The organism is Granulosicoccus sp. 3-233, assembly GCF_052681095.1.
Map to the genome: position 1 here is coordinate 1 of NZ_JBQYLE010000011.1, position 57,671 is coordinate 57,671.

Here is a 57,671-nt window from a genome sequence, read left to right on the forward strand (position 1 = left end):
TCTACGAAAACACTGCCTACGTAGATACTTTCAGCAATTTGTTACTGAAAATGGCCCACACGAATCCGCGTAGACCCACTATTATTAATGCGAAATTCCCAGCCGGTGCTCCTGTCATGCTCAAGCCTGCTCTTCCGCCGCTCACCTGGCTTCGCGCATTCGAGGCTGCAGCCCGGCACCTGTCATTTACAGCGGCCGCCAACGAACTGCATCTGACGCAATCTGCCATTTCGCAACATGTGCGCAGCCTTGAGACATTCCTCGGCAAACCGATGTTCGAACGCCACAACCGCGCGCTGTCACTGACGGAGGATGGATCGAACTACCTCCCTGCGGTTCGCGAGGCCTTCAATATTCTGAGTGCCGGCGCGCAGCCCTTCACAGGCAGCCGCAATACCCAGCGCGCTCGCACGGTGACGCTGCAATGCAGTATGGGCTTTGCGACATTCAGACTCGCACCGCGACTGAGCGCGTTGGTGGCAGCGCACCCGGAGCTCAGCCTGAACGTGGTCACCCCGGTATGGGATCCCGAGAAGACGGCACAGATGGCCGATGTCGAAATACGCTTCACCCGACCGGCGGGTTTCGGGCTGGATGGCAAGAGGCTGGCTCATGAACGCGCTTTCCCGGTTTGCACACCGGCACTGGCCGAGCGGATTGCACAGGGAGAAGACTGGCACTCATTACCCCTGTTCGATTGTGTCGGTGTGCTCTCCAGCTGGCAGAGCTGGCTTGCCGAACACAGCGGATCCATGGAGTCGATACCGACACTCAAGGTACACATGGCATCGACCTTCGCCATCTCGATCAGTGCTGCTTTCTCAGGGGACGGGCTGGCCATGGCACATGACAGCCTGGTGGCCGATGCACTTGCGGATGGTCGACTGGTACGCCCCTTTGACACGACAGTGGCCATGTCCGAATACTATGCCCTGTACCAGCCTGCACCCCATATGCGCACCTGGGCCTCGCGAGCATTGACAGAGTGGCTGGTCGCTGAATTTTCCGACCCGCAGAAGGAAGAGTCAGTGAAACACGACACCGACGAAATCAGTGATGAACTCGACCAGAACCTGCCTCCCCGGCCCGCGTAGTCACCGGGCGCAGACCACTGCAAGGACAGGCGCACACGGCGGATCCTGGGGGCGGCACAGATTACCAACACCATAGCCAATCACCCGGACGCTTGACCCTGGTCAACACAGGCGATCCGGAAACACACTATTGTTTCTGCAGATCGACATGATTCGCTGACGCACCGAGAGGCATACAAGCATGGAACTCTGGTCTGAACTGTTTTCCGACTCCGTCGGCATTCTCTCTGCCGCGGTCATCGCCTTCATTCTGGCCATGGCGGTCTACTTCACCTGGTTCTTCATCAGCCACATGATGCGCGAGAGCGAACGAAAAGCGAAACAGCAGGACAAGTGAGTAACGCTGTTACCTCCCGACAACTCGTAACCGGGCGGCAGAACGGCACGCACCACGTCCAGTGGCACACCGGCCGATGCGCGTTTGCGATAGCGCGTCCGCTTGCTCTTGTGCACGGAAGGCTGGTGCAGAATATGCAGGTTTGCGGCCATGAAAAACACGACCACAGCACCATTCCTGACCCTCATCCTGCTGGGGCTGATCAACACACCCCTGACGGCTGACACGACGCCGATCTACAAGGCCGTCGATGCTGATGGCACGACAGTCTTTACCGACCAGCCCATTCCTGAAGCGGTCATCGTGACACCTCCTCCCTTGAATGTGGTGGATCAGACACCAACGACGACCCGCTCACACGCGCAGACATCGGGGACCACGACATCGGACGTGATGACCGTCAGCAGCGTCAGCATCGTCTCCCCTGCGCCTGATCAGACTTTCATCGATCCGCAAGCGCCTCTGTGGGTGGAGTTCGCCCTGTCACCGGCGGACACCCTGCCCGTCGGCCAGAGCGCCCAGGTGCTGATGGATGGCAGATTGCTCAGTACCGGCAGCGACAACAGACTGCCCATCGATATCCCAGAGCGCGGCACACACGATGTGCAGATCAGACTCATCGACGCGACGGGCAGTGTGCAGGCTGAGTCTGCCGTCGTCCAGTTTCATGTCCGGCATCACACGGCGGGAAAAGCACACTAGCCACAACGCACCATTACAGTGCATAATTTTGGGTCACAGCACCATAGAAGTGCATCCCAATCCAGCCGCGACAATCAGATGATTTCACAAGTAGCTGTTTTCATTGATATTTAAATAGTCAAATCGGGATTGCCGATTCGCTCTTGCAAGGTGCGTAAATTGCAGAATCGTAGACGTGACTACTTATCCCGTGCCCACAACGGCAACCGAAATTACTGTACTCGATTCGCTGGCCTGTTCGGTCATCGCGATAGACGATGCAATGCGCATTCGCTACGTGAACAGCTCCGCCGAACAACTGCTGGGTGTGAGCGCGCGCAGGATCATGGACCAGCGCCTGACTCGCGCGCTCACCATTCCCGACTCCCTGTTTGCCCGCATTCGCGAGACCCTGGACAACGGACAGCCATTCACCGAACGCCAGGTATCGGTCGAACCACATGGACGCGATCCGCAGATTGTCGATCTGTCGCTGTCCCCCTATCGGGCAAACGACAAGCGCATCGGCCTGATCATGGAAGTCAGCACCGTCGACAGACCGCTGCGCATCGCTCGCGACGAGGCCATGCTGGCACAACAGGAGCATGCCCGCTCCCTGCTGCGCGGCCTGGCTCACGAAATCAAGAACCCTCTTGGCGGTCTGCGCGGCGCTGCCCAGCTGCTGGACAGGCAATTGCCCGATGAGGAGCTGAGCGAATACACAGGCATCATCATTCGCGAAGCCGACCGTCTGCAGGGCCTCATCGATCGCATGCTTGGACCGACCAGTCGCCCCACCCACGACGTGGTGAATCTGCACGAGGTGCTGGAACACGTGCGAAAGATCATCATTGCCGGCGCACCTGAAGGCGTCCAGGTCACCTTCGACTACGACCCCAGCATCCCCGAGTGCATGACCGATCGCGATCGCCTGGTACAGGTATTACTGAATATTGCAGGCAACGCTCTGCAGGCATTGCAGGATGCCGGCAAGATCGTCTTCCGGTCTCGTATCGTCAGCAACTTCACCATCGGTGGACAGCGCTATCCACTGGCGGCCTGCATACAGATCATCGATGACGGTCCCGGCATACCGGACCACCTCATCGACCAGATTTTCTTTCCCCTGGTAACCGGTACCGACCATGGCACCGGGCTTGGCTTGTCGATCGCGCAGGCGACGATGAACCAGCTCGGCGGTGTGATCGAATGTACCAGCGAGCCGGGCAACACCATTTTTACTGTACTGATTCCTATGGAGATCGCATGAGCGACGAATACGTCTGGGTCATAGATGATGACCAATCGATCCGCTGGGTACTGGAGAAAACACTCAAGCAGGCAGGCATGCAGGTGAATGTTTTCGAGTCGGCCGATGAAGCACTGGATGCGATGCGGGCCAATGCACTGGCCCCCGATGCTGTAATCAGCGATATCCGCATGCCCGGTTCGGACGGGCTTTCATTGCTTGATCAGATGAAACGCAGCCACCCTGAGCTGCCGGTTCTGATCATGACAGCGTTCTCGGACCTGGACAGCACTGTCTCGGCCTTTGAACGTGGCGCCTTCGAATACATCCCGAAACCCTTCGATGTTGACAATGTCATCGACCAGGTTCGCCGCGCCTGCAATGTACAGAAGGAGCAGCGTTCACCCGGTAGTACGACGACCAAGGCCAAGGTCCCGCAGAAGCAGGATGAGCCACCCGAACTGATTGGTGATGCACCGGCTATGCAGGACGTGTTCAAGGCCATCGGTCGTCTGTCACGCTCCAAGATTACCGTCCTGATCAATGGTGAGAGTGGTACCGGCAAGGAGCTCATTGCTCATGCCCTGCACCGTCACAGCCCGCGCTCCGAGAAACCCTTTGTCGCTCTGAACATGGCTGCCATTCCGCACGACCTGATGGAATCGGAGCTGTTCGGCCATGAAAAGGGCTCTTTCACCGGAGCTCAGAGCACGCGTATCGGCCGCTTCGAACAGTCCGACGGTGGCACACTGTTTCTCGATGAAATCGGCGACATGCCAGCTACCCTGCAGACGAGACTGCTGCGTGTTCTGGCCGATGGTCAATTCTATCGTGTTGGTGGCCACACGCCGATCACCGTGGATGTGCGCATCATCGCAGCGACTCATCAGGATCTGGAAATGCTGGTCGAAGAGAAACGTTTCCGCGAAGATCTGTTTCACCGCCTGAACGTCATCCGCATCGAGGCACCACCGCTGCGCGAACGGCGAGAAGACATTCCGCGCCTGCTGAAGCATTTTCTGTCCAAGGCGGCTGAAGAGCTGGGCGAAGAGACCAAGGTGATGACACCGGAGTTCGAAGCCTATGTCAGCTCACTGACCTGGCCCGGCAATGTACGTCAGCTACAGAATACGGCCCATTGGCTGACGGTCATGGCCAGCAGCAATGAGCTGAAAAAGGAAGACATGCCGGCCCAGGTTCAGGATGCACCTGCGCAGCGTGATGTCGACTGGGAAAGTGGCCTGCGCCAATGGGCCAACCGGCAGCTGCACGATGGCCAGACAGACTTGCTGGGCATTGCCCAACCCGCGGTGGAACGCATACTGATCCAGTGTGCCCTGAACAAGACTCAGGATCGCCGTCAGGAAGCGGCGCGCCTGATCGGCTGGGGACGCAATACGCTTACCCGCAAGATCAAGGAACTGGAAATCGAATAGGCAACTGCCGGACGATTGCCCCCTACTGCCGACGATACCTGTGCGGATCGTCGGCAAGATCACCTGCCCCTGGCCGCTCTAACCGGCCCTGACCTGAACCCGCTCTCCGATATCATTGAGTATATGGCGCAGCTCGTCGTAGTCGGGATGTCTTACGCGTAACCAGGCATTGGCCATGTAGCCCGCCTCGACGCCCTGAGTGGGCGTACCCGGATCCGGAAAATACTGCTCGACGATATTCTCTCCGTACTGCTTGAAGACATCCTCGACGCCTTCATAGCTGAAGATGTTGCCATCGCGATCCGGACGCAACGCAATGATGCCGCAGCTGTAACGGCGCGAGGGTTTTCTGTCGATGTGGTGATGACAGACGGCAAAGGCCCATTCACGATACAGGTCGAACTCGTTGCCCGAACAATAGCTTTCCCACTGACCCACACCCGGCGGCCGGCAACCGATTTCGGAGAAACGCAGGCCCTTCGGACCGAAGAACCACTCCATGTGCGTGGCCGATGTGTGGATACCCAGAGCATCGATGACGCGCTTGCCCATGGTCTTGATCTCGTTGTAGCCGGGTTCATCCAGGCGATTGGTCGAGATGATCTGAGGCGATATCCAGCGGGCTCGCATCGCTTCCAGCACATTGGGATAGTAGTGACTGATGAAGTCATGAGCCACCTCTCCGTTCACCGTCAACGTATCGTAGAAACCCTCGTGGCCTTCAACGAACTCCTCGACGGCAACGGCGGCACCATCTGCAAGTCCGCAGCGCTGTGCCACCTCCAGCAACTCGGGTTCGTCATTGGCTCGATAGGTGCCGGCCGCGCCGGCGGCATCGCGAGGCTTGATGATGATCGGATAACCGACGGCATCGGCAAACTCGATGGCTTCGCGTGTACTGGACAGACCTGCCGAGGCCGCGGTGGGTACACCAGCCTCACGCAGCGCATCCTTCATCGCCACCTTGTCGCGGCACAGATAGGCGGTACGGGCGGTAGTGCCCGGAATCCCGCAGCGTTCGCGCACGTGTGCAGCGGGCATGACATGGGCTTCAACCACCGCCTCCAGACGGTCTACCCACTGTACATCCTGTGCCTGCCTGACCGCCCACTCCAGCGCAGCTTCGTCGGTGACCGAGGCAATCTGCTGATAGGAACCCAGCCAGGAACGTGTCTCCTCATCGAGCCATTCGTAGGGGCGCTCGCCGATACCGATGACATTGGCACCAATGCTGGCCAGAGCCCGAACGAACTGCCGTTGATTGGCGGGAAAACCCGGTTCGATGAATATCACGTTCATGGGTGAATCCTCTCCAGTTCAGTCAACGAGTTCGTCGAGATAATGAGGCAGCATCTCTCGCCAGGTTTCCCAGTCATGATGATGATCATGGCTCCAGGGATCGGCCCGGTTCGGTATGCCACAACTGCCCAGCACATGCGCCATCTGCCAGGACTCGTTCGGGCTTTCCCAGCGTCCCTGACCGAAAGGCAGCAGCACAAAGCGTGACTGCAGTTTTTCAAGCATGTCCCCGGAATCCAGATTGGGAAGAAATTTCAGGGGGCTGGACAGGTAGTAATCCACATTGCCCTGAAAGCCCATCAGTTTCTCCAGATCGTAGGTGCCACTCATGCCGATGGCCGCCTTGAAGACATGCGGGTAACGACACAGCATGGCCACCGCGTTGTAGGCACCTATCGATGCACCGGCAGTCACCAGCTCGATCGGCTCGCCACCGCAGTCCTCGATTATGGCGGGCAACACTTCATGCACCAGATATTCACCGGTCTGCTTCAATAGCCAGCAGCGATGCTCCACCGAACCGGCCTGCTCTGCCAGCGCCTTGCCGGCCACGCTGTCGAAGGAATAGACCTTGATCCTGCCGGCATCGATCAGAGGCTGTATGGCCCCGATCAGGTGCATGCGTTCCACCTCTTCCGCATCCCCGCCTGCGGTGGGAAACAGCACAACCGGTTGTCCCCAGTGCCCCCAACGCACCATAGTGATCTCCTGTTCCAGGCGCGAGGAATACCAGCGCGTGACTGTCTTCATGACATCTCTCCGCTAGAAGCCATCCGGATCCCCCTTGGCCCCCTCGGCCGCCCGCCAGTCCTGAATGCGTTGCCAGAACAGTTCGGTGAATTCCTCGATCTCGTGGGCTGGAAACAATGAAGAGACCTTCTGATGAATGGCATCCCTGACCGTATCCGACGCAAAGAACTCGTAGGCCAGCTCGTCCAGATGAGACAGATGTGTCTGACAGAATTCGCGAAACCGTTCGGTCTCGAAGCGTTCGTGTGCGATACCAGCATAGCGTGAAAGCTTTTCACGAGGCGAGATATCCTTGTCCGCGATCTCGAAGTACGGCGCCCAGTCGAGATTGCGATGCATGGGTCGCCGGGTGGCGGCGCAGAAGATCGACCAGCGCAGATTCGCCTTCAATAGCCAGGGAAAGTGGTAATGCAATGATGTCACCTGACTGTCCGGACAGGCATTGGCAAAATCGATCGGGTGCCAGATGCCATCGCGGCGCAATGCCTCACAGGAATTGAAGTCCCAGCCGAAGAAGCTGTTGATCGTCGCGGTCATGTCTTCCAGCACACTGTTGTCTTCGGCGTCCAGAAAATCGATATCCATGCGGTAGCGATCGTGCAATGCAGCGGACGGATCATAATTGACCTTGCGCATCTGCGGACCGAGACCGACACAGCGGACAAACCAGTCATGCGGTAACACGGCCGACTGCAGATTCATCACTTCGGTACCGCTTTCATCATAGGCCCGCTGGAAGTCTGCAAGGTCGTCGATCTTCGACACGCCTTTCCAGCCGCCCCCATGATAAGGCTTCATGAAGAACGGGTATCCCAGCTGCGATCCGATGTCCTCGAGAGAAAACATGCGAGCGTACTTGCGCAAGGTCTCCTGCAGATCATCCGAATCCTCATAGGCCTTGGGTGGCAACATCCAGGTTTCAGGGACGGGAAGACCGAGCCGCATCATCGCCGCATAGGAGGTGTGCTTCTCGTTCGACTGCAATGACCAGGGGTTGTTGTAGACGTACAGATCATCGAGCAGAATGCCTTTCTTGATCCATTCCCGGCTGGTCGAATACCAGTGTGTCAGCCGGTCGATAACGACATCATAAGAGACGTCTTGTTGCAGATTGAACGGCTCGATGGTCACCCGTTCCGAGGAAAACGTCAAACGCTCTCCACCATGGTTGATATCGAGCCTGAGATCATTCAACAGGTTCTCATAGCATATGGGCCAACAGATGTCGGCTCCCAGAGACAATCCGATCTTTACCTTTCGTTCTGCCATGTCTACTTCCTGTGTTGTTTGTCAATCCCGACCTGCCCAACACCAGCCCGGCGAACATCGCCTTCTGTTTGCCGCCTGAATATCGGTGTGTCAGGAACTGTCCGAGTCAAGCGCCCATACCAGACCATCACGCAACTGGTCACGCCAGTTGTGCCAGTGATGTCCGTCCCACGCACTCTTGAATAGAACACTAACGCCGTTCTCTTGCAAGAGCCTTGCAAGTGCTTCGTTTTCCGATGCCAGTCCTTCCAGTTCGCCACTGGAGACAAAGGCACGAAATGCAGGCATGTTCGGCGCTCGCCTGACAGCCTTGATCAGTCGCGCCACCTTGCGAAACACCGGATGCGGCCGCCCTTCCAGTTTCCCCTCATCCAGAATGAACGAACCGGACTGCAATACCGCTCCCCCGAACACGCCGGGATAGCGGAACACGGTAGCCAGTGAGGCAACCGCGCCAAGACTGGCACCCAGCAGGATGCGATCTTCACTACGCTCCGAAATACGATAGCTGGCTTGCAACTGAGGAAGCAGATCACTGACCACATAGCGGGCATGCCGATGACCTCGTGCATATTCACCGAGGCGATCCCGAGTCTGTACCAGAGCTGCAATAATGGGCGGTATGGTACCCAATGCTATCAGATTGTCCAGCGACGTAGCCAGATCGGCATAGGTGATGAAATCAGCGCCGTCATGAATGACCAGCAAGGGATAAACCTGCTCCGCATCGTAACCGGCTGGCAGGTACACCTGCTCATCCCGTGTTTCCTCGAATACGCTGCTGCTGACCGGAAAGGGGTGAATGGCTCCGGCAGGGGCCCCCTGCGGCATGCTCCATTCCGGTTGCGAGTAGCCGAAAGTCCGGCATACCGAATTCTCGCCATAGGGATCGCCGGCACGCGCCTTGTTCAGCGGATCCAGATGCCATTGCTCATGGCCATTGTGCTCGACGCCCAGCTTGTATTCGAAGCGTCCACCATCCTTGACCGGCACGGTCAACAGCCACAACGGCGTGTCCGGGACGCGACGAAACTCCTGGCGGTCGACACCACCCAGAATCCAACGCAGCAGGCGCACATGATCGGCTTCACCGATCCAGACGAACGTCACGCTGCCAGGGGCCGTCAGTGGAAACACATGCGAACGCGAAAACTGCTTGAGTCTCGCCGGCGTCAAGGGTCTGGATAGCAGCTGCTGTACCGCCGCGTGGGTGTCCCCGTCAAATGATCGAGTATCGGGCAAGGGCAAGGAATTCAATGGGTTCTGTCAACTGGGTTCGGGGTGCAACACTTTACTCGATGTCGGACGTGTTGCGGCGACAGCAGGTACGGATTCCGCAATCAACCAGTCAACGACCGCCATCTGTGCTTCACGATCGGATGCCCCCTTTGCCAGTGCCTCATGGTAGATGCGCAACTGCTGATCGGAACTGCTGCCGCGACGCGCGATCTCGCGCGCATGCTCCACTTCCCTGATGCACCCCAGATCTTCGGCATGCGGCCGTACCAGTTCAACCAGTTCGTCGATCAGATCAGGCAGCGGAACCGCCTGCCGCTTGCCGAAATCCCCCAGTTCTGCCTCGACACCATAGCGTTGCGCCCGCCATTTGTTCTCCAGAATCAGGATGCGGCGATACTGACGCCAGCGCTGATTGTTCTGTCGCAAGTGCGCAAGAAAGGTCAGTATCGACTGATAGAGAGCTGCCACACTGAGACCATCCTCTACCCAGGTGCAGACGTCACAGATTCGAATCTCGAGCGTGGGATGACGCACACTGGGCCGCAGATCCCACCAGATTCTCGATGGGTCATTGATCATGCCACAGGCCGTCATGTCATCGACCATCTCAGACCAGTCATTCCAGTTATCGAACACCTCTGGCAAGCCCGAGCGCGGCAAATGGCCGGCAATGGTCGGGCGCATGGATTTCAGGCCGGTGTCGATACCCTCCCAGAAGGGTGAGGAGCCGCTCAGCGCCAGCAGATGCGGCATGAAATAGCAGACCTGGTTCATCAGGTCGATACGCAGGTCCCGATCGGGAATGCCGGCATGCACATGCATGCCACAGATGGCCATGCGCCGCGCAATGCTGGCCTGCTCGACCCCCATGATGCGATATCGCTCCATATCCACCGGTTCCTGCTCACTCCACAGAGACCAGGGATGGGTCGAGGCGGCGATGATGCTCAGATCGAAGTCGCGCGCCACCGAGGCAACGCCCTGCCGCAGCTCCAGCAGCTCTGCCCGAGCCTGATCGATGGTGGCACAGACTCCGGTGCCGATTTCGATCTGGCTCTGCAGCATTTCGTGCATGACCCGCGAACCGAGCAACTCCTTGCAGCGATCCATGAAGCCTGCCGCCTGATGTTTCGCCAACTCGCGCGTGTGCGGATTGACCAGCAGGTACTCTTCCTCTATGCCTATCGTGATGGGGTCTGCCACGATGATTCCGTCCTCGGTATGCGCATGCAACAGGAAATGCGACTCTCTTTATTGAAGAGCTCGATTCCCAACACCCCTGATGCTACAGCAATAGTCGCGAAACACAAATACCGGAACTCACACCGGAACTCACACCGGAACTCACACCGGAACTCACACCGGAACTCGCACCGGAACTCACACCGGAATTCTGACGCGACTAGTCGCGCAATACAGCCGCGCAATTGGCATTGACCGACGAGGCGTCCCAGTTACCTTGTCGCGTGCAGGCATTCTCGTAATCGCGATGCACCCGGAACCGACCGGTCGTGGCCACCCCATCGTCCAGCCTGACATCCAGTTGTGACAGGATGTTGACCGGCATCTGATTGCCGGTAGACAGTTCATTCGCCGCCGTGGTGAAACCGACCCCCTGAGTCCCGTGAGCAAACGTGTAAAACCCATTGAACGGATTTTTCGGACAGGTCGTGGACGCGCATTCCAGGTCGCCCGCGCTGCCGATGTTTGCCGCTGACCCGTCATAGCTACCACTGATGAAGCCCGCCAGCGCCAGCTGTTGCCAGACTCCGGCACGCTCACTGGAACTGTCCAGTCTGCCGTTGCCGTTGCCCGGCGTTGCCGCACTGTCAATCTGGACATCGGCCCGGGCAAAATCGCCCGGAGCCGCCCGGTAGCGATCGGCGAACGACAACCAGGCCGTCTGGAAACCCGTCAACTCGGTGTGGATGGCACGTACACGAGCACTGTCAATCAGTGCCTGCCCCTTGAAAACCCCACCAAGAATCAGACCGATGATGAGCAATACAATGGCAATCTCGACCAGAGTAAACCCGGCAGCCCTCCGATACCTCCGACACTTCGACATAGACTCCTCCCCGACGCCTGCAAAGAATAAGCATGCCGTTCAGGGCTGACAAGTACGCCGCGACTTCAGTACACCATGGATATACAGTAGTACGCCGCGCCGCCCGCGCTCCAGCAACCAGACGAAGACAGACGAAGACAGACGAAGACAGACGAAGACAGACGAAGACAGACGAAGACAGTATCGCCCGGAACTAGAACGGAGCGCTGCGAGGCACTCGAGGAAAGGGAATGGCATCACGAATGTTTTCCATCCCTGTGATGTAGTTCAGCACTCGCTCGAAGCCCATGCCGAATCCGGCATGCGGAGCCGTGCCGTATCGACGCAGGTCACGGTACCAGTCCAGCTCTTCGGCAAGACCCTGCGCCGCGAGCTTCTCATCGAGCACGGACAGGCGCTCTTCACGCTGACTGCCGCCGATGATCTCGCCGATACCCGGTGCCAGTACATCCATCGCCGCCACCGTCTTGCCGTCATCGTTCTCGCGCATGTAGAAGGCCTTGATCTCCTTCGGATAGTTCTGCAGGATCACGGGACGCCCGACATGCTCTTCAGCCAGCCAGCGCTCATGTTCGGATTGCAAGTCGAGCCCCCAGCTGACGGGATACTCGAATCGCTTGCCGCTTTTCTCCAGCAATGCAATGGCATCGGTGTAATCCATGCGCTCGAAACTCGATTCGGCGACATGCTGCAAACGGGACAGCGCTTCCTTGTCGACCCTCTGTGAAAAGAATGCCATGTCGTCCTCGCGCTCCTCGAGTACGGCCTTGAACAGATAGCTCAGAAAGTCCTCTGCCAGAGCTGCATTATCGTCCAGATCGGCAAAGGCCATTTCCGGCTCGACCATCCAGAACTCTGCCAGGTGCCGACTGGTATTGGAGTTCTCGGCGCGAAACGTCGGGCCGAATGTATAGACCTTGCTCAGCGCCAGTGCATAACTCTCGGCATTGAGCTGACCGGACACAGTCAGATAGGCCTCCCGCGCGAAGAAGTCCTGATCGAAATCCACCTTGCCGGCATCGGTTTTCGGTGGATCGAGAGCATCCAGGGTGCTGACACGGAACAATTCTCCCGCCCCTTCACAATCACTGGTGGTGATCAGCGGGGTATTGACCCAGTGGAAGCGGTGCTCCTTGAAGTACTGATGAATGCTGCTGGCCAATGTGGTGCGCACGCGGCTGATGGCACCGAAGGCATTGGTGCGCGGACGCAGATGTGCAACCTGGCGCAGATACTCGAAGGTGTGACGCTTCTTGGCGATGGGGTACTGTTCCGGATCATCGACTTCACCCACCACCGTGATGTCACTGGCCTGCACTTCCACCGACTGCCCCTTGCCTTCGGACGCCACCAGGGTCCCGGTCACCTCGATGGCGAAACCCGAGCTCAGATGCAGCACCTGATCCTGATAGTTGGGCAGGGATTGTTCGGCAATGACCTGCAGACTGTCGAAACAGGAACCGTCATACAGGGCAATGAACGACAGACCTGCCTTGGAGTCGCGGCGGCTGCGTACCCAGCCCTGGACGGTCACGCTCTGGCCTTCAGGGGCGGTGGCCAGAAGATCAACGATATCTATCTTGTTCATGCGGGTATACCGGGGTTCTTTCTCAAGAGAGGTGCGCCGTTACCAGCCAGTTCCGTCGTCAACGCCGCGAGCGAGTCCCAGCAGGATCCGGCAGCCTGGCCCTTTATCTGTCTGTCAATGGTAGTGCAAGTGGACAGCATTGAAAGCCAGGACAGCGCCGAATGCCGACCCAATGCCAGTTTCAGGGGGGCCATGCGGTTCGCCCAGACACCGGCGGATTTCAGCGCGGCATCCTCACTGACACCGGCCTCCACTGCTTCGGCACTGCGTGCGCCGGCACGAATCTCGTTGACCAGTGACCACAGCACCAGCACTTCACTCACGGCCTCCTCGTGCAGACCGGTCAGTATCCGCAGCGCGCGCACCGATTCGCCCTGCAGCGCGGCCAGTGACAGATCCGCGATGGAATAACGGGCACTGTCACTGACGGCTATCAGCACCTGTTCACTGCTCAACGGTCCCGGTGGGTAGAGCAAGGCCAGCCGTTCCACTTCCTGACGGGCCGCCAGCAGATTGCCCTCGATGCGCTCGGCAATCAGACTCAGAGCCGCAGCATCGGCATGCAGCCCCTTGGCCGTGAGACGCTGATTCAGCCAGTTGCCCAGCTGGGAGGCCGGGATCGGCCATACGGCCAGCGTCACACCGGCCTTGTCGATCGCCTTGAACCAGGCACTGTTACCGCCATTGCGATCCAGCTTGCCTGACGTGATCAGCAGCAGTACATCCGGCGGCGGATCCATACAGTATTGTTTCAGCACCTCGCCACCGATTCGACCCGGCTTGCCCGTGGGCAGCCGCAGTTCAATCAGGCGGCGCTCGGCAAACAGGGAAAAGCTGTCAGCGGCTTCGCGAAAGCTGGCCCAGTCGGCGTCTTCCGTGGCGACGATTACCTGGCGCTCGTCAAATCCGGCCTCTCGCCCCTTGTTGCGCAGCTTGTCGCCGATTTCCATCAGCTGCAGCGGCTCGTCACCGTGTAACAGATATACCGGTGCCAGCGACTGGCGCAAATGAGCGTCGAGTTTGTCCGGGTAGAGCTTCATGGTGGGCGAGCTGGTTTTCGGACGTGTAGCATACCGAAAAACCCGGCGCTGACCTTGTTAAGCTAGGCATTCTTCCGCCGCACAGGTACTCACTGCGCATGAGCACTCTCTGGACACCCAGCCAGCGTTACCCGGACCCCGCTGTCGTATCGGTCACGCCCGAATTCGATCAATACCGCCTGCCGCTGGCCAAGATCGAAAGGCTCTCCACCGGCCATCGCTGGTGTGAAGGTCCGGTCTGGGTCGGTGAATTCCGGAGCCTTGTCTGGAGCGATGTACCGGGCAATGCGCAGTATTGCTGGGATGAGCAAAGCGGCTCCACCCGCCTGTTTCGCGCTCCCAGCAACCATGCCAATGGCAATACCCGTGACCGTCAGGGCCGCCTCATCACCTGCGAGCACCTGACCCGACAACTGGTTCGCACGGAGCTCGATGGTCAGCGCACGGTTCTGGCCAGTGACTACCAGGGTGCTTCCCTGAACTCGCCGAATGATGTGGTCTGCCACTCCGACGGCTCCATCTGGTTTACCGATCCGGTATTCGGCATCTCGGGCTTCTATGAAGGAGAAAAGGCAGAGCCTGCGCTGTCTCCCAACCTCTACCGCCTGGCCGTCGACGGCACGCTGAGCGTCATGTCGGACAGCATCAACCAGCCGAACGGCCTGGCCTTCTCCCCCGACGAGTCGATTCTCTATGTGGTGCAATCACGCGGTACCCCGCGCCAGATACTGGCCTTTGATGTCGTGAACGGCGCGGAGCTGACCCGGGAACGCGTCCTGATCGATGCCGGAGAGCGCGGTACGCCAGATGGTTTCCGGGTCGATATACACGGCAATCTGTGGTGCGGCTGGGGCATGGGTGAGGCAGGTCTCGACGGCGTGCATGTGTTCAACCCCGACGGTGAGCTGATTGGCCGGATCGACCTGCCGGAGCGCTGTGCCAATCTGTGCTTCGGTGGACTGCATCGCAATCGCCTGTTCATGGCAGCCAGCACATCGGTCTATTCTCTGTATGTCAACACGCAAGGCGTAGCGGGTGGCTGACCAAGCCATTGCCGACAGCCCCATGCCCACATGTCGTAATGCCCCTTCCCGAACCATCGAGCCTCGTCCCATGAAACTGTTCTACTCACCTGCCTCACCCTTTGCCAGAAAGGTGCATGCCACGCTGATCGAACTCGGTCTGCAGGATTCGGTGGAGTTGCTGCTGACTCCCGTTCTTCCCGGAAAACCGATCGAGGACTACGTCAGATCACAGAACCCACTGGGCAAGATTCCCGCTCTGCAGCTCGATACCGGCGAGACCCTGTTCGATTCCACCATCATCTGCGAGTATCTGATCAGCACCGGCCCATCAGCCACTCTGCTGCCCTCAGCCGGTGTGGAACGCTATGCCACACTGACTCGACAGGCACTGGCGCATGGCATCTGCGAGTCCGCAGTGACAATCCGCTACGAGACCTTTCTGCGGCCCGAGGAACGCCAGTGGGAGACATGGATCGACGATCAGTGGGGCAAGGTCGAGCGGGCCCTGGACTGGTTCGAGACTCATCAGGTCCGCTGGCAGGGTGATGTCGATCTGGCCCAGATCACGCTTGGCTGCGCCCTGGGATACCTGGACTTTCGCGCACCCGACCACGACTGGCGTACCAATCATCCGGCACTGACCGAGTGGTTCACCACTTTCGAGCAACGCCCCTCCATGCAGGGCACCCGGCCGCACGCCTAGCAGGCCAGGCCTCAGTAAATCGGCCAGGGGATGCACCGGCGACAATCCGTTGCCGGGGAACTCAGGTACGCGCCGTGACGGATACCGACACACTGGTCTGCGCATTGCCCAGATACACCACGCCGTCATCGATGGTGCAATTCAACTGCATGTTGCGACTCACCAGCGCTTCCGCACCCTCGGCCTCGATGTGAAGGACACGCAGATTGGCATGGCGCGCCAATCTGGCGCGATTCTGCTCCCACCACAGGTCGGATTTCCGATCCTGATAGGTGTATACGATGACCTGCCCGGCACGCCCACAGGCCTTGCGTATCCGCTTTTCATCGACCTGCCCGAAATCGATCCATCGCTGGATCTCGCCGCTGAGTGATTTCTGCCAGATTTCCGGCTCTTCATCGGCTCCCAGGCCTTTGGTGAACACCAGGTCCTCATGGGCATTCAGGGCGAAGGCAACCACACGCACGATGAAACGGAAATCGTTCTCCGATGGATGCATCGCCATGGTGAGTTCGTGCTGCTGGTAGTACTGACGATCCATGTCCGAGATCGACAGAGACACTTTGTTGATGGTGGCGCTGATGGCCATTGATGCGATCTGTCAGTCCGGGTAGACCCGGCAGTGTACCGGAACGGACAGGGTGTCTTCGCAAACACCATGTCGAGCAAGGCAGTATTCCAGGGTGTAGCATACGCAAACCCCATCACACTCACCGCGAACCCTGACGTGGAATCAAAGTCTTTCTCACAACCACCCAACGACCTCCTGTACAGCCTGGGCCGAGCCATCCTGTTCGAAATGGACCCCGAAAAGGCCCATGACCTGACGCTGCAGATGCTGAGCAAACCCGCCGTGCAGGCACGACTCGCCGCCCGCTACGCGGCAGCAGCCGCACCCACCGAGGTGCTCGGCCTGAACTTCCGGAACCGGATCGGTCTGGCGGCAGGGCTTGACAAGAACGGTGACTACATCGATGCCCTCGGAGCGCTGGGGTTCGGGCACATCGAGGTCGGCACCGTCACCCCGCGTCCACAGCCGGGCAATGATCAGCCGCGCCTGTTCCGCCTGACTCAGCACCGTGCGCTGATCAATCGCTTCGGATTCAACAACAAGGGGGTGGATCACCTGGTCAGAAAGGTTCGCCTGCGTCGCTATCCGGGAATCCTGGGCATCAATATCGGCAAGAATGCAGTGACCTCTCTGCAGGAAGCCCATAACGACTACACCTACTGCCTCGAACGCGTCTATCGCTACGCCGACTATGTCACCGTCAACATTTCATCCCCCAACACCAGTGGATTGCGCGATCTGCAGCACGGGGAACGCCTGGATCATCTGCTCGAGTCGCTCAAATCCACGCAATCACGCCTCGCCACTGAATACGAGCGCTACGTACCGGTTGCCGTGAAGATCGCGCCGGACATGAGCGACGAGGAACTCGATGGCTTCTGCAATGCCGTGATCGCCAATGAAATAGACGCTGTCATCACCGGCAACACGACCAGTGGGCGCGATACGGTACGTCACCATCTGTACGCGCGCGAAGCCGGCGGCCTGAGCGGCGCTCCGCTCAAACCTCTGGCCGACGACCGCCTGCAGGCCGTCTCCGAACGAATTGGCAGCAAAGCTGCATTGATCGGTGTCGGCGGCGTCAGTTGTGGCCAGGATGCCGGTCGGAAACTGGCGCTGGGCGCCAGTCTCGTGCAGCTGTACACCGGCCTGATCTATCAGGGGCCTGCCCTGGTACGGGACTGCATCGAGTGCACCAATCCCTGATTCTTCACACTACCTGAATACGGATATGACAACGATCGATGTTTTCAACGGGGATGCAGACGGCCTCTGTGCCCTGCACCAGCTGCGTCTGGCCGACCCACAGGACAATACGCTGATCACCGGCGTCAAACGGGATATCGCACTGGTCAGGCAGGTGCAGGCCAGTCCCGGTGACAGGGTCACCATTCTGGATATCTCGCTGGACAAGAATCGAGACGCGCTGGTCCAGGTGCTCGACGACGGTGCCATCGTGACGTACGCTGATCATCATTTTCCGGGCGACATCCCCCAGCATGCCAATCTGACCACGCATATCGACACGGCAGCCGAGACCTGCACCGGCCTGATCGTCAATCGACTGCTGGACAGCGCCTATCTGCCCTGGGCGGTCACCGCCGCCTTCGGCGACAATCTGTTGAGCACCGCCCGCGAGGCCGCCGCACCACTGACCCTGTCGGCGACCGAACTGGAACAGTTGCAGACACTGGGCACACTGCTCAACTACAACGGCTATGGCTCCTCGCTGGAAGACCTGTATTTTCCGCCGGCCGATCTGTATCGCCGCCTGCAACCTCATGCCAACCCGTTCAGCTTCATCAATGACGACGAGGCCTTCCGGACTCTGGCGGACGGCTATGCCAGCGATCATGCCCGCGCGCAAGCGATCCAGGCCGAGCGCAGCACCGAGCAAATCGCGATTTTCGTGTTCCCCGACGACCCCTTTGCCCGACGCATCAGCGGTGTCTATGCCAACGAACTGGCACAGGACAACCCCGGGCGAGCCCATGCCCTGCTCAGCGACCTCGGTGATGGCAGTTTTCTGGTCAGTGTCCGCGCGCCACTGGACAACCGTAGCGGGGCCGATGATCTGTGCCGGCAATTCGAAACAGGCGGCGGACGCAAGGCAGCCGCAGGCATCAATCGCCTGCCAGCCAGCGAACTGGAGCGTTTTGCCAGCGCCATGCAGGATCAGTTCAAGGGCTAGCCCCGATCAGCAGCGCGGGGCCTCCGGACACCACCGGGGCCCTGGCGCCTGAGCCGTTGATGGACCGACCGACGGATGGCACCCGTGCCAGGCTCGCCGCCCCCTGCAGACGCCTGACTACAGGCCCATCAGACCGCGCACATGCGCCGACGCACAGCGACTCAGCGCAGGCAGGGAGTACCCCCCTTCCAGCATCGAGACTATGCGACCGTTGCAGTGCCGGTCAGCGATGTCCATCAGCTTGTTGGTGATCCACACATAGTCATGGTCGAGCAGACAGATGCCCGCCAGGGGATCTTCCAGATGGGCATCGAAGCCTGCACTGATGAACAGCATCTCGGGCTTGTAGTCTTCCAGGGCCGGTAACCAGCTCTCCGTGATGGCATTCCTGAAGTCTGCGCTGTTGCAGCCTGCCTTCAGCGGCGTATTGACGCGCTGATGCCTGACGTTGTCCCGATAGCCTCCGGGATAGAACGGGTACTGGAACGAGGAGCAGAACAGGATGTTGGGATCACCATCGACGATGTCTTCGGTACCATTGCCGTGGTGCACATCGAAGTCGACGATGGCGACACGTTCCAGACCATATTGACGGATGGCATGGCGCGCTGCGATGGCGATATTGCCGAAGATGCAGAAGCCCATCGCCTGAATGCGCTCTGCGTGATGCCCGGGCGGACGCGTCAGACAGAAGGCGTTGCTGACCTTGCCGCTCATGACCTGATCAACCGCATGAATACCGCCCCCGGCTGCGCGCAGACCGGCATCGAGCGTATGCACGTTCATGGAAGTATCCGCATCCAGACTGATCGAACCGCTGCTCGGCGCCTTGCGATGAATCAGATCGACATAGGCTTCGCTGTGCCCCAGCAACAGCTGCTCCCAGGTCGCCTTCGGCGCATCCGCATGCGTCAGATAATCGTAGACGTCCTGCTTTTTCAGTTGATCGGCAATCGCGTCGACTCGTTGCGGACACTCCGGGTGATCCGGGCTGATTTCGTGCATCACGCAATCGTGATGCGAGATCAAGGCGGTGGGCATTGCTCCTCCATGCATTCGTGCAGTCTGTGGTGACAAGGACAGTATGCACCTGTCGCAGCAGGGATAACACCCATGCCGGAGCTGCAGGCATGCTCAATTGCAACGCCCTGAGGTACCATCAAGGCATGTCGACTCTTCACCTTGACAAGATCCTCAATCCGGCTTCGATCGTTGTCATCGGGGCCAGCGGGCGTGAGGAATCACCGGGCTTCAAGCTGACTCGCAACATCGTCGAGGGCAGTTACAAGGGTACGCTGTACCTGGTCAACCCGCGTTACAAGGAGGTTCTGGGACTTCGTTGCCACCGGTCGGTTGCCGCTCTCGACGCTGTGCCGGACATGGCTCTGATACTGACGCCACCGCGCCTCCTGCGCCGCGCCCTGGTGCAGTGTTCCCGCAAGGGTATCCGGGTGGCCATGGTCATGTCAGGCGTGGAAGACAGCGCTGCCATGCATCGCTATGCCCAGCGCCTGAACATGCGCATCATGGGTCCCTGGTGTGCCGGCCTCATTCGCCCCCCCATCGGACTCAACGCCACCTACAGTCAGAACCGCATCGAGAAAGGCTCTCTGGCGATTCTGACGCAGTCGGCGGCACTGGGTTCTGCGATGCTCGACTGGGCAGAAACCAGCGGTGTGGGTTTCTCCGCCCTGCTCTCCACGGGCGAGGAGACCGACATCTCCCTGTCCGACATGCTGGATCTGCTGGCCGAGGACTGGCAGACCAAGGCCATCATCGTCTATGTCGATCGCGTTCCTCCCAGCCGCAGCTTTCTGAGCGCACTGAGCGCTACTGCGCGGCTCAAGCCTGTCGTGCTGATGCGCTCGGCCCATGAAGGCGTTGCCCATTGCGATGCACTGACTCGCACCGGCGAAGTGTATTCATCCGACAGTACCTTTCAGGCAGCACTCAACCGCGCAGGGGTGGTTCGCATCCGGACCTTTCACAACCTGTTTGCCGCGGCTCGAACGCTCGCGACCGGCATCCGCGTCAAGGGCAAGCGACTGGGAATCGTCAGCAATGCCTCGGCGCCGGCGATGATCGCCGTGGATCGCATGAATCTGAAGCATTTCGAGCTGCCGATCATGGACAAGGCCACGCAGAAGACACTGACCAAGGCTCTCGCAGGCAGTTGCAGTGGTTCCAATCCGGTGGTGCTGCGCAGTCACGAAAGGCTGATCGAGCACTACCGGAAAACCATCGACATCATGCGCGCGATGGACAACATCGATGCCGTACTGGTCTTCTTCGTTCCCGACTGGCGCAATGATCCCAAGGCGGTGGCAGAGGCCATCAAGCAGGCACGGCCCGGCCAGAAACCCTTGCTGGCCTGCTGGATGGGGGATGCCAGTGTGCAGGAGTCCAGAGATCTGCTCGGCAACGCCGGCGTGCCCACTTTCCGCACGCCCGAAGGTGCTGTCGACGGCTTCGACTTCCTGCACCGCTATCTGGTCAGCCAGCAACAACTGCTGCAATTACCGAACCCGGCCTCGCGCAAGACCCGCGCTCTGCTGCCTCCGGCCCGCGGGCTGATCGAGACCGAGGTGGCTGCCGGACAACGCGTGCTGGGTCCCCAGAAAACGCGTGCATTGATGAAGTATCTGGATATACCGGTGTTGCCCGCGGAACGGGCAGAGACACCCGACGAGGCGGTGGCAGCCGCCTCCCGTATCGGTTATCCGGTTGTCATGAAACTGGTCTCGCCCAATATCAGCTACAAGGCTGCCATCGTGCGGACCCAGCTGGACATTCGTGACGAACAGGCCGTGCGCAATGCCTGGGACAAGATCGAATCACGCCTGCGTGAACGCCGACCGGAAGCCGAATTCCGGGGTGTCCTGCTCGAGCCCATGCACGCACCGGAAAATGCCAGGCATCTGGCCATATCGATTTCACGGGATCCGAGTTTCGGCCCGGTCATCTCGATTGGCGTCGGTGGTGATCTGACGGCACTGGTCAATCAGCGGGCCGTGCAGCTGCCACCACTCAACCGCTTTCTGATCGACGAATTGCTCCAGTGCCGTGAAGTACAGACCTACATGGGCTCCTTCAGACACAGCAAGGCCATCAGCACCAGACCCGTCGCTCATGTACTGCGTCAATTGTCCGAGCTGGCCTGCGAACTGCCGGATGTGTTCTCCGTGGACATCAATCCACTGGTGGTCAGCGATTCAGGGGCTTTTGCCATGGACATCCAGGTTGTGCTGGAACGCACCCGGGCCAACAAGCGCTACGCACACCTGGCCATTCATCCGTATCCCTGGCAATGGGTACGCGATGTCAGCCTGAAGAACGACATAAAAGTGCAACTGCGGCCCATCCGACCCGAGGATGCAGAGTCGATACAGTCGCTGGTTCGTGACATGTCACCGGAATCGCGTTACTTCCGCTTCATGCACACCATCAATGAACTCTCACCCTTCATGGCTGCCCAGTTCACCAAACTCGACTACGACCGGCAAATGGCATTCGCCGCCACCGACAAGGACGACAAGGTTGTCGGCGCCTGTCGCTACATGATGAGCAACGATCGCCTGACCGGTGACTTCGGCATTTCCATCAGTGAGGACTGGAAGGGCTGCGGTCTGGCCACCGCGTTGATGAAACTGCTGATGGAACATGCCGCAGCCCAGGGATTGCAGACGCTGCACGGTGATGTCCTGCGATCAAACCGCCCGATGCAACACCTCATGCAGTCCCTGGGGTTCGCCAGCAAGCGAAATCCGGACGACCCGGAAGTCCTGTGGTACGAATACACGCTCAACGATCCTGCTGAAACGCACGCATGAGACCTCGACTGGAATCCCTCTCGCTCACCATCGATGGTCAGACGATTTCGGGCATACGGCAACGTGACCGGACCATCGAGCAGCCGCCACGCCTGCTGTGTCTGCATGGCTGGCTGGACAATGCCAACAGCTTCGTGCCGATGATGCCGTTCCTGCCGGCATTCGATCTGGTCGCCATCGACCTGCCCGGCCACGGCTACAGCGATGCGCTGCCACAGGGTTACGCCATGCACGAACTCTATTATCAGGTGACTCGCGTCATCGAGGCGCTCGGCTGGTCGGACTGCCATGTGGTCGGACACTCACTGGGCGGTGGCATCGCACCAATGCTGGCAGTCGCCAGCCCGGATTCTGTGCAGAGCCTGACCATGATCGAATCGACCGGCCCACTGAGCGAAGCTGCCGAGGAGCTGCCAGCCCGCATGCTCAAGGCCTTGCAGCACAGGAAGGATGCAGCGCGCTTCCAGTCTCGCCTGTTTACAAGCAAGGAGGAAGCGATTGCCGCCCGATTGAAAGCGGCCAGAATGGCGAACTCATCCGCCCGCCTCATCATCGACCGGCAGCTGAGCAGAACCGAGGAGGGTTATCGCTGGCGTTTCGATCCACGCTGGCGCTTCGCCTCGGCTCAGTACCTGACCGAAGCACAGGTGAAGGCGATTCTGGGTGCCATCCAATGCCGGACTCTGACCATTGTGGCCGATGACGGATTTCTGACTCGTCGTGCGGAAACCTCTTCCCGCCTGGATTGCCTGCAACACCATCAGAACATCCGACTACCGGGTCATCACCATCTGCACATGGATACACCGGAACCTGTCGCGGCAGCCATCAACCGCTTCCTGGGCGCAATGCCCGATTTGGGTAGTTGAAGCGCTTTCCGGCACCGTGATAGCCTCGCGAATCCACACAAGGAATACGAGCATGAATCCGACTGTCATCAAGTCCGGCTTACTGGCTTCTGTACTCGCCATCAGTGGTTGCGCCAGTCTGAGCCCGCCCGTGCGTCCGGACTACACCGGAGCCGACCAGGTCAATACGGCTGAAGCCTCCCAACTCGTGGGTGTCTGGCGAATCACCCCGCTCAACCCCTACCCGGATGCCGAGCCTCAGGAGACGACCATCGAATACCTGGCAGATGGCACCGTGGTGGGAGAATCGATTCCCGGGGGAGAGTCGGCCGCCGTGCTCGGTGATGCCCGTTTCACATTCCGCGGCACCTGGTCACTGGAGGGCGACACTGTCGTGCACGAAGACGTTCAGATGTCGACCACCGGCGGCAATGCCATGGCTTCCATGATGACCAGACTGATCGGCAGTCGCCAGGATATCTCGGGCTCCGCCAATATCTACGAACTCACTGCCGATCGCATCGTCATGGTCGGTGATGACGGCAATGCGACGGAATACGTGCGGCAATGAACTTGCCGCACGTAGCCGTCTTCAGACTGGTGTCTGCACCTATTCTTCGAACTCGCTGATCTGTGTCGGTGCGTCCGGAAAGATGATTTCCACTCGGCGATTTTCCTGACGCCCTGCCGCTGTGGCATTACTGGCAACGGGTAACGCTTCCCCGAATCCCTGCGTGGTAATGCGCGAGGCAGAGACGCCTTGCTCGATCAAGGCCTGGCGCACGGCAAAGGCGCGTGATCGAGACAGGTCGAGGTTGTAGTCATCATCGCCCATGCTGTCGGTATGACCTTCTATCACGGCCTGGCGATCCGGAAATTCGCGCATGAAGGAGGCGATCTTGCCGATGTTGCGGGAAGCACCGGGGGCCAGTGTTGCTTCATTGATGTCGAACAGCACATCACCCAGAGTCAGCACCATGCCACGCTCGGTCTTTTCCGCCTGCAGGGCTGCCATCTGTCGCTGCAGCTCGCTCGCTTCCTGTCGCGCCTTCAACAACTCGGCCTCACGCAAATCGAGGGTCAGGCTGCGACGTTCCAGGGCCATGTCCTCCAGTTCGCGATCGGTTTCGTTACTCTTGGCGATCAGCTGAGCGATGCGGACCCGCTGCGTCGTCAGGTAGGAATAATGCTCGACACTGCTTGAGTCTTCATCCTTGCGCCAGCGCGTATCAGCCACATTCAGCGCATCACGCGCCAGATCCAGCTCTTCCGGGGCATGCTTGACCACCGTGACATCTTCTGCGGCCTGCTCGTAGGCCTGGCGAGCCTGTTCGAGTCTGTCGTTCTGTTTGGGAGCACTGCTGCAGGCCACCAGGGCGATGGAAATCAGTGAGGCTGACAGGGCGGGACGCAGGTTTCGGTTGCTGATCATCACTGGACGGCTCCGGTAGAGGTACGAGTCGCTTCATCGCGAATCATCTTGATGTTGTCTTTGGCTTCCTGCAGGGCCAGGCGCGATTTCTCGGCTTCGGCTGTTGCCCGGGCCAGTTCGGCATCGGCTCGGGCCTGCTCGGTCAGGCGCTGTGCACGTGCGTATTTCTTCTTGGCCATCGCGGCATCGGCGGAGGCTTTCTTCTCCCGCGCGATACGCAACTCGATGGGAGCGTATTCGCGCGCACCAGAGGTTTCCGCGCTCTGCAAGGCAGAGTCTGCCAATGCCAGTTCGGATACGGGCTTGGGCGCCTTGCTGCCACAAGCACTCAGGGACGCGGCCACGATAGCCAACGCGCTGAATCGAATGATAGTCTGCTTCATGTTACGTCTCTGTCTGAAAGGCTTGACAGAGGTAACGACCGCAGAGGCCCGGAGGTTAGCCGAGCCGGGTTACCAAAAATATATAATGGGCCTGGCCGGCGACAACTCGATCACAGAATCAACTTCTTTGCAGTGCAGTGAAGAGGTCCTGATGACGAATCAGCCCGCAGGGCCTGCCATCACCATCCTGAACCAGAATCGGTCGCGAACTGCTGGCTGCCAGTTGCAGCAGTTCTCTGATCGGGGTGCCGGGACTGACGCTGTGTGCGACGTGGACATCATGGCTTCCTGCCAGACTCCCGGAAGGCCTTTGCGACGTGCTTGCCGGCTCGCTCGCCATCCGGCTCTGCGGATGGTCGCCGTCGGCTTCTCGTGGCTGCACCGTCACCGTCTCGCCGGACAATACAAGCTGCGGCACGCCGTCACCATTCCAGCGAACAAGGATATCGGACTCGGCATGCCGGAAATCATCGCCATCCTGCTCCAGCGGTTGCATCACTGCCATTGCACTGAGAACCGACAGCGGATTGATGTTGGCCACAAACCGACTGACGTAGTCATTCTCCGGGGAGAACACGATGTCGTCGGCGGTGCCTGTCTGCACGATGCGCCCGCCATCCATGATGCTGATCTGGTTGCCCAGTTTCAGTGCTTCATCCAGGTCATGACTGACGAACAGAATGGTTTTCTTCAATCGACTCTGCAAGGTCAGCAATTCATCCTGCAGATGTTCCCGGATCAACGGGTCCAGAGCCGAAAAGGGCTCATCCATCAGCAGGATGTCGGCATCGGTGGCAAAGGCACGCGCCAGTCCGACACGCTGTTGCATGCCACCGGAGAGCGTGTGAATCGGTTTGTCGGCCCAGGCCTCGAGCCCGACCAGCTCCAGTTGCTGATCCACGCTGCGCTGGATATCCTGGCGCGACTCACCACGAACGGACAGCCCGAAACCGATGTTCTCCCTGACCGTGGCCCAGGGCAACAGAGCGAACTGCTGAAACACCATGGCCAGACTGTTGCGCCGCAGGGTACGCAGGGATTTGCCGGTGCAGGTGGAGACATTGACCACACCGGCGCGAGTCGAGACTTCCAGCGTGCCGCGTGTCACGGTGTTGAGTCCGTTGACGCAACGCAGCAATGACGACTTGCCGGAACCGGACAAGCCCATCAGCACCGAAATGGAGCCTGTCGGCACCTCCAGTGAGGCATTCGCCACCCCCAGAACCGCACCGCTCTGTTCGAGGATCTCCTCGCGAGTCTGACCGGCATCCAGCAGTTGCAGCGCCTGCGCCTGTTGCCGAGCGTTGCCGAACAGCACATCGACATGCTGCATGCTGACTGCAATATCCGTGGCGTGATTCATGATGTCTGGCGTTGTCGACACAGGCGGTCGAGCAGAATGGCCACGATGACGATGGCAAGACCCGCTTCGAAGCCCTTTTCGATATTGACGGTATTGAGCGCTCTGACGACCGGCTTGCCCAGACCATCGGCACCGACCAGGGCCGCGATCACGACCATGGAGAGGGACAACATGATGCACTGGGTCAGCCCCGCTAGTATCGTTGGCATGGCATGGGGCAACTCGATACGCCACAACTGCTGCATGCGAGTACAGCCGAAGGACTCCCCTGCCTCCAGCAGGTTTCTGGGCACCTCCGATATCCCCAGACTGGTCAGTCGCACCGGTGCGGCCAGCGCAAATACCACCGTGGATATGAGACCCGGAACCACACCGAGTCCGAACAGGATCAGGGTGGGTATCAGATAGACGAAGGTCGGGATCGTCTGCATCAGATCCAGCACCGGTCGCAACATGGCGTTCAAGCGTGGGTGATGCGCCGCATGGATGCCCAGTGGCACACCCAGAATCATGCAGAACAGAGTGGCATACAACACCAGCACCAGAGTCTGCACGGTTTCTTCCCACAGACCCAGATTGATGATCAGCAACAGGGACAGCGCCGTGAACAGGGTCAGTCCCTTGCGCCGATGCAGCCACCAGGCCAGTGCCGTGAAAAACGCGATCAGTACCAGAGCCGGCACTGCCAGCAGCAAGTCGGTCGAACCTTCGATGAGCCATTCCAGTGAATCGGAAATCGCATCAAAGAAGCCCGCAGCGTGATCATTGAGAAAATCGACGAAACGGGCAATCAGCTCACCAATCGGTATCTTCGTGTCTGTCAGCCACTCCACGGTTCAGTGAATACCCTTAGTCGGCCAGTGCTGTGCGTGCAGCATCCAGTGCATCGGCACCATCGAATGTGGTCACGCCATCCAGCCAGGCATCGAGTGCTTCAGGGTTGGCAGCCAACCAGGTCCTGGCCGCATCGGCCGGTTCTTCACCATCATCGAGAATGGCAGCCATGACTTCGTTTTCCATGGCCAGGGTGAACGACAGGTTCTGCAGCAGCTGACCGACATTGGCACATTCTTCGGTATAGCCGGCGCGAGTGTTGGTATCGACGGTGGCACCGCCCAGGTTCGGGCCGAAAAAGTCATCGCCACCTTCCAGATAGGTCAGCTCGAAATTGGCGTTCATCGGATGCGGCTCCCAGCCGAGGAAGACGATGGGCTCATCGCGTTTGTTGGCACGGGCGACCTGTGCCAGCATGCCGGGCTCGCTGGACTCCACCACCTTGAAATCCTCGAGACCGAAGGCGTTGCCATCGATCATGTCCTGAATCAGGCGGTTGCCATCATTGCCCGATTCAATGCCATAGATGCTCTCGTCGAGTTCATCGGCATGCGTTGCGATGTCCGCAAAATTGCCGATCCCCAGCGCGGCCGCGGCCGCATTCACCGCCAGCGTGTATTTGGCCCCTTCCAGATTGGTACGTACCACGTCCACCGAACCTTCTTCACGGTACGGTGCCAGATCGGCCTCCATCGTCGGCATCCAGTTACCGAGAAACACATCGATATCGCCGTTCTTCATTGAGGTGTAAGTGACCGGCACACTCAGTACCTGCGTTTCGGTTTCGTAGCCGATAGCCTGCAGGACCGTGGTTGTCAGCGCTGTGGTTGCGGTAATATCGGTCCAGCCGACATCGGAAAATCGTACGGTATTACAGCTGTCGGGCTCGGACGCAATCGCCGAAGTTGCTGCGAAGCTTGCATAGACAACCGCTGCGCCCCAGGGCAAGGCACGGGACTTATTCAGCATTTTCATCACGATCTCCTCCAAAAGTTGCCGCCAGAGCATAAACCAATTGCCCGTAGCGGGTACAATCCTCCAGTGAACAATCAGCCCCGTGTACTCAATTTCGACGATGTCATCGAACTCTGCGGTTCTGTGGCAACGTCCCGTGGTCAGGTATACAAGGCCAGTGGCGCCGTGCAAGAGCTCGAGTGGCTTGCCGAAGGCAGCGTGCTGGCCGGTACCGTCCAGGGCAGCCAGTCCGAGCCCTATCACGCTCGAATCACCATCGCCCCTCACCGATTCGATGGGGAATGCTCCTGCCCGGCACGGTACAACTGCAAGCACGTGGCAGCCACCCTGCTCAGCTGGATAGAAAAACAGACCGCCACCCCGACCCCGGATGATCAGGCTCTGCGAGCCGTCAATCGCTGGCTGCAGAAGCTGGTCGATCAGGGACGCAAGACCGCCCCACTGCACGAGCACCATGAACCGGGCGAACCCCTGCTGTTCTATCAGCTGGACAACACCGCCCTGACGCAGAATCAGAACGGCATCACTCTACAGATTCTGCAAAGTCGCCTGCTCAAGCGCGGCGGCTACGGCAAGGAATCGCCCTATCGCTACAACGGTCACTACTACCACCCCGACTGGGTGCTGCACAGTGATCGAGCCATTCTGGAACTGGCCATTGGCCGACAAAGCGACTTCTCCTATCGCGAACTGACTGTCGAGGGCGACATCGGCCATCTGCTGATGAACAAGCTGATCGACTGCGGCCGCTGCTTCTGGGGAGAGGACCGCGAACACCCGCTGACCCGCAGCTCCACCCGTGTCCTGAGCTTCGACTGGAAGCTGGACGACAAGGAATGCTTCTCGCTGACAACCCGCATCGACGGTGTCGAACAATGGACGCTGGTCCCCACCGACCCGCCCTGGTACCTGGATATCGGCCAATCCACTGCCGGGTTGCTGGAGAATGCCCCGCCGGTGTCTCTGCTGACACAGTTCGTGGAAGCACCGCCCTTGCCCGAAGCCCATGCACAGGCCGTCAGCAACTACCTGGCATCGCGCCTGCCGGACAGCAGCCTGCCATTGCCCAAGCCACCGAACTTTGTCCGCATCAGCGAAGCGCCACTGCCGGTGCTGGTGCTGCAGTCCCGTGATGACAGCCCGGACATTCGTGACTTCTATGCCTCCATCAAGTTCCGCTACGCCGACTACCTGCTGCCTTTCGACGGCATGGAGGCCGACGCGACACTGGAAGGCAAGACACCCGACGGCAAACCGCTGGTACTCAAGCGTGATCTGCCGGCCGAGGTTCGTTTCTCGGTCGATTTCGGCAAGCAGTTTCCGGAGTTCGAATCTGCACAGAACAGCGATGCAGAGTTCTTCTCGCGCGCCGACCGGAAACCACGCGCCCTGGAAGTCCAGCGCATAGCACGCAGCTGGCGGGAACTGCTCGACGAACGTAGCGAACTGAGCAACCGTGGCTGGACGGTACAGATACGAGAGCCTTTCGACCTGAGCTTTCAGGCGGTGACGCAGATCGAGGCAACCGTCAGCGAGACGACGTCCAACTGGTTCGACATGGCCTTGAAGCTGCGTCATGGCGAGCAGCAATTCGATCTGCTGCCACTGGTCATCGACTGGCTGCAGGGTGACTCGCGTGACAGTTCCATCCTGCTGCAGGCCGAAGACGGCCAATGGCTGGAGGTGTCACCGGATCTCTTTGCACCGGTTGCCGAAACCCTGATGGAGTTGTACGACGACCCCACGGGCAAGGAATACCTGCGCATGCCGCGACAGCGCGCCGCCACGCTGGACACTCTGGAGAGTCACTGGAAACAGCAAGGCGTCAGCGTTGCCTGGGACAAGGCCGAACACATCTTCGACCTGGCCGAACGACTGCGCAATTTCCAGGGAATCCAGTCCACGGGTACTCCGAAGAACGTGCATGCCACCCTGCGCCCCTATCAGCTGGATGGCATGGCGTGGCTGGGCTTTCTGGCCGAGTACGGTTTCAATGGCATCCTGGCGGATGACATGGGACTGGGAAAGACCCTGCAGACCCTCGGTCATCTGCAGCAGGAACGTGACATGGGGCGTCTGACGCAACCCACATTGATCGTGGCCCCCACCAGCCTGTTGGGAAACTGGCAACGTGAAGCCGCGAAATTCACCCCCAGGCTGCGGACTCTGATCTGGCACGGCACCGGCCGCAAACTCGATGACCTGGTCGCCAACCCGGTGGAAATCGTCATTACCAGCTATGCGCTGGTGACGCGTGACATCGACCTGCTGTCCGCCCAGAACTTCGGCTGTGTGGTACTCGACGAAGCGCAAGCCATCAAGAACCCGACCGCCAAGGTCACGCAGGCCCTGAAGACACTGACGATCGAACGTCGTATCTGTCTCACCGGTACGCCACTGGAAAACCACCTGGGTGAGCTGTGGTCGCAGTTCGACTTCCTGATGCCCGGCTTTCTGGGTACGCGCAAACACTTCAATCGCTACTTCCGGACGCCCATCGAGAATCACGGCAGCACCGAAAGGCAGCAGCGTCTCAGCGCCCTGATCCGCCCCTTCCTGCTGCGACGACGCAAGGAACAGGTGGCGACCGAACTGCCACCGAAAACCGAAATCATTCGTGAGGTGACACTCGAACCGCGTCAGGCGCGTCTGTACGAAAGCATCCGTGTGAGCATGGAACAGCGGGTTCGCGCCCTGCTGGCCGAACGCGGTCTGGCCCGCAGCCATATCGAAATGCTCGATGCCTTGCTCAAGCTGCGCCAGACCTGCTGTCATCCGGCGCTGGTGAAACTGGACAGTGCCCGTGGCATTCAGGAATCGGCGAAGACCGAGCTACTGATGTCGATGCTCGAAGAGCTGATCGACGAAGGCAAGAAGATCCTGCTGTTCTCACAGTTCACCGAGATGCTGGGGCTCATCGAAGCGGAACTGAGCAAGCGCAATATCCGCTATACCAAGCTCACCGGGCGTACTCGCAAGCGCGATGAAGTCATCGACTCCTTCCAGCACGGCGACGTACCACTGTTTCTGATCAGCCTCAAGGCGGGTGGCACCGGTCTGAACCTGACCGCCGCCGATACCGTCATCCACTATGACCCCTGGTGGAATCCGGCCGTGGAGAATCAGGCCAGTGACCGGGCGCACCGCATCGGCCAGACCAAGCCGGTATTCATCTACAAGCTGGTCGCCAGCAATACGGTCGAAGAGAAGATCATGGCCATGCAGCAGCACAAGAAGCTGCTGGCCGATCAGACCATCAACGACAGCGAAGGCGGCGCTCTGCAGAACCTGACGGCCGAAGACATCATGGATCTGTTTGCAGCCAGCGAAGACTCGGAGCAGTCACTGCAGTAGGCAGACAGTAGATCAGGGGTAGTCCCGGGATCCGCGTTGAAAGAGGTTCGCAGCATTCGATCGACGAACGCAGATCGCTACACGCTCACTTCCCGGCTGCTCTACCGCTGGGCGAGTCGGTGGTATCGCGCACTACCAGATGTGTACTCATGACATACCTCACATCGGACTGTACGTGACTTTCCAGCTTGTCCATCAGCAAGCGATAACTGACACTGCCTGCATCGACCGAACAATTGGATACCGTCGTCAGTGGTGGAATCGTGGCTGCGCCGAGGACATCGTCACAGCCGATGACGCTCATGTCCTGCGGCACTGACAGTTTACGCCCGGCAAGTCCGGCGATGACTCCTTGTGCCACCAGGTCATCAAACGCAATCACAGCCCGTGTGCCCATTGTCAGGATAGCCTCCACACATTCTCGACCTGCCTCGAAGCTGGCAGCCTGGCAGGCAATGGTGCGCATGGACATCTTGTGCCTGGCAGCCCCACGTCGGACTGCACGCTGGCGTTGCGCGTTTGACCAGGAACCGCTTGGACCACTGATATAGGCTACCTGCCGGTGACCGAGCTGAGCCAGATGGGCGACCGCCTCCAGCGTTCCCGCCGCACTATCGATCAAGACACGAGGAATCCTTTCGATATCCCGGTTGACAAGCACCAGCGACTGCCGGGCATGGAGCTCGAGAATCTGTTCATCGGCAAGGCGAGAAGAAACCAGAATCATGCCTTCTACCTGCCCGCTGAGCCGCTCAACCAATTTGAGTTCACGCTCCGCACTCTCGCCCGAGCTGCCGAGAAAGACACAGTAATCCTGTGTCTCGGCAGCCTCCTGAGCAGCGGCAATGATGGGAGGGAAAAACGGATTGGCCACATCCGGCACGATCAGGGCGATGTTGCGATGTCTTCCTGTACTCAAGGCTCGCGCCGCGTGATTGGGAGTGTATCCCAACTGTGCGGCGACCTCTCTCACTCGCAGGATCGTCGGTTCACTGATGCTTTCAGGCCTGCTGAAAACCCGTGACACGGTTGAACGAGACACAGCGGCAGCTTCCGCTACCTGACTGATGGTCGGTCTTGTCCCTCCGCCGTTTCCGGATTTGCCACGTTTGTCTTTCATAATCAGTCCAATTATTCCTGCTCTGGGACACTGGCAACACGACACGAACGCCAGATTCAATGCAACCGGTTGCGTAAAATGCTACAGTCTAGAGACATTGTCATCACGCATGCGCCGGCATGACCGGCAGACAAGGAACTCAGGCATACATGTCAAACCATCAGCCAACACTACCTGAAAGCCTATTGAGCGTCAGGACTTTCCCGACTCGCGAAGCCATGGGAGAAGCCGCGGCAGAGGATGTGGCAAAAACCATCCACCAGATCATGGAGCGCAAGGAGACGGTACGCATGATCTTTGCCAGCGCACCCAGTCAACTGGAAATGCTGACCAGCTTGAGCACTCTCGACATCCCCTGGTCTCGGGTTGAAGCCTTTCACATGGACGAATACATCGGTCTCCCCGTTGAAGCGCCGCAAGGTTTCGGGAACTGGTTACAGAACCACTTCTTCAACGTCGTGGAAGTGGGTAAAACACACCTGCTGGACATGAACGGATCGACCGATCAAACGCAGTACTATGCCAGAGAACTCGAGTCGGCCCCGATCGATATCGTGTGCCTGGGTATCGGTGTCAATGGTCACATTGCCTTCAACGATCCACCGGTAGCCGACTTCAATGACCCCCTGGACATCAAGACGGTGGAACTGGAACCGGCCTGTCGTCAGCAACAGGTCGATGAAGGATGCTTTGCCACGCTGGCAGAAGTACCCACCCATGCAGTCACACTCACGATCCCCCGATTGCTGCGTGCCGAACATCTCTTCTGCATCGTACCCGGTGCGCACAAACGTACCGCTGTTACAGCCACATTGCACGGACCAGTAAGCCCGGACTGCCCCGCCAGTATCCTCAACACCCATGCGAACTGCACTCTGTATCTGGATGCCGAGTCGGCTCCAGCCTGAGTCCGCAGACCTCCGTCAACGATCCGAATCCACACAGCAGGCCGAGAAAATCATGGACAAACCCACTACCCGGATCGATGCTCATTCGCTTTGTCAGCAGTATCTGCAGGATGTCACCGCCCACATGCAACGCATTCTCGACGAAGAGTCGGATGCTCTGGGCCAAGCAGCCAATCTGATTGCCGACCAGATAGCTGCAGACCGGCTGGTACATGTATTCGGCCCCGGGGGCCACTCCAATCTGGCTGCACAGGAGATCTTCTTTCGCGCTGGCGGATTGATGCATGTCAGCGCAATCCTGGATGAGGGCACCCTGTTATCCAATGGCGCATTGCGCTCCATGGCAATGGAACGGACTCCCGGTTACGGACGCATCGTGATACGTGACCAGCAACTGGACAACACCGATCTATTGATACTGGTGAACGCCTATGGCATCAACGCTGCTCTGATAGACGCGGCCCTGGAGAGCAAAGAGCGTGGTGTGACGCTCATTGGAATCAACTCTCATCTACATGCACAAGACACTCGGCCCGAGCATCCGGCACGCCATCCGGAAAAACACAACTTACATGATCTCGTCGATATCGCTGTGGACTGCAAGGTTCCGATTGGCGATGCGCTCGTCCAGATCGGTGATAACCGGGAACGCATAGCGGCCGTCTCGACATTTGCCAACGCTTATGCACTCAACTGTCTGATTATCCATTCGGTTGCCCGCTTAATGGACAGAGGCATCGAACCACCAATCTGGCGCAGCGGAAATGCACCTGGCGGTGACGAAGCCAACGCCCGTTTCATCGATCGCTTCAAACAGCGTGTCAAGTCGCTCTGATAATCAACGCGCCCATGTCGGAATACCACACACAACAACCCGACGGACTGAACCGGCAGCTCCCACCGGATGAACCTCTAATGGTTACCGGCATCGACCCGCACACCGGATCAGGTATCAGTGTATCGATCGACAAGGGTGTCATCACCGAAGTAACGGGCTGCAAAAATCCGGAAAATGCATGGATCAGTGCCGGACTTGTCGATATTCAGGTCAATGGTTTCCAGGGAATCGACCTCAACGACGGGGAGTTGAGCGAGAACAAGCTTCGGCAACTGGCAAATACCCTGCTGCAGATGGGGGTTACCCGCTTTCTTCCAACACTGATTACCGCCAGCCAATCTCGCCTTCTTCAAACACTTCAAGTCATCGGCAACGCTTGCGACAATCACCCTCTGATGGCTGCAACAATTCCGATGATTCATGTGGAAGGCCCCTTCATTTCGCCGGAAGACGGCCCTCGAGGTGCACATCCACTGGAACATGTGAGGGCGCCATCACTACAGGAAGTCGAACAATGGCAAGAAGCCTGCGGTAATCGTGTTGGCCTGATCACGCTTTCGCCACACTGGAATGACAGTAGTGCCTTCATCCAAGCCTTGCACAGGCAAGGCACAAGAGTCGCTTTGGGTCATACCCATGCGTCACACGAGCAGCTGCGCAGTGCTGTCGACGCGGGTGCCAGCCTGTCGACACATCTCGGAAACGGAATAGCCGCCAGACTGCCCAGACACCCCAACCCCCTCTGGACTCAACTGGCCGATGACCGTCTCAAGGCATCGTTCATTGCTGACGGATACCATCTGCCGCGCGAGACACTGATCACCATGCTGCGCGCCAAAAGCCACGGACGCTGCCTGCTGGTCTCCGACACTGCCGCTCTCGGAGGCATGCCAGCAGGGCGCTATTCTGCGGCAATCGGTGGTGAAGTGGAGCTGACAGCCAATGGTCGGCTGAGCGTCGCTGATACCCCATTCCTTGCGGGTGCGGCAAAACCGCTCCCAGATGGTGTGGCGTATTGTGCATCACTGGGAAACCTGTCACTGGGTGAGGCTTTGGACATGGCGAGCGCCCACCCCGGCGAGTACCTGAATCAGCCACAATCATTATCTGTCGGACAGATCGCTGATGTCATCCGGTTCAACTGGCAGCCCGGTGATCCGACCTTGAAAATGACAAAGGTCATCAAGGCTGGCCAACTTATCATACCGTCTGACAAGCAGAAGCAAGTCCGATGTTAGGGGGCGTAGCAGTAATCGACATCACGCCACCCGCCGGCTTGTTGATGAGTGGCTTTGCCGCACGCAGTCGTGGTGCAGTAGCGGCACACGACCGATTGAGCGTCCGGGCTATCGTGCTGGATGACACAGCATTGCTCGTTTGCGATGTCATCGGTCTGCATGAGGACATGAGCGCGCGTATACGTAAACGCGCGTGCTTGCCAGAGGACAATATCGTCATAACAGCCTTGCACACCCATGGCGCACCGGCCTCCATGAAAGGGCGTCTTGGCGAACCCTGTGACCACACCTTTCTGGAGACATTGGAGCAGGCCTGTGTCGATGCCATCCAGCTTGCCCTGGACAATGCACGCTCCTGCACACTGGTCAGCGGCTCTGGCTTGCCCCCCGGTATTGCACGCAACAGACGCGATCCAGACGGCGAAGTAGACGACCAACTACCCACTCTGCAACTGCTGGACCTGCAAGGCATGCCCTTTGCCATGCTGGTTTCCTACGCCTGTCACCCCGTTGTCCTAGGTGCTGACAATCTGCACTACACTGCTGATTATCCACACTATGTACGACAGCATATAGAGGAATTGCTACCCGGCTGCACGGCCGTTTTTGCGCTAGGGGCTGCCGGCGATATCAACTCGGGCCACTCGGCACAGTCCTCCATTTCACTGACGGCTCAGGCAGATCGTACCTTTGAAGAGGCGGAACGCATCGGTGTGCATATCGCCAAATGCGCCCTGCGAGCCGATCTGCAGGATGCGGGAGGCGGTGCTCACATGATAAACGGCGCGACAGCGCTGGATTTCGTACGTCGCGAGACAATGAGCAATGCACAACTGATACGACTCTGGCAAGATAAATTACGCAATGCTGACCCCGCCCGGGCAAATCTGCTACATCACTGGATCCAATGGGCCGAACAGGATCCAAGTGCTCCCTTGACCCCATGGCCTGCCCGAACAAGTCTCGTTTACTGGGGTCGAATATCACTGATCGCACTACCGGGTGAACAGTTTGCCACCGTCGCGATACAGCTGCGCAAGCTGTTGCAGGAGCTCACCGGCAGATCCGAAGTCTCGTTTGTACTTCCTTATGCAGAAGGCAATCCTGGCTACATCTGCCCGGACGATGCGTTCGACCAGGGGGGCTACGAGCCCGATGAGGCCCATCGGTATTACGGCCAACCCGCTTCCTTCGCTCCTGGCTCCGTCGACAGACTGCTGAATACCGTGCGACTGCTCCTCAAAAGCTACCCATCACTTCAACAACCTTGACACGCAACCGGTTGCATGAAAAGCTGAGCTGACAGCATGAGTTTTCATACGCTGACCAACGGCCCCTGAGGAACCAACAATGTCAAAACGAGCAATATCAAGACTTGGTACTACCAGAATTCTCGCCGCATCCAGCGCTCTGTTGCTGACAGCTGGCACCACGCAGGCAGAAGATCTCAAGGTATGGAGTGGCTTCCCTGAAATGGCCCCCTTCTATGAACGTGTGGCAGCCGAACTCATGCAACAGCACCCCGACCTGAACATCACGGTCGAGGCCATACCGCTGAGGGAACATGAAAAGCGTGTCGCGCTGGGTGTCAGCTCCGGCTCGGCTGGCAATGTCATCATTGAACTGGCCAATTCCACCGCCACGCGTTATCTGGAAAATGAACTGTTCAACGAAGCCCCCGCCGAGGTGGCAGACTTTGTCAATGGAGACGGAAACTACAGCGACTTTTTCAGTCAAGGCGCAGCCTATCAGGGCACCGTCTTCGGAGTGCCTCTGTTCAGAGGCCAAGGCGCTCTGTTCTACAACACCGACATGTTTGCCTCGGCAGGGCTCGATGCCCCACCGGCCACTATGGCTGAGTACACCAATTACGCCAACAAGCTGACCCAGCGTGATGCCAACGGCAATCCGGAAGTGTCCGGCTGGAGCCTGCGCCTGTCGGGAGGCGGTCAGGGTATAGCCGAGAAATTCTGGATCAACATGTTTCAGTTCGGCGGCAACCTGGTGGAACCAGTTGGCGAAGGCAAATGGCAATCGGGAGTCAACACTGAAGCCGGTTTGCAGGCCTTCAACCAGTATGTCGAGAACGTTCATGCGCAGAAGAATGTCAGCGTCGAGATGCCTGCCGATGCCGAAGCGTTCGAACGCCAACAGACCGCCATGTTCATTCGCGAATCCTGGGTCATTGGCGATATTGCGAAGAAAGCTCCGGAACTGAACTATGCAACGGCACCATTGCCACGCGGCTCCATCGCTCTGGCAGTCAACCTCTATATCAAGGCCGAGGGTGAGGCCGAAGCCGCCGCCTGGGAATTCACGCAGATGGCCAATGAACCCGAACAGCTCAACTGGATGCTCGAGAACATCGGCTGGCTGCCCAACCGTGCCAATGTCGATTACTCAGCCGTGATCGAAAAATCACCGGCCTTTGCAGCCTTTGTAAACTACCCGGACGATTACGAATTCTTCACTTTGCCAGCCATTGGTCCGGTCGAAGAAGTGTTGTCTCGCGTTGCAGCCGCACTGACCGATGCCTTCGCCGATGAAGGCCTGGCCGGCAACAGCGACGCTCAGAAAGCCATTCTGTCCGAAGTAGACGACGACATCAACAAGATCCTCAAACGGGAAGGATTGCTTGCGGACTAGGGCGCACGACCACTGTCCGGGCTGTCCTGCTGTGCTGCGAGGCGGGCTTCCCGGATGGTACTTCATCTCACATTCATCAAATCGATAACGTAGGTCGCCGTGCTCAGACACCGAAAACTGTTGTTCGCCCTAGCGGCACTGATACCGGTCCTGGCTATTTACGTCTGGGTGCGGATTCTGCCCATCGGCGAGATTCTGCGCTTGAGTCTCCATAAATGGGACATCATCTCGAAGAACAAGCCCTTCATTGGTCTGGAGAATTTCCGAGAGCTTCTCGAGGACGATCTGTTCCAGACGGCCTTGCTCAATACTGCCATCATCGCATTCGGCGTTCTGCTGATCACCATTCCGTTGTCACTGGGCTTGGCCGCACTTATCTACCACCGCACGCGATCGCGATTCGCCGGTTTCTATGAAACCGCCATCTTCATCCCACATGTCGTCTCGCTTGTACCAGCCGCGATGGCCTGGAAATGGATATTCGACGCCAAGCTCGGCCCACTGAACGCGCTGTTGATGAAGTTCGGAATGGAACCTCAGGCCTGGCTGTTCGATCCGGTGTTATCCATCCTTTGCATTATTGTTCTGTGCTCATGGCAGGCGCTGGGTTATGCGGTGCTGATCTACATCGTCGGTTTCAAGAATCTGCCGCATTCGCTCTATGAAGCCGCTCGACTGGATGGCGCCTCTTCATTTCAGGCCTTTCGCTTCCTGTCTATCCCGCTGCTGAAACCGATAACCTTGTATGTGTCTGTCGTCACCCTGGTATCTGGGTTCAACGTCTATGCACAGGCATTTGTGCTGGCATCCGATTCTCAAGGTGCTCCGGGGCGTCAGGTACGCGTGCTCGTCATGGACATGCTGGAAAACAGCTTTCGCAATTACCGAATAGGATATGCCGCCTCGGAAGCAGTGGTCCTGCTGGTAATCGTCCTGATACTGACGCTGATCCAGTTTTCCCTGCTGCGCGAGAAGGGAGGCAGATCACGATGACTCGAACTCGCCTGACCAATCTACTGATCGATGTCGTTCTGCTGGGATTCTGCATCCTGATGATCACACCTCTGGCGCTGTTGGTATCCAATGCCTTCAAATCGCCTCAGGAGTTGTTGAGCTGGCCTCCCCGGCTCATCCCCGCCAACCCGACAACCGACAATCTGGCTGCCGTGATCGCCGATACACCCTTGATGAGCTGGGTGCTGAACAGCCTGATGTTTGCAGTAGCCTCTACAATCGCCATCCTCATCACGTCGTCGATCGCTGGCTACATACTCGGCAAATTCCGCTTTCGTATCTTGTCGGTCATTTTTGCCATCATCCTGGCGACGGCAATCATCCCATTCGAGGTGTACATGATTCCCCTGTACTTTCAAGTGCAGGAACTGGGCTTGCTCGATACGGTGCCAGGCTTGCTGGTAGGCTATCTGGTCATGAGCTTTGGTATCTTCCTGATCCGGCAGAGCGTCATTCATGCCATTCCCGACGAACTACTGGAAGCTGCGAGAATCGACGGTGCCGGTGAAATCTGGATATTCTTCGTCATCGTTCTGCCTCTACTGCGTGGTGCTCTCGGGGCACTCGCCGTTCTCGCCTTTTTCCAGGCCTGGACTTCATTCGCATGGCCGCTGATTGTGGCAACCTCCCGAGAGTCCTACACGATAGAGGTGGGACTTGCGCTGTTTCAGACAGGATATACCGTTGACCTTGGCAAACTCAGTGCAGCCGCAACAGTTGTATTGATACCATCAGTGACGATCTTCGTGATGCTTCGCAAGAATTTCGTGGAAGGTATAGCGGCTACCGGACTCAAGGAATGATGAGTGATATCGCCTTCATGACGCAGGCAGACAGCCGATACCTTGATGCCAACCAACGATCGATCGAATGGGTACTGTCCCGTAGTCATGACGAGCCGTGGATCAACACTAAATTCAATCCGATCGAACTACGCGACTACAGCATCGAGGACGCTTTGCGAGGGCCCGGTTTTGTGTATGGCTGGATACAGGGCCGTGCACTGGAATCTCTGATACAACACGCCAGAAGTCTCGCGGTCGACGATCCTTTACTGTCAAGCTCCTTGCTCGCTCGTTGCCGTGTGCTGTACAAGGCGCTGGATGACTTGCACAGTGAGCACGATCACGCCTGCTTCTGCTATGACCGGAACATGACACCAGTCGTTACCGGATCACAGTTCACCGGTCAAGCGCAACGACGCTCACCGCGCATCCGTACCTATTCCGATCTGTTCGTGGTCAAAGGTCTGATAGCAGCCAGCGCTCTATTGGCGCCAGAGTGTCTGGAGCGACATCTGTCATCACTGGAGATAATCATACAGGCCATCGACAATGATCACTTTCTGATGGACGAGTCCGGACATATCGATCACGAAGCACTTCAGCGGCAGGAGAAGGACTTCGGTCCTCGCATGATCGCCTTGGGAGCTGCCAGCCTTTTGCACAGTCTCGACCTTCCTCATCGGGACCACTTCTCCAAAAGATTCGTTCAGGATGTTCTCGAGCAGCATGCACACGCCAACTCAGGTCTTATCAGCAATGCCCCAGGCGGTGCGGTACTCAATGCCGGGCATGCCATCGAACTGATCGGTTTTCATCTCGAAACCTGGGGCAATGCCCTGCCGGACAGGGTCATCGCAACCCTCTCGAGACTGTTGGCTGGAACATTCAACAGCGCTTTTGACGGCAGCGGATTGCGCCTTACCATTGATCTGGCTACACGGAAAAGCTGTAGCAACCTCAGTCCCTGGTGGTCGCTTCCGGAAACCATACGAGCTGCATCCCTCGCTTTCGAATTGACGCAGGACCCGCAGTTCCTGCAGATATGGCAGGCAGCAGACAAGGCCTTCTTCGAGAATTTCTGGCTTGGCTCCCCACCGCTGGCTGTACAAATGATGCGCGATGGGCATGCCGTGGATATCGTACCGGCCACCCCCGACCTCGATCCCGGTTATCACACTGGCTTGAGTCTGCTGGCCGCCAGAGGCGTCTGTCAGCGACGACTCCTCACCTCCACCACCCACTGAACAGCCGGATATTTGCATGGCAACGGTACAGATAGACAACGTACACAAGAGTTACGGCAAAGTTAAATCGCTGCATGGCGTTTCCATGGGTGTGCCCGACGGTGCATTTGTCGTCCTTGTCGGACCATCGGGCTGTGGCAAATCCACTCTGCTGAGAATGATTGCAGGCCTTGAGGAAATTACGGCAGGCACCATCAGTATCAATGACAAGGTCATCAATGAGGTGGAGCCAAAGCATCGGGATATCGCCATGGTTTTCCAGAATTATGCTCTGTACCCGCACATGACCATTCGTGAAAACATGAGCTTTTCTTTGCGCCTGGCCAAGCGCAGCAAGGATGAAATGGAGGTAGCGGTCAAGAATGCCGCCGCCATTCTAGGACTGGGCGACTACCTTGACCGATACCCGCGGCAACTTTCTGGCGGACAACGCCAACGAGTGGCAATGGGACGAGCCATTGTCAGAGACCCAAGCGTCTTTCTGTTCGACGAGCCGTTGTCCAATCTGGATGCGAAATTGCGTGTACAGATGCGTGCCGAGCTCAAATCATTGCATCGCCGTCTGAAGACGACAACCATTTACGTGACACACGACCAGGTAGAAGCGATGACCATGGCTGATCAGATCGTCGTGATGCGAGATGGTCTTGTCGAGCAGGCGGGGGCGCCACTGGAACTGTTCGACAAGCCCGTCAATCGGTTTGTTGCCAGCTTCATCGGCTCTCCGGCCATGAACTTTCTCGATGGCGCCATCGAACAAAGGGAATCCACATTTCACTTCCGCTCACACTCCGGCCTGTCTCTGCCTGTTGACCAATCCGTTGCCAGAGACCATGCCGGCAAGGCAATCGTCTATGGCGTGAGACCTGAGCATCTGTCACTGTCTGATACTCCCGGCGCATTTCAGTGCACGGTACAGGTAGTCGAACCCACCGGCTCCGAAACCTTGATCATCTGTGGCTCGGGTGAAGAGAAACTGGAAGCCTTGCTGCGCGAACGAGTCATGGTTGAGGTGGACAGCTCCGTGTCATTACAGGTGTCCGACGGTCAGAGTCATCTGTTTGATGCCGATACTGGCATGCGCCTTTAGTCTCCTGCAGTCTCCTGAGCCTCACGCTCACCCAACTGGCGACGCATCTCCTGATGTACGGCCTCGGTGATCGGATAATCATGCAGGCTGGCAATGGCGGCCAGCTTGAACAGGATACAGGGCGCACCATAGACGATGGCCAGCCACAGCACGGGGCCCTCGGCGTTGGCCTCTCTGGCACTGAACCCGGCAAGTTCCAGCAACGGAAACGCGATACCGATGGCCAGTGCATAGGACAGCTTGGATGCCGTACCCCACAAGGCAAAGAACAGCCCGGGTCGGCGATAGCCATTCTCCAGTGCATCCCATTCGATGACATCGGCATTGATGGCGCTGGGCAGTGACAGATCGGCGCCGGTAGTGAAACCGGTGGCCACCACGATCAGGTAGAACCAGGCGACGCTGGTGGCCCCCAGGAACGGTGTCCAGACGAAGAACAGGCAGGCCAGGATCATCGCGATAGACCAGGTGCGGTGCTTGCCCAGACGTTTCGAGACTGCCAGCCAGAAGGGCACAGCGACGGCTGCGGCCACGAAATACACAAACAGAAAGATACCTGCCTGCGCAGGCACCGCCAGCACGTGCGTGACATACAGCAGAAACAGGGTGGCAGGGATGGCGTTGGCAACCGCGTTGAGCAGAAAACTCAGCAATAATTGCCGAAAGGGGTTCGGTCGCAGCATCAGTTGCCAGGCAGCCTGCAGCGATTGTCCCGGCAGCCGGGTCTGCGCCACATCCGGCACTCGCCAGGCGGCCCACGCGGTCGTTGCCAGCAACGTGATCAGGACCAGCCAGGTAATGGCTCGCAATGCTCCGGCCAGGTTCTGCGAATTCTCGCTGCTGAACAAGGCAACAATCAGCAAGGCCGCCAGCGTACCGCTCAGGCCGAAAGCCACTCGTGAGCCGGCGATGACGCTGCGCTGATTGTAATCGTCCGACAACTCTGCCGCCCAGGCACTGCCTGGCACGATGGACAGTGTGCCCGCCACGTAGATGGCAACCGTCCAGCCCAGCAGATACGTGCCCGATGCATCACCAGGCGGCATGAACAGAAACCAGACTGATATTGCAACCATGGGTGCTGCAGCCACCACGAAAACCTTGCGTCGGCCATATCGACTGCTACTACGATCGGACCAGTAACCGACCAGTGGATCGGTGACAGTATCTGCCAATCGGGCCAGCAACAGCAGACCGCCAATGGCGCCAAGACTCAGTGATGTGGACTCGGCATAGAAGGTGGGTATGATGACCTGCAACGCAATGAAGGCCGCAGCCAGCGGAAAAGCCAGACTGGCATAAGCGGCCAGCAGGCTCGCAGGCAGTCGAGATGATGTCGGTAGAGACGACAATTGCCGCTCTAGTCCATCACGTATCTGTTCCGCTACCCGCTACGGTGCCGGCTCGAGTCGTGCCGTCCCCATGCGAACGGGAAAGCGCCAGGTGTCATCCTGCCCCGAATCATTGTGCCAGGCCCATTTTGCATCCCTGTCACCACCGTCAACGTCATTGTTAAGCTGGATATCCAGCCCGAAGGGTTCATCCACCGGTATGTTCGCTGCCTGCAGATCCAGTTTCACTTCATAGACCTGCTGCTGCTCAGGTGCATTGCACAGACATACCGCAAACTCGAACATCGAGACATCAACCGGAATGGAACGATCGCCCGAATCCAGCCGGGTATCAGCACGTCCAGTGGCATTGGCTGCGCCCTGGGATGTCAGCAGAGGAATGATGGCATGGTAATCATCCACGCCATCGTAACTGGCGCCCTTGCTGTTGTTGCCGTCCCAGAAGATATCGATGGCATCATCCTCGTAGGCCAGATCGGAATCGCCGAAGGGCGTCTGCTCGCCGAATTTTTCCCCGAACACCATCAGGTACAGAAACTCGCCGTCGTGCATTGCACCCCAGCGATAGCGGCGATCCTCCCCCGGCTGCACCACCCCTTTGTCGATCAGCACCTGATTGATGAACAGGTCGTTGTCCGCCTCATCCACAAACTGGGCATTGTTCCAGATGGAATCGTAGCTGCCATCGATTCTCGGTGCTCTGGGGTGGTAGGCAATCACTACTTCGGGTGGTATCTGGTCGGCATCGTTGGGGCCGGTCCCTTCCAGGCGTTCGCGCAGATTGCCGAAGCCATCGCCATCCAGGTCAAGCTCCGGCCTGGGGTCTTCCTCGGTGGACTCGATCACGTACTCGCTGATGTCAACATCAACTGCCCGGTTGGAATTGATGCCGCTGATATCGACACTGTAATTGGCCAACAGCAGTTCACCACCCAGTTCGGCCGGCAGATCCTCGACGCCAGTCTCTACCCAATCGACCGTCAGTGTCACATCACTGCCCTGTGGCACCTGGACCTCGCCTCGCCAGCTGGTATCGCCAGCCGGGGAAGCAAGCTGCACGACCGGGTATTCGACATCACCGACATCGACACGGACACGAGCCTCCACGCGGGTGTCATCGATCTTCCTGCTCTGCAGGAAACCGGGTCGGTACAACTCGAGTCCGGCCGGCTCGTTGACCTGCAGCTGCCCACCAGAGGAAGCCGAGTCGCAAGCCGTCAGCAGGCTCAGAGGCAACAACAGGCAGGCACAGCGGCCCATGCCGACGGTTCGTCGTTGTGTGCCTGCCGCGGTGCGTAGCTCATGATGGCTTGCGCGCGCTTGTGCGTCTGTCGTCATTGTCTGCTGGCGTGTCGGTCGGCCCATGTGGATGGCCTCTAGAATGGCTGATCAATGGTAAGCGACAATCGGCAGCCATCGTCGCTGCAGCCGCCGCCTCCCGATCCCCCGGACGAACTGGCCGCACTGGCAATCAGACCCAGTATGAGTACTCCCCCCACGATATACACGACCCTGGAGATGCCTGCCCCCTCCCGGGCTGCCGCGTCAGCGCTGGCATCGGCCTGAGCCTGAATCACGGGTTCTTCGGCCGGAGGTAGCACTATATTTCGCACCAACGGACTGAATGTGTAACCTCTTACTGTTCGGTTGCCGCTGGTATCACGTGCCTGAATATAGTATTCGATGGCCCGCGTGCCGTTCGGATCTGTCGGAATCTGCGCAATGTAGGTAGACGAGTAGGACACCTGCATCATCACATACCGTGAGAAACTGGTTTCACCGGCGTAGCGATAATAGAAGATCACACTGTCCAGATCCTGATCATCCACCACCGTTGCCACGAAGGTCTGCCGAATGTCCGCTTCAGCCTCGGCCACGACATCATGCTCGATCAGCGGTGGTTCGAGATCCACCGAGGCGTCCGTATTGGCCACCGAGCGTCCATAGGCTCCCCGTTCATACTGTGCCAGCAGCAGGCCTGACGTTGCGGAGCTCCCGGACAATGCAGGTACCGGCGCATCGGCCAGCGCCACCCGACCGGAAGGCATCACCTGACTCACAGCGAACAAGGCAATGAACAATGTTTTCAGGCACCTAAGCATGTTTTCTCTGTGTTCGCCCGTGACCGTTCCCAATTGGACCAGATTCCATCAACGCAAGCCAGCGAAAGGTCGACTTGTTAACCTTTATAGACTAGCTTACCGACAACTTCACCGGACAACCAATCGTGAACAAGTACAAACGCTACATTCCCATCGCCGCCATCATACTACTGGCACTGGGTGTCAATCTGGACCAGTTCGGCATTGATCTGCACGCCCTGTCACGCGGTGGCAGTGCACCTGCTACCACCAGCGTTCCCGTTGACAGCAGCAGCAACCGTTCCGGCTCGCATCAAGGCGAGGCTCTGAGTGAACCGGACTATCCGAAGTGGACCGACACCGAGCCCAATGTCAACCAGTGGCACATCTTCGCCGGAGAGATCAACCGCAGCGGCAAACCCGTCGGCTTCCACGCCCGCCCCGGTGGCCAGGACCCCTCAGGAGCCAGAGTCAAATCCATTCGCGATCGCCCCAACAGCGCCGGCGTCTACACCGCCAACATCGAGATTCGTGACGGTCAGCAATGGAAGGGGAAATTTTCCAGCTTCTTTCCCGACTCACTGACACGCGATGAAGTATTGCAGGCTGTTCTCAATGCCTACCGGAACAGTGATGATCCGCGAGCACAGCCCTTCGAAGGTCCATCCGGGCTCGGGTTTGCGGTGCAGGGCTACACGTCCAGTCGCGGTGGCATCAATACCGCCTTCCCCATCTACGTCCGGGACTGAGCAATCCGGGATTGATGAACCATCAACACGTCACGCTGAGCAACGGTTGACCCCATGAACAGAGCGCTGTCGGCACTACCCCGCCTGATCCTGCTGTTCACTCTGCTGGCAACACAGCTGTTGCCTGCAGTGCGTGCGCAGCAGCCGGAAACAGCTGCCTCGGAGACCTCGACAGCCCCTGCCGAGGAGGGCAGCGTGCAGAACCCGGCAGCGACTCTGGAGAGGTTGGCGTATGTGCAGAGCGTGCTCAGTCAGAAAATCGATGAGCGCAGCAGTCTGGGGGAGGCCATCCAGACTGCCAACGAGCAGGATCAGGAAGATCTGCGAGCCCAGGCAGAGGAGCTGAGTGAAGATATTCAGCAATTGCGGGACACCCTGGAGACCATTGCCATCGGCGGCGTCGACAACAGTCTGTTTGCACCCGCGACGGAAGAACCCGACAGCAACTGGCGTGAAGACATTGCCCTGATTGCACAGCCAGTCATCGACAGCCTCAAGGACCTGACCGAAAAGCCCCGCAAGATCAAGGAACTCAACGACAGGATTGCGCTGCGTCAGCAAGAACAGGCAGCCGCCACACAGGCTCTGGATAATCTCGCCCCTCTGGCAGATCGAGCGCAGGAGGGAGCGCTGGCGGACTCACTGGACCGACTGGTCAAGCTGTGGCAAGGCAGGCTCGACGATGCCCGCAGTGACATCGAGATCGCGCGCTTCCAGATCGCCGACCTGCAAGGCGACAAGTCTCTGGTTCAGACTCTTGCAGAATCACTGCAGGATTTCCTGACCGGTCGAGGCCTGACCCTTCTGTTGGCCATCCTCGCAGCGTCCATCGTGTACTTCGGCGTGCGCTTCCTGATGCGCGGTTACCGCTCCGCACTGGTCGACAAGGCCACGCCGGAGAGCCGTACCCGTTATCGGCTTGCTGCCTACAGCGTGCAGGCGCTGACCTTCATACTCATACTGATTGCCGTTTTCGTCGTATTCTACCAGCGAGGCGACGTGCTGCTGCTGGGACTGCTCATACTTCTGATCGTGGGCCTGGCCCTGGGCATCCGCAATCTTCTGCCACGCTACCTCTCCGAAGCCCGTTTGCTGCTGAATATCGGCCCCATGCGCGAATCGGAACGCATCATGTATCGTGGACTGCCGTGGCGCGTCGAATCCATCAACATGTACACCGTGTTGCGCAATCCGGAATTGCACGGTGTCCTGCGAATTCCGCTGGCCGAGTTTCACGACACGACATCCCGCCCATCCGGCAAGGATCCCTGGTTTCCGAGCTCGCGCGGCGATACCGTACTGCTGGAAGACCACAGCCCGATGGAAGTGATCGACCAGAATCCCGATACGGTAGTGCTCAAGCACCGCGGCGGCCAGCTGGTGAGCATGCCTGCCGTGGACTTCTATCGCGCAACCATGACCAATCTGTCGCGCGGCGATACCTTCGGTGTCACCAGCAGCTTCGGCGTTGACTACCGGCACCAGGACATCAGTCTGACTCAGGTGCCCAAACTGCTACGCGATGCCGTCAGAGAACAACTCTCGCAGACCGACCTGGCCAGCTTCATCAAGGATGTAAGAGTCGAACTGAAACTGGCCAACGATTCCTCCCTGGACTACTGGATCTTCGTCACCTGTGACAGCCGTGCCGCGAAGTCCTATCGCAAGATCGAGCGGACCATTCAGAGTGCCTGCGTCGATGCCTGTACCCGAGCCAAGCTGATCATTCCGTTTCCGCACCTGTCCGTATTGCACCAGCCAGGCTGAACAAGCCTCGCCGAGGCATCAACCCACAACCGGAGTTCACCGTCGGTCAGGCTGCGCTCCGTCCCCGCCCTGCAGGCACCAATTACCACGTGCCCCGCCAGTCCATGCGCAAGACTGGCGCTCATCCGGGTATACGCAAGCTGCCTTTCTCCTCTATTTTCCGATCGCGGGCTGTCTTGCGGCCATCGCTCGCTATAATCGACGGTACCTTGTCAAACATCATGCAATGCAATCATGGGCCGACGTAGCGACCACAGCCGCGAGCAATTGCAGGAAATGATCATCGAGGCGGCTCTGAACCTCGTCAGGCAGAGAGGCGTCGAGAAGGTCACAGCGAGACAGATAGCCACTGCCGTGGGCTATACGCCGGGCATGCTGTATTCGGTATTCATCAACCTGCAGGATATCTTTCTGCACGTCAACCAGATCGGATTGCGCGCGCTGCATGAGCGTTGTGCCGCTGCGCAGCAGAGCAGCAGCAACCCGGCTGACGCCATCCGCTCCATGGGTCAGGCCTATCTGCAGTTTGCCCGCGAGCACACGCATCAGTTCGATCTGATGTTCACCCGCAGTATCCAGCACCCGGACAAGCCACCACCGGGTCTCGGTGACCAGATCCGCACCATGTTCGAGCTGCTCAGCCAGCAGCTGCATCAGTTGCGACCAAACGCCCCCGAGAATGAAGTCCGCCAGGGTGCGCTGGCATTGTGGTCGGGCGTGCATGGTACAGCCGCATTGAGGCTGTCATCGCAATTTCACCTCGAGTCAACGGACGCCGACAGTCAGATCGTCGATCTGCTCATCGACAGTTTCATTCGCCACTGGCAATCCCGCCGCTGAACCGTGACCGCAAGGAGTGACGCCCATGATGCCTGACGACCTCTGGTTCGATCCGTCACTCTGTTTCATCGGCAATGACTGGGTGAAGCCTGCCGATGCGCAATACCTGGCACTGTCGGATCCATCCACCGGTCTGCCGATCTGCGAAATAGCACGCGGTGGCCAATCCGACGTCGACCAGGCCGTCGCCGCAGCTGAAGCCGCTCTGCAGGGAGACTGGGGACGCATGAGCGCGCCGGAACGAGGCCGTATACTGGCACGTATCGGGCAGCGAGTGCTGGAGAACAGCGAAACTCTGGCGCGACTTGAATCGCTTGACGTAGGCAAGCCACTGAGCCAGGCCAGAGCCGATGCCCTGGCCCTTGCGCGCTACATGGAATTCTACGGAGGTGCCGCGGACAAGATCCATGGCAGCACCATTCCCTATCTGGACGGCTACACCGTGTACACCCTGCGTGAACCGCATGGCGTTACCGGCCACATCATTCCCTGGAACTATCCCATGCAGATCATCGGCCGCTCGGTGGGCGCGGCCCTGGCCATGGGAAACGCTGCCGTGCTCAAACCCGCCGAGGAAGCCTGCCTGACGGCACTTGCCTTTGCCGACATGGCGCGGGAAGCCGGCCTGCCTGCCGGTGCGCTGAATGTGATCCCCGGGCTCGGCACGGAGGCCGGTGCCGCCCTCGGAGAGCATGCAGGTGTCCAGCACCTGTCCTTTACCGGTTCTCTTGCCACCGGCAGGCTTGTCCAGGCCAGTGCCGCGCGTCATGTCGTACCCGTGACGCTGGAGCTGGGTGGCAAATCGGCACAACTGGTGTTTGCCGATGCCGATCTGGATGCAGCCCTCCCCTTCCTGGTCAATGCCGGTATCCAGAATGCCGGCCAGACCTGCTCGGCCTCATCGCGCATTCTGGTGCAACGTGACATCCATGATGAACTGCTGGAGCGAATGGCCCGGCAGTATCGACAACTGCAGGTCGGACCGGCCATGCAGGACCTGTCTCTGGGACCACTGATATCAGCCCGACAACACGATATGGTCAGCGCCTGCCTGGACCAGGGGCAAGACCTGGAAGTTGCTGCCCGCGGGCGTATCGTCGACGAGGCACCGGCAGGCGGCTTCTATCTTGCCCCGGTACTACTCGCCGGTGCTGCGCCCGAGCATGTGCTGGCCCAGGAGGAAATCTTCGGACCGGTTCAGCTGATCCTGCCATTCGACGATGAAGATCACGCTGTCGCCATTGCCAATGGTACGCCCTATGGCCTGGTGGCCTCTGTCTGGAGTCGGGATGGCGCACGACAGATGCGTCTGGCCAGACGGCTGCGAGCCGGGCAGGTATTCATCAACAACTATGGCGCCGGAGGCGGTGTCGAGCTGCCCTTCGGCGGTACGGGCCTGTCGGGACATGGCCGCGAGAAGGGGTTTGAAGCACTGTACGGATTCTCGACCCTGAAAACCGTGGCTTCACGCCACGACTAGCGTGGTATGACGCATGCAGGGGATGAATGATTACTGCAACTCGCAGCATGACCGTCGAACTGGCAGCCAGACTGGCGTCTGCCAGGAAGTGGATGGCGGATGCTGTATCCAGGGTCGTTTTCTCGCCTCGATGAGGCTAGATCCGGTAGCGCGCGGTCATTTCGACATTGCCTTCGGCGCTGTTGCGCAGTTCCTCCGATGAATGCCGCACCCGGGCGGCGGCCTCCTGATTGCTCTGCTGTCGCTCGATGACCTCCGCCAGAATGGACCGGACGTTCTTGTTGTCACCCGTGGCATCCCCAACCAGCTTGGTAATGCCTCTGGCAGTATCGGATTGAACCAGCACCGACTCGGAGATGCTGGTCTGCAGTCCATCGATCTGCGAGACGATCTGATTGATACTGGCAATGGCCTCTACGGCATCATCGGTATCGTTGCGGATGGCCGCAATACGAACCTCGATTTCATCGGTTGCCTTGTTGGTCTCCTTGGCCAGCTCCTTGACTTCATTGGCGACAACGGCAAAACCCTTTCCCGCATCACCAGCGCGCGCCGCTTCGATCGTGGCATTGAGAGCCAGCAGATTGGTCTGCTCGGCAACCGATGTGATCAGCTTGATGACCTTGCCGATATCCTGCGATGACTCGGACAGCGTGCGCATGGTGCCTCCTGTACTCCTGGCAAGCTCAACTGCCTGAGACGCGACCGATGAAGCCTGTGAGGCGTTATCGGATATCCCACGGATACCCGTTTCCATCTGGTCGACTCGATCAGCCACCGCCAGTAGTACGTCTCGAACAGTCTGCGCCCCCTGGAGAACCCTTTGCGTCTGATCACCGTTCAACTGCGCACTCTCATCAATGAACTGGCCGAGTTCTTCGAGCTGCACGGCCGAATGGTTCACCTTCTGCGCATCCGTCCTGATCTTGCCGAAGTCTCGGCCGAACTGTGCAAAGAGACTCTCCAGATCTCTGGTCATGTGCGCCAGTGCATCATTCAGGTGCAGGTTCTCGCAGGGGTTCTTTTCCAGATAGCTCAGGTCACCGGCTGCCGCCGCACTGACACCCATTGACAGTCGATCGATTCGAGCCTGCAGCAACTGTTCACTGGCCGCAGATTCTTCGGCCCGTTGAATCGCCTGATGTCTCTCACTTTCGCGCAGTTCGGCATATTCGGCATCGCGGCGGTGCTCCACATCCTGCTTGATCTGCTGTTCCCGCTCCTCGGTACTCAATTCTGCGGCACGAATGAGCGCCAGCTCCGAGATGCGATTGCGCTTGAAGACCTGCAGTGCTCTGGCCAGGGCCCCCAGTTCATCCGAACGCGAGACATGCCGAATGGTGACTGTGGTTTCATCCTCGCTCAACCGCAGGGCTGCATCCACCAGGCGTTCCAGCGGCCTGGTCACATGCCAGCGTATGAATACTCCAAACACGATGGCGACACAGAACAGGATGGCCACGGCCGACCAGGCAAACTGGCGATCCTGACGCTGCACGCTCTGCTCCTGCCCCTCCAGCAGCGTCTGCATTCGCAGAGCCTGATCTTGAACCAGGGTATCGATCATTTCCATCGTGCGCTCTTCGATGATATCCACGCCACTTTGCAAGCCAATCGAATCGCTGTCGCCCGGCAGGAAATCCCGCATGGCGTTTTCATAGTGTTCCATCAGCTCGCTTGCCGAATCGAGAAACCCCTGCAGTTTGCCGCCGCCGCCTGTCGCGTGCCCCAGCCCCTGCAGATACCGTGCATGAGCGAGAATGGAGTCTCTGTTCTTCTGGAGCGCACTGCGAAACCGCTGAGCTTCGGCCTCATCACTGCTGAGCAATACACTCTTCCAACTGCGTATCAGCCGCTCCGCACCCATCTGGATATCGCGCAGAGCCAGCTGGCGCGTCTGAATCAGAGTCAGCTCATCGATCGTGCCGGTGTTTGCCTTGCGTGCGGTATTGACCTGAACACCCAGCAGCAACAGCACCACGATCGTACAGGCCAGCAACACGAACTGTATGCGCAAGGCCAAACCCAACTTTCCCATTCCGTGTATTCCAAAGACCGCTTCTACCTGATTCAGAATCGGCAGAAAACCCTGTTTACTGACACTTTAGCGCTTCATTACCGTTACAGAAAAAACCCTCTGGAGGCCTGATTTCTTCTGCAAGCCTGCCACTGTTTTCAGGAATCGGACCACCTTGCGACGATTTGGCCACCACCTTTCTGGCACTCACGCCCCTGCTTTGCTAACAACCGTAAAACTCTGCAGATGCTATACATCAGGACAGGCAGAGGATCTTTCCGTCAGATCAAGTGTCTGGCACAAAGGTCGCTAGCATTACAGCAGTAGTTGAAAAGATCGAGGATAAGACCATGATCACGACGTCCGACGACCGTCTCATTCAACCCAGCAGCTCATTGCAGGATTTCTTCCGTGAGCGAATCGAAGATGCTGCAGAACGCAACAAGCTGGATGGCAACGACGATGCCCTGTGGTATCTGACACAACTGCTTTGCAACTATTCGAAGACCAGGCATTTTCTCGATGATAACGGGACAGGCGCAACCCTGACACCACTGGCCGAATACTATCGCATGGCCCTGGAGTCACCCACCAAGCATGAACGTCGCCTGCAACTGCAACGCCTGGGTGATGTTGCCATTGTCGTAGCCGGTCTGTTTTCCGGCGCTCTCGATCGCAAACCCATCGACGTACGCTATTACATGTCCATGGGAGAAGCTGCCTACGGCACGCTGGCAGGAGAATCCAGCCAGTCCAGCAGGGATCGTGCTCTGCAGGGCATCTTTGAATCCCTGGCCAGCGATTTCAGTGACTATGTCGTTGTCATCTCGGAAGTTCCAACTCGTGCCCGCTCGGAGAAGGATCTGCTGCAACTGGTGGATGAATGGGAAATCAGTCATCACCCGGCATTGGCTCGACAACTTCGCCAACAAGGCGTTTTTCTCGAAGAGAGCATCGACAGCGACCACTCCAGACCCTTGCATTGATCTGCAATCAGACCATCACGAGACGGCGTCACATGCTGGTTGAAAATCTTCAGACAAGCCTTCAGAGGCAATACGATCTGGCCCTGCCCTACCAGGTGAAGCAGTTCGTATCACACGATGCCCTGCTGGCCAGAAACCTGGCGGGCTCGGTTCGTCAGGACGGCGGGCAAGAGTCCCATGACCACTCCATGGACATCGAGGAAACGGTTTTCATCTGCCAGAGCGGTGACACACTGGAGTTTACCGTCTATCTGGATCATGACGTGCTGGATATAGCCAGCGAGAACAGCAGAACCGATTGCCATGGTCGGCTACATACCTATGAGCAACATATCATCGACAGTCTCTGCACCGTAGTCGAGGGTGTCAGCCATGCAGTATGCCTGCTGTGGCATGCACACCATGATCGACAGTTGAGAGCACTGGATCTGGAATTGCAGGCAGAGGTCGACAAGTACCTGTTGCTGATGGCCTGCAATCCCGATGACGACAGCCGCAATCGATTGCACAGACAGCTGTTCGACAATGCGCGCTTTACCGCACCGGTGCATTCGGAACTGTACCAGCGTTACAAGGCTGCCAGTGATTGCGCGGCAAGCTACTGTGAATGGTTGACGCAGGCTTTCCCGCGCCCGGCCGATCAAACCGGATTGAATCAGGAGTTGGCGCGATTCTATCGTCTGTCAGGGTCGGCGAAATTCGAACACATCAGGCGTCTGCACTGATGTGATGCAACGAAGCGGCTCGATGTGACAGGGGCCTGTGTAGAAAGACCGGCAACTCAGGAAATGACGGCGCTGCGCTGGACCTTGTCGAAAATCTCGCTGTAACGATCGATCATCAATGACTTGTCGAAATACCGAGCCGCATGGGACTGCGCGAAGGCGGACATCTGTGCCAGCCGCTGCGGATCGGCCACCAGCTCGGCCAGACAATTTGCCAGTGCCTCCGCGGTTCTCTCCACCAGAATGCCGCCGGCGCCCTGCTCACTGCGCGACACGGCATCGGCACTGCCACCAGCATCCGTCAGCACTGCCGGTGTTCCAGCGGCCTGTGCTTCCAGTGCAGACAGGGGATGTCCTTCCCGGTCACTGGACAGAACAAAGACATCAAAGGCTGCGAGCAAGTCAGGGATGTCATCACGCTCTCCCAGCAACGTCACGACGTCGCGCAGGCCGAGCTCTGCAATCCTGTCTTCCGTGGATTGACGCTCCGGCCCTTCACCGACGATGACGACACGTACTGGCAACTGCAAGCGGTGCAGGATGGCTGTCGCTTCGACCAGTCTGAGGTGATTCTTCGCCTTGGCCAGTCGTCCGACAGTCCCAATCAGAAACTCCCCGTGGGACGCCAGCTGCCTGCGCAGACCGTTACCGTTGCCGTTGGCATAGACAGCGGTATTGACGCCGTTGTTGACGACGCAAATCAACGCCTTGTCAATCCCGACGTCATTGGCATAGAAATTGGCGGTGTCCTGCGACACTGCAATCATGCGAGCTGTCACACGGCTCAGGGCCCGATCGACGATTCGATTGTGCAAGCGCTTCCAGACGTCACGATTGTGCTCGGTGATCACCACGGGCACGCCACTCTTGACCAGCGCAAGACGCGTCCAGAGATTGGCCGTCCACAGATGGGAATTGACAACCTGTATACGATGTTTCAGTACCAATGCCCGCAGGCGGCGCGGAATACGGTAATCGACGCCGCGCTTCTTGTTCAGCAAGTGCAGAGTGACGTCGGGCGAGAGCTGAGCCGTGAGTTCTCCCAGAGCACTGAGACAGACGACATGAACCGAATCGCCACGTTCCACGAATTCGTTGGCCAGATCGACCACCATATGCTCCGCACCACCAACCGTCAGCGCCTCGATAACGAACATGAGCCGCCGACGTGTCTGCAGAAAGGAGACATTGTGCGGCAGATCCGACAGTTCATGAGGCCGGGCAGAGTTGCCCAGAGCAGATCGCTTGCGGCTCTCTGACTGGGTCGATGCGTGCGGTGAGAGGAGTCGGCTGTCCTGCACCGGTCGGGATGGAATCGACATGAAGTCCTTGTACTGGCAATTGGTACATCTGAAGGGCGCAGCTTATCACCGCATTGCAGTTTCAGCCAAGAGCAAAGCTCGCCGATTGCAGAGTCTTGAACCCAGGTCACGACACTCATCAGTCAGCATCGACAACCAGATAGTTCCGAGTGTGACGCACAGCAGTCACTCAGTGACAATGCGACCAGCTCCCAGTTCCAGCAATTTTTCCTGCAATATCGTCATCTCCTGTGACGGCACCAGCAGTGTCAGATGCACGCTGGCATCGAACTGACGCTCGTCCACCAGAATATCGGTGCCGCGCAGCCAGTGTTCCAGTGTGTCCAGCAAGTCATAGGAGAGTTCCACACGGAGACGTTCACGAATGAAACTATCTTGCACTTCGACCGCCAGCAATGCCTCCGAGGCCGACTGGCTGTAGGCTCGGACCAGGCCGCCGGCACCCAGTTTGACACCCCCGAAATAGCGGGTGACGACCACCACCACATGACCCAGACCGGAATGCTGCAGTACATTGAGTATCGGTTTGCCGGCTGTGCCTTTCGGCTCTCCGTCATCACTCTGGTCCTGCAGCCAGATATCCTCGGGGACCCCCGCCACCATGGCCCAGCAATGATGATTGGCATCCGGCATGTCGAGACGGCACTGCGCGATGAACTGGCGGGCGGCGTCCTTGCCCACGACATGTCCTACCCGGGTAATGAAACGCGAGCGCTTGATGACCAGTTCGAATTGCTGTGTGCCTGAGGGTGTAGGGAACCGGTCCATACCGCCACTGTAAACAAGTTGCAGGAAAAATACTGCCAAGCCTGCCCTGCCGGTGCACTGGTAAACCCTTGCATGGCAGAGGTATGATGCCGACGACACTGAAAGCTGCAGACGCACCGCCAGACACCCATGAAAAAGCCCGATACCGCCAAGCTCGATCGCCTCGTTGCCAGCGCTCGTGCCGACTACGCCAGCCGCGAGAACGGCTACCGTCAGCGAGCCCTGAAACTCTACCCCTGGATCTGCGGTCGCTGCATGCGCGAATTCACCCAGGCCAACCTGCAGGAACTGACCGTACATCACCGGGATCATGATCATGACAACAACCCGAATGATGGCAGTAACTGGGAGCTGTTATGTGTCTACTGCCACGACAATGAACACCAGCGCTATGTCGAACAGGTGACCTATGGGCGCGAGGATCAGGGCGAGACCGCGACACACAACCCCTTTGCCGATCTGAAGTCCCTGTTGAAGAAATAGGCGAACGCGATTCTCGTTCGACACCGCCTGCCGGGGTATCCCCGGCAGGCATGCGATCAGATCAGTGCCGCCACCAGCATTGCGACCGTGGCGCCGAAAGAGACACTCCAGACAATCGAGCGCCCGGGCACCCAGCCATAGGCGTAGGCAGGGATGTACACGACCCGAGCGGCCAGATACAGCCAGGCACAGATTTCCGTGAAGGTGCTGGACTGACCCGACAGGCTGACCACCAGCACGGCGATGGTGAACAGTATCAGGGCCTCGAAATGGTTGTTCAGGGCTCTGACCAGACGAGCCGTGCGCGTGCTGACCTGGTCGATCAGCGCCCCGCCCAGACGATCTGCATCCCGCGGAGACAATGTCTTCGAGGTTCCCACTTCCAGGTTGACCGGCACCGCCATGAGCACGAACTGCACGGTCTGCAACAGTGCAGCCAGTGCCAGAACCGTGAGTTCGGTCGTCATGCCCTGTCCCGTCTGCAGCACCCGCAGCGCCTAGTGGGCTGTCCAGCCGCCATCGACAGGCAGGCTGGCACCGGTGATTCCGGTGGCATCATCGGAACACAGGTACACGGCCAGGGCCGCGATCTGTTCGATGGTGGCAAATTTCTTGTTCGGCTGAGCGGCCAGCATGACTTCGTTGATGACCTGCTCTTC

The 57,671-nt window shown here is 58.5% G+C and carries 53 protein-coding genes (1 of these 53 running past the window's edge); 29 read left to right on the forward strand and 24 right to left on the reverse strand.

Going from position 1 to position 57,671, the window contains the following annotated elements:
• Positions 1–116 precede the first annotated feature (116 nt).
• The 5 genes from ACUNV4_RS23485 to glnG all read left to right on the forward strand — a co-directional run bounded on the left by ACUNV4_RS23485 (position 117) and on the right by glnG (position 4,797).
• Positions 117–1,094, forward strand: a complete 978-nt coding sequence (locus ACUNV4_RS23485; RefSeq protein ID WP_430881074.1) for a LysR family transcriptional regulator — start codon at positions 117–119, stop codon at positions 1,092–1,094.
• A gap of 181 nt (positions 1,095–1,275) precedes the next feature.
• On the forward strand, positions 1,276–1,431 hold the full coding sequence (locus ACUNV4_RS23490) for a DUF3149 domain-containing protein (protein ID WP_430881075.1): 156 nt from the start codon (positions 1,276–1,278) through the stop codon (positions 1,429–1,431).
• Between the two features lie 150 nt (positions 1,432–1,581).
• Positions 1,582–2,133: a hypothetical protein gene (locus ACUNV4_RS23495; protein WP_430881076.1), complete on the forward strand. Its 552-nt coding sequence runs from the start codon at positions 1,582–1,584 to the stop codon at positions 2,131–2,133.
• A 175-nt stretch (positions 2,134–2,308) separates the two neighbouring features.
• Positions 2,309–3,382: a nitrogen regulation protein NR(II) gene (gene glnL, locus ACUNV4_RS23500; protein ID WP_430881077.1), complete on the forward strand. Its 1,074-nt coding sequence runs from the start codon at positions 2,309–2,311 to the stop codon at positions 3,380–3,382.
• A complete protein-coding gene (gene glnG, locus ACUNV4_RS23505) occupies positions 3,379–4,797 on the forward strand; it encodes a nitrogen regulation protein NR(I) (protein ID WP_430881078.1) in 1,419 nt (472 codons plus the stop codon). Before glnL ends, glnG begins: the two co-directional genes overlap by 4 nt.
• Positions 4,798–4,875: 78 nt before the next feature.
• Here glnG and ACUNV4_RS23510 read toward each other — a convergent pair whose 3' ends face one another.
• From ACUNV4_RS23510 to holA, 8 genes are all read right to left on the reverse strand, one after another.
• On the reverse strand, positions 4,876–6,096 hold the full coding sequence (locus tag ACUNV4_RS23510; RefSeq protein WP_430881079.1) for an ATP-grasp domain-containing protein: 1,221 nt from the start codon (positions 6,094–6,096) through the stop codon (positions 4,876–4,878).
• An 18-nt stretch (positions 6,097–6,114) separates the two neighbouring features.
• Positions 6,115–6,846 carry an esterase family protein gene (locus ACUNV4_RS23515; RefSeq protein ID WP_430881080.1) on the reverse strand — a complete coding sequence of 244 codons (732 nt, stop codon included), beginning with the start codon at positions 6,844–6,846 and terminating at the stop codon, positions 6,115–6,117.
• A 12-nt stretch (positions 6,847–6,858) separates the two neighbouring features.
• A complete protein-coding gene (locus tag ACUNV4_RS23520; protein ID WP_430881081.1) occupies positions 6,859–8,115 on the reverse strand; it encodes an ATP-grasp domain-containing protein in 1,257 nt (418 codons plus the stop codon).
• A 90-nt stretch (positions 8,116–8,205) separates the two neighbouring features.
• Positions 8,206–9,372: an alpha/beta hydrolase gene (locus tag ACUNV4_RS23525; protein ID WP_430881082.1), complete on the reverse strand. Its 1,167-nt coding sequence runs from the start codon at positions 9,370–9,372 to the stop codon at positions 8,206–8,208.
• Positions 9,373–9,381: 9 nt separating this feature from the next.
• Positions 9,382–10,557: a carboxylate-amine ligase gene (locus ACUNV4_RS23530; RefSeq protein WP_430881083.1), complete on the reverse strand. Its 1,176-nt coding sequence runs from the start codon at positions 10,555–10,557 to the stop codon at positions 9,382–9,384.
• A gap of 199 nt (positions 10,558–10,756) precedes the next feature.
• Entirely contained in the window at positions 10,757–11,422 is a 666-nt protein-coding gene (locus tag ACUNV4_RS23535; protein ID WP_430881084.1) for a prepilin-type N-terminal cleavage/methylation domain-containing protein, read from the reverse strand.
• 193 nt (positions 11,423–11,615) lie between these two features.
• The gene (asnS, locus tag ACUNV4_RS23540; RefSeq protein WP_430881085.1) at positions 11,616–13,010 is read right to left on the reverse strand and encodes an asparagine--tRNA ligase; all 1,395 of its coding nucleotides are present in this window, start codon (positions 13,008–13,010) and stop codon (positions 11,616–11,618) included.
• Positions 13,007–14,050, reverse strand: coding sequence for a DNA polymerase III subunit delta (gene holA / locus ACUNV4_RS23545; protein WP_430881086.1), 1,044 nt, complete (start codon positions 14,048–14,050; stop codon positions 13,007–13,009). Before holA ends, asnS begins: the two co-directional genes overlap by 4 nt.
• 98 nt (positions 14,051–14,148) lie before the next feature.
• Here holA and ACUNV4_RS23550 point away from each other — a divergent pair, with 98 nt between their 5' ends.
• Together ACUNV4_RS23550 and ACUNV4_RS23555 are read left to right on the forward strand one after the other, a co-directional pair.
• Positions 14,149–15,093, forward strand: coding sequence for an SMP-30/gluconolactonase/LRE family protein (locus tag ACUNV4_RS23550; protein WP_430881087.1), 945 nt, complete (start codon positions 14,149–14,151; stop codon positions 15,091–15,093).
• Between the two features lie 70 nt (positions 15,094–15,163).
• Positions 15,164–15,778 (forward strand): glutathione S-transferase, encoded by a 615-nt coding sequence (locus ACUNV4_RS23555; RefSeq protein ID WP_430881088.1) that lies wholly within the window; start codon positions 15,164–15,166, stop codon positions 15,776–15,778.
• 61 nt (positions 15,779–15,839) lie between these two features.
• Here ACUNV4_RS23555 and ACUNV4_RS23560 read toward each other — a convergent pair whose 3' ends face one another.
• A complete protein-coding gene (locus ACUNV4_RS23560; protein WP_430881089.1) occupies positions 15,840–16,367 on the reverse strand; it encodes a YaeQ family protein in 528 nt (175 codons plus the stop codon).
• A gap of 138 nt (positions 16,368–16,505) precedes the next feature.
• On the opposite strand from ACUNV4_RS23560, the gene ACUNV4_RS23565 reads away from it, so the two are divergent.
• Both ACUNV4_RS23565 and ACUNV4_RS23570 read left to right on the forward strand, forming a co-directional pair.
• On the forward strand, positions 16,506–17,555 hold the full coding sequence (locus tag ACUNV4_RS23565) for a quinone-dependent dihydroorotate dehydrogenase (protein ID WP_430881090.1): 1,050 nt from the start codon (positions 16,506–16,508) through the stop codon (positions 17,553–17,555).
• Between the two features lie 25 nt (positions 17,556–17,580).
• Positions 17,581–18,540, forward strand: a complete 960-nt coding sequence (locus tag ACUNV4_RS23570; RefSeq protein WP_430881091.1) for an acetyltransferase — start codon at positions 17,581–17,583, stop codon at positions 18,538–18,540.
• Between the two features lie 117 nt (positions 18,541–18,657).
• Here the strand turns inward: ACUNV4_RS23570 and ACUNV4_RS23575 are convergent, their stop codons facing one another.
• On the reverse strand, positions 18,658–19,581 hold the full coding sequence (locus tag ACUNV4_RS23575; RefSeq protein WP_430881092.1) for a histone deacetylase family protein: 924 nt from the start codon (positions 19,579–19,581) through the stop codon (positions 18,658–18,660).
• Between the two features lie 125 nt (positions 19,582–19,706).
• Between ACUNV4_RS23575 and ACUNV4_RS23580 the strand changes: the two genes are divergently transcribed.
• The 3 genes from ACUNV4_RS23580 to ACUNV4_RS23590 are packed head-to-tail and all read left to right on the forward strand — an operon-like array spanning position 19,707 to position 23,789.
• A complete protein-coding gene (locus ACUNV4_RS23580) occupies positions 19,707–22,370 on the forward strand; it encodes a bifunctional acetate--CoA ligase family protein/GNAT family N-acetyltransferase (protein ID WP_430881093.1) in 2,664 nt (887 codons plus the stop codon).
• On the forward strand, positions 22,367–23,239 hold the full coding sequence (locus ACUNV4_RS23585) for an alpha/beta fold hydrolase (RefSeq protein ID WP_430881094.1): 873 nt from the start codon (positions 22,367–22,369) through the stop codon (positions 23,237–23,239). Before ACUNV4_RS23580 ends, ACUNV4_RS23585 begins: the two co-directional genes overlap by 4 nt.
• Positions 23,240–23,291: 52 nt before the next feature.
• The gene (locus ACUNV4_RS23590; RefSeq protein ID WP_430881095.1) at positions 23,292–23,789 is read left to right on the forward strand and encodes a hypothetical protein; all 498 of its coding nucleotides are present in this window, start codon (positions 23,292–23,294) and stop codon (positions 23,787–23,789) included.
• Between the two features lie 39 nt (positions 23,790–23,828).
• Here ACUNV4_RS23590 and ACUNV4_RS23595 read toward each other — a convergent pair whose 3' ends face one another.
• The 5 genes from ACUNV4_RS23595 to ACUNV4_RS23615 form a co-directional block, all read right to left on the reverse strand.
• Positions 23,829–24,650: an OmpA family protein gene (locus tag ACUNV4_RS23595; protein ID WP_430881096.1), complete on the reverse strand. Its 822-nt coding sequence runs from the start codon at positions 24,648–24,650 to the stop codon at positions 23,829–23,831.
• Complete coding sequence (locus ACUNV4_RS23600; RefSeq protein ID WP_430881097.1) at positions 24,650–25,033, reverse strand: DUF4398 domain-containing protein; 384 nt, start codon at positions 25,031–25,033, stop codon at positions 24,650–24,652. Before ACUNV4_RS23600 ends, ACUNV4_RS23595 begins: the two co-directional genes overlap by 1 nt.
• A gap of 118 nt (positions 25,034–25,151) precedes the next feature.
• On the reverse strand, positions 25,152–26,396 hold the full coding sequence (locus ACUNV4_RS23605; protein WP_430881098.1) for a quaternary amine ABC transporter ATP-binding protein: 1,245 nt from the start codon (positions 26,394–26,396) through the stop codon (positions 25,152–25,154).
• Positions 26,393–27,229, reverse strand: coding sequence for a choline ABC transporter permease subunit (gene choW / locus ACUNV4_RS23610; protein ID WP_430881099.1), 837 nt, complete (start codon positions 27,227–27,229; stop codon positions 26,393–26,395). Before choW ends, ACUNV4_RS23605 begins: the two co-directional genes overlap by 4 nt.
• A gap of 16 nt (positions 27,230–27,245) precedes the next feature.
• Positions 27,246–28,205: a choline ABC transporter substrate-binding protein gene (locus tag ACUNV4_RS23615; RefSeq protein ID WP_430881100.1), complete on the reverse strand. Its 960-nt coding sequence runs from the start codon at positions 28,203–28,205 to the stop codon at positions 27,246–27,248.
• A gap of 66 nt (positions 28,206–28,271) precedes the next feature.
• On the opposite strand from ACUNV4_RS23615, the gene ACUNV4_RS23620 reads away from it, so the two are divergent.
• Entirely contained in the window at positions 28,272–31,559 is a 3,288-nt protein-coding gene (locus tag ACUNV4_RS23620) for a DEAD/DEAH box helicase (protein ID WP_430881101.1), read from the forward strand.
• 85 nt (positions 31,560–31,644) lie between these two features.
• Here ACUNV4_RS23620 and ACUNV4_RS23625 read toward each other — a convergent pair whose 3' ends face one another.
• Complete coding sequence (locus ACUNV4_RS23625) at positions 31,645–32,679, reverse strand: LacI family DNA-binding transcriptional regulator (RefSeq protein WP_430881102.1); 1,035 nt, start codon at positions 32,677–32,679, stop codon at positions 31,645–31,647.
• 185 nt (positions 32,680–32,864) lie between these two features.
• Between ACUNV4_RS23625 and ACUNV4_RS23630 the strand changes: the two genes are divergently transcribed.
• The 9 genes from ACUNV4_RS23630 to ACUNV4_RS23670 all read left to right on the forward strand — a co-directional run bounded on the left by ACUNV4_RS23630 (position 32,865) and on the right by ACUNV4_RS23670 (position 42,442).
• Positions 32,865–33,587 (forward strand): glucosamine-6-phosphate deaminase, encoded by a 723-nt coding sequence (locus ACUNV4_RS23630; protein WP_430881103.1) that lies wholly within the window; start codon positions 32,865–32,867, stop codon positions 33,585–33,587.
• 52 nt (positions 33,588–33,639) lie between these two features.
• Positions 33,640–34,422 carry a sugar isomerase domain-containing protein gene (locus tag ACUNV4_RS23635; RefSeq protein WP_430881104.1) on the forward strand — a complete coding sequence of 261 codons (783 nt, stop codon included), beginning with the start codon at positions 33,640–33,642 and terminating at the stop codon, positions 34,420–34,422.
• 80 nt (positions 34,423–34,502) lie between these two features.
• Complete coding sequence (locus ACUNV4_RS23640; protein ID WP_430881105.1) at positions 34,503–35,663, forward strand: N-acetylglucosamine-6-phosphate deacetylase; 1,161 nt, start codon at positions 34,503–34,505, stop codon at positions 35,661–35,663.
• Entirely contained in the window at positions 35,657–36,934 is a 1,278-nt protein-coding gene (locus tag ACUNV4_RS23645; protein ID WP_430881106.1) for a hypothetical protein, read from the forward strand. The genes ACUNV4_RS23640 and ACUNV4_RS23645 overlap by 7 nt, the downstream gene beginning before the upstream one ends.
• A 79-nt stretch (positions 36,935–37,013) precedes the next feature.
• Positions 37,014–38,309: an extracellular solute-binding protein gene (locus ACUNV4_RS23650; protein WP_430881107.1), complete on the forward strand. Its 1,296-nt coding sequence runs from the start codon at positions 37,014–37,016 to the stop codon at positions 38,307–38,309.
• A 120-nt stretch (positions 38,310–38,429) separates the two neighbouring features.
• The gene (locus ACUNV4_RS23655; protein ID WP_430881108.1) at positions 38,430–39,302 is read left to right on the forward strand and encodes a carbohydrate ABC transporter permease; all 873 of its coding nucleotides are present in this window, start codon (positions 38,430–38,432) and stop codon (positions 39,300–39,302) included.
• A complete protein-coding gene (locus ACUNV4_RS23660; RefSeq protein WP_430881109.1) occupies positions 39,299–40,126 on the forward strand; it encodes a carbohydrate ABC transporter permease in 828 nt (275 codons plus the stop codon). The genes ACUNV4_RS23655 and ACUNV4_RS23660 overlap by 4 nt, the downstream gene beginning before the upstream one ends.
• Positions 40,126–41,352, forward strand: coding sequence for a hypothetical protein (locus ACUNV4_RS23665; protein ID WP_430881110.1), 1,227 nt, complete (start codon positions 40,126–40,128; stop codon positions 41,350–41,352). The genes ACUNV4_RS23660 and ACUNV4_RS23665 overlap by 1 nt, the downstream gene beginning before the upstream one ends.
• A 16-nt stretch (positions 41,353–41,368) precedes the next feature.
• A complete protein-coding gene (locus ACUNV4_RS23670) occupies positions 41,369–42,442 on the forward strand; it encodes an ABC transporter ATP-binding protein (protein ID WP_430881111.1) in 1,074 nt (357 codons plus the stop codon).
• Here ACUNV4_RS23670 and ACUNV4_RS23675 read toward each other — a convergent pair.
• The 3 genes from ACUNV4_RS23675 to ACUNV4_RS23685 are packed head-to-tail and all read right to left on the reverse strand — an operon-like array spanning position 42,439 to position 45,842.
• On the reverse strand, positions 42,439–43,794 hold the full coding sequence (locus ACUNV4_RS23675) for an MFS transporter (RefSeq protein WP_430881112.1): 1,356 nt from the start codon (positions 43,792–43,794) through the stop codon (positions 42,439–42,441). The two genes, ACUNV4_RS23670 and ACUNV4_RS23675, sit on opposite strands and share 4 nt — an antisense overlap.
• Positions 43,795–43,833: 39 nt before the next feature.
• Complete coding sequence (locus ACUNV4_RS23680; protein ID WP_430881113.1) at positions 43,834–45,132, reverse strand: sugar-binding protein; 1,299 nt, start codon at positions 45,130–45,132, stop codon at positions 43,834–43,836.
• A 38-nt stretch (positions 45,133–45,170) separates the two neighbouring features.
• Complete coding sequence (locus ACUNV4_RS23685) at positions 45,171–45,842, reverse strand: hypothetical protein (RefSeq protein WP_430881114.1); 672 nt, start codon at positions 45,840–45,842, stop codon at positions 45,171–45,173.
• A gap of 179 nt (positions 45,843–46,021) precedes the next feature.
• Between ACUNV4_RS23685 and ACUNV4_RS23690 the strand changes: the two genes are divergently transcribed.
• The 4 genes from ACUNV4_RS23690 (at position 46,022) to ACUNV4_RS23705 (ending at position 50,711) form a co-directional block, all read left to right on the forward strand.
• The gene (locus ACUNV4_RS23690; protein ID WP_430881115.1) at positions 46,022–46,624 is read left to right on the forward strand and encodes an EndoU domain-containing protein; all 603 of its coding nucleotides are present in this window, start codon (positions 46,022–46,024) and stop codon (positions 46,622–46,624) included.
• A gap of 54 nt (positions 46,625–46,678) precedes the next feature.
• Positions 46,679–48,391 (forward strand): hypothetical protein, encoded by a 1,713-nt coding sequence (locus ACUNV4_RS23695; protein WP_430881116.1) that lies wholly within the window; start codon positions 46,679–46,681, stop codon positions 48,389–48,391.
• 234 nt (positions 48,392–48,625) lie between these two features.
• The gene (locus ACUNV4_RS23700) at positions 48,626–49,231 is read left to right on the forward strand and encodes a TetR/AcrR family transcriptional regulator (protein ID WP_430881117.1); all 606 of its coding nucleotides are present in this window, start codon (positions 48,626–48,628) and stop codon (positions 49,229–49,231) included.
• Positions 49,232–49,256: 25 nt separating this feature from the next.
• Positions 49,257–50,711: an aldehyde dehydrogenase family protein gene (locus ACUNV4_RS23705; RefSeq protein ID WP_430881118.1), complete on the forward strand. Its 1,455-nt coding sequence runs from the start codon at positions 49,257–49,259 to the stop codon at positions 50,709–50,711.
• Positions 50,712–50,847: 136 nt separating this feature from the next.
• On the opposite strand, the gene ACUNV4_RS23710 is transcribed toward ACUNV4_RS23705, so the two are convergent.
• Positions 50,848–52,749 (reverse strand): methyl-accepting chemotaxis protein, encoded by a 1,902-nt coding sequence (locus tag ACUNV4_RS23710; protein WP_430881119.1) that lies wholly within the window; start codon positions 52,747–52,749, stop codon positions 50,848–50,850.
• A gap of 329 nt (positions 52,750–53,078) precedes the next feature.
• Between ACUNV4_RS23710 and ACUNV4_RS23715 the strand changes: the two genes are divergently transcribed.
• Both ACUNV4_RS23715 and ACUNV4_RS23720 read left to right on the forward strand, forming a co-directional pair.
• The gene (locus ACUNV4_RS23715; protein WP_430881120.1) at positions 53,079–53,714 is read left to right on the forward strand and encodes a hypothetical protein; all 636 of its coding nucleotides are present in this window, start codon (positions 53,079–53,081) and stop codon (positions 53,712–53,714) included.
• 32 nt (positions 53,715–53,746) lie between these two features.
• Positions 53,747–54,439 carry a hypothetical protein gene (locus ACUNV4_RS23720; protein WP_430881121.1) on the forward strand — a complete coding sequence of 231 codons (693 nt, stop codon included), beginning with the start codon at positions 53,747–53,749 and terminating at the stop codon, positions 54,437–54,439.
• Between the two features lie 56 nt (positions 54,440–54,495).
• On the opposite strand, the gene ACUNV4_RS23725 is transcribed toward ACUNV4_RS23720, so the two are convergent.
• Both ACUNV4_RS23725 and ACUNV4_RS23730 read right to left on the reverse strand, forming a co-directional pair.
• Entirely contained in the window at positions 54,496–55,761 is a 1,266-nt protein-coding gene (locus ACUNV4_RS23725; protein ID WP_430881122.1) for a glycosyltransferase, read from the reverse strand.
• Positions 55,762–55,926: 165 nt separating this feature from the next.
• Positions 55,927–56,568 (reverse strand): YigZ family protein, encoded by a 642-nt coding sequence (locus ACUNV4_RS23730; RefSeq protein WP_430881123.1) that lies wholly within the window; start codon positions 56,566–56,568, stop codon positions 55,927–55,929.
• A 90-nt stretch (positions 56,569–56,658) separates the two neighbouring features.
• On the opposite strand from ACUNV4_RS23730, the gene ACUNV4_RS23735 reads away from it, so the two are divergent.
• Positions 56,659–57,012 (forward strand): YajD family HNH nuclease, encoded by a 354-nt coding sequence (locus tag ACUNV4_RS23735; protein ID WP_430881124.1) that lies wholly within the window; start codon positions 56,659–56,661, stop codon positions 57,010–57,012.
• Between the two features lie 56 nt (positions 57,013–57,068).
• Here the strand turns inward: ACUNV4_RS23735 and ACUNV4_RS23740 are convergent, their stop codons facing one another.
• Together ACUNV4_RS23740 and ACUNV4_RS23745 are read right to left on the reverse strand one after the other, a co-directional pair.
• Complete coding sequence (locus tag ACUNV4_RS23740; protein WP_430881125.1) at positions 57,069–57,479, reverse strand: MAPEG family protein; 411 nt, start codon at positions 57,477–57,479, stop codon at positions 57,069–57,071.
• A gap of 30 nt (positions 57,480–57,509) precedes the next feature.
• Positions 57,510–57,671, reverse strand: partial view of a 3-hydroxybutyrate dehydrogenase gene (locus tag ACUNV4_RS23745; protein ID WP_430881126.1) — the 3' portion only. The gene runs 621 nt beyond the window's last position; only the last 162 of its 783 coding nucleotides appear in the window; its start codon lies beyond the right edge, outside the window — the gene reads right to left on this strand; its stop codon occupies positions 57,510–57,512.

What these genes read in the sequence shown, in the direction of transcription:
- ACUNV4_RS23605 (WP_430881098.1), bottom strand. Translation starts at nt 26,396, where the DNA reads ATGAATCACGCCACGGATATTGCAGTCAGCATGCAGCATGTCGATGTG.
- ACUNV4_RS23550 (WP_430881087.1), top strand. Translation starts at nt 14,149, where the DNA reads ATGAGCACTCTCTGGACACCCAGCCAGCGTTACCCGGACCCCGCTGTC.
- ACUNV4_RS23515 (WP_430881080.1), bottom strand. Translation starts at nt 6,846, where the DNA reads ATGAAGACAGTCACGCGCTGGTATTCCTCGCGCCTGGAACAGGAGATC.
- ACUNV4_RS23485 (WP_430881074.1), top strand. Translation starts at nt 117, where the DNA reads ATGCTCAAGCCTGCTCTTCCGCCGCTCACCTGGCTTCGCGCATTCGAG.
- ACUNV4_RS23715 (WP_430881120.1), top strand. Translation starts at nt 53,079, where the DNA reads ATGATCACGACGTCCGACGACCGTCTCATTCAACCCAGCAGCTCATTG.
- ACUNV4_RS23710 (WP_430881119.1), bottom strand. Translation starts at nt 52,749, where the DNA reads ATGGGAAAGTTGGGTTTGGCCTTGCGCATACAGTTCGTGTTGCTGGCC.
- ACUNV4_RS23510 (WP_430881079.1), bottom strand. Translation starts at nt 6,096, where the DNA reads ATGAACGTGATATTCATCGAACCGGGTTTTCCCGCCAATCAACGGCAG.
- ACUNV4_RS23590 (WP_430881095.1), top strand. Translation starts at nt 23,292, where the DNA reads ATGAATCCGACTGTCATCAAGTCCGGCTTACTGGCTTCTGTACTCGCC.
- ACUNV4_RS23615 (WP_430881100.1), bottom strand. Translation starts at nt 28,205, where the DNA reads ATGAAAATGCTGAATAAGTCCCGTGCCTTGCCCTGGGGCGCAGCGGTT.
- ACUNV4_RS23695 (WP_430881116.1), top strand. Translation starts at nt 46,679, where the DNA reads ATGAACAGAGCGCTGTCGGCACTACCCCGCCTGATCCTGCTGTTCACT.
- ACUNV4_RS23670 (WP_430881111.1), top strand. Translation starts at nt 41,369, where the DNA reads ATGGCAACGGTACAGATAGACAACGTACACAAGAGTTACGGCAAAGTT.
- ACUNV4_RS23665 (WP_430881110.1), top strand. Translation starts at nt 40,126, where the DNA reads ATGAGTGATATCGCCTTCATGACGCAGGCAGACAGCCGATACCTTGAT.
- ACUNV4_RS23740 (WP_430881125.1), bottom strand. Translation starts at nt 57,479, where the DNA reads ATGACGACCGAACTCACGGTTCTGGCACTGGCTGCACTGTTGCAGACC.
- ACUNV4_RS23705 (WP_430881118.1), top strand. Translation starts at nt 49,257, where the DNA reads ATGATGCCTGACGACCTCTGGTTCGATCCGTCACTCTGTTTCATCGGC.
- ACUNV4_RS23585 (WP_430881094.1), top strand. Translation starts at nt 22,367, where the DNA reads ATGAGACCTCGACTGGAATCCCTCTCGCTCACCATCGATGGTCAGACG.
- ACUNV4_RS23720 (WP_430881121.1), top strand. Translation starts at nt 53,747, where the DNA reads ATGCTGGTTGAAAATCTTCAGACAAGCCTTCAGAGGCAATACGATCTG.
- ACUNV4_RS23555 (WP_430881088.1), top strand. Translation starts at nt 15,164, where the DNA reads ATGAAACTGTTCTACTCACCTGCCTCACCCTTTGCCAGAAAGGTGCAT.
- ACUNV4_RS23700 (WP_430881117.1), top strand. Translation starts at nt 48,626, where the DNA reads ATGGGCCGACGTAGCGACCACAGCCGCGAGCAATTGCAGGAAATGATC.
- ACUNV4_RS23595 (WP_430881096.1), bottom strand. Translation starts at nt 24,650, where the DNA reads ATGATCAGCAACCGAAACCTGCGTCCCGCCCTGTCAGCCTCACTGATT.
- ACUNV4_RS23520 (WP_430881081.1), bottom strand. Translation starts at nt 8,115, where the DNA reads ATGGCAGAACGAAAGGTAAAGATCGGATTGTCTCTGGGAGCCGACATC.
- ACUNV4_RS23535 (WP_430881084.1), bottom strand. Translation starts at nt 11,422, where the DNA reads ATGTCGAAGTGTCGGAGGTATCGGAGGGCTGCCGGGTTTACTCTGGTC.
- ACUNV4_RS23635 (WP_430881104.1), top strand. Translation starts at nt 33,640, where the DNA reads ATGGACAAACCCACTACCCGGATCGATGCTCATTCGCTTTGTCAGCAG.
- asnS (WP_430881085.1), bottom strand. Translation starts at nt 13,010, where the DNA reads ATGAACAAGATAGATATCGTTGATCTTCTGGCCACCGCCCCTGAAGGC.
- ACUNV4_RS23640 (WP_430881105.1), top strand. Translation starts at nt 34,503, where the DNA reads ATGGTTACCGGCATCGACCCGCACACCGGATCAGGTATCAGTGTATCG.
- ACUNV4_RS23490 (WP_430881075.1), top strand. Translation starts at nt 1,276, where the DNA reads ATGGAACTCTGGTCTGAACTGTTTTCCGACTCCGTCGGCATTCTCTCT.
- ACUNV4_RS23685 (WP_430881114.1), bottom strand. Translation starts at nt 45,842, where the DNA reads ATGCCTTCCGGTCGGGTGGCGCTGGCCGATGCGCCGGTACCTGCATTG.
- ACUNV4_RS23560 (WP_430881089.1), bottom strand. Translation starts at nt 16,367, where the DNA reads ATGGCCATCAGCGCCACCATCAACAAAGTGTCTCTGTCGATCTCGGAC.
- ACUNV4_RS23645 (WP_430881106.1), top strand. Translation starts at nt 35,657, where the DNA reads ATGTTAGGGGGCGTAGCAGTAATCGACATCACGCCACCCGCCGGCTTG.
- ACUNV4_RS23735 (WP_430881124.1), top strand. Translation starts at nt 56,659, where the DNA reads ATGAAAAAGCCCGATACCGCCAAGCTCGATCGCCTCGTTGCCAGCGCT.
- ACUNV4_RS23580 (WP_430881093.1), top strand. Translation starts at nt 19,707, where the DNA reads ATGTCGACTCTTCACCTTGACAAGATCCTCAATCCGGCTTCGATCGTT.
- ACUNV4_RS23495 (WP_430881076.1), top strand. Translation starts at nt 1,582, where the DNA reads ATGAAAAACACGACCACAGCACCATTCCTGACCCTCATCCTGCTGGGG.
- glnG (WP_430881078.1), top strand. Translation starts at nt 3,379, where the DNA reads ATGAGCGACGAATACGTCTGGGTCATAGATGATGACCAATCGATCCGC.
- ACUNV4_RS23680 (WP_430881113.1), bottom strand. Translation starts at nt 45,132, where the DNA reads ATGACGACAGACGCACAAGCGCGCGCAAGCCATCATGAGCTACGCACC.
- ACUNV4_RS23600 (WP_430881097.1), bottom strand. Translation starts at nt 25,033, where the DNA reads ATGAAGCAGACTATCATTCGATTCAGCGCGTTGGCTATCGTGGCCGCG.
- ACUNV4_RS23725 (WP_430881122.1), bottom strand. Translation starts at nt 55,761, where the DNA reads ATGTCGATTCCATCCCGACCGGTGCAGGACAGCCGACTCCTCTCACCG.
- ACUNV4_RS23575 (WP_430881092.1), bottom strand. Translation starts at nt 19,581, where the DNA reads ATGCCCACCGCCTTGATCTCGCATCACGATTGCGTGATGCACGAAATC.
- ACUNV4_RS23625 (WP_430881102.1), bottom strand. Translation starts at nt 32,679, where the DNA reads ATGAAAGACAAACGTGGCAAATCCGGAAACGGCGGAGGGACAAGACCG.
- ACUNV4_RS23650 (WP_430881107.1), top strand. Translation starts at nt 37,014, where the DNA reads ATGTCAAAACGAGCAATATCAAGACTTGGTACTACCAGAATTCTCGCC.
- ACUNV4_RS23660 (WP_430881109.1), top strand. Translation starts at nt 39,299, where the DNA reads ATGACTCGAACTCGCCTGACCAATCTACTGATCGATGTCGTTCTGCTG.
- ACUNV4_RS23570 (WP_430881091.1), top strand. Translation starts at nt 17,581, where the DNA reads ATGACAACGATCGATGTTTTCAACGGGGATGCAGACGGCCTCTGTGCC.
- holA (WP_430881086.1), bottom strand. Translation starts at nt 14,050, where the DNA reads ATGAAGCTCTACCCGGACAAACTCGACGCTCATTTGCGCCAGTCGCTG.